Annotated in this window: 43 protein-coding genes, 5 tRNA genes and 1 riboswitch (1 of these 49 running past the window's edge); of the genes, 28 read left to right on the top strand and 20 right to left on the bottom strand. The window is 59.7% G+C overall.

The genetic code is table 11. The features are described from left to right. The first annotated feature begins 106 nt into the window (after positions 1-106). The 5 genes from ACSMDR_RS07635 to ACSMDR_RS07615 are packed head-to-tail and all read left to right on the top strand — an operon-like array spanning position 107 to position 4,905. The gene (locus tag ACSMDR_RS07635; RefSeq protein ID WP_436468222.1) at positions 107-1,465 is read left to right on the top strand and encodes a TolC family protein; all 1,359 of its coding nucleotides are present in this window, start codon (positions 107-109) and stop codon (positions 1,463-1,465) included. Then, on the top strand, positions 1,462-1,614 hold the full coding sequence (locus tag ACSMDR_RS07630) for a hypothetical protein (protein WP_436467822.1): 153 nt from the start codon (positions 1,462-1,464) through the stop codon (positions 1,612-1,614). The genes ACSMDR_RS07635 and ACSMDR_RS07630 overlap by 4 nt, the downstream gene beginning before the upstream one ends. After that, entirely contained in the window at positions 1,611-2,615 is a 1,005-nt protein-coding gene (locus tag ACSMDR_RS07625; protein ID WP_436467821.1) for an HlyD family secretion protein, read from the top strand. Before ACSMDR_RS07630 ends, ACSMDR_RS07625 begins: the two co-directional genes overlap by 4 nt. After that, on the top strand, positions 2,615-3,757 hold the full coding sequence (locus ACSMDR_RS07620) for an ABC transporter permease (RefSeq protein ID WP_436467820.1): 1,143 nt from the start codon (positions 2,615-2,617) through the stop codon (positions 3,755-3,757). Before ACSMDR_RS07625 ends, ACSMDR_RS07620 begins: the two co-directional genes overlap by 1 nt. Next, a complete protein-coding gene (locus ACSMDR_RS07615; protein WP_436467819.1) occupies positions 3,751-4,905 on the top strand; it encodes an ABC transporter permease in 1,155 nt (384 codons plus the stop codon). Before ACSMDR_RS07620 ends, ACSMDR_RS07615 begins: the two co-directional genes overlap by 7 nt. 49 nt (positions 4,906-4,954) lie before the next feature. On the opposite strand, the gene ACSMDR_RS07610 is transcribed toward ACSMDR_RS07615, so the two are convergent. From ACSMDR_RS07610 to ACSMDR_RS07600, 3 genes are all read right to left on the bottom strand, one after another. Beyond that, on the bottom strand, positions 4,955-5,590 hold the full coding sequence (locus ACSMDR_RS07610; RefSeq protein ID WP_436467818.1) for an NAD(P)H-binding protein: 636 nt from the start codon (positions 5,588-5,590) through the stop codon (positions 4,955-4,957). Positions 5,591-5,704: 114 nt separating this feature from the next. After that, positions 5,705-6,559: a DnaA ATPase domain-containing protein gene (locus ACSMDR_RS07605; protein WP_005906642.1), complete on the bottom strand. Its 855-nt coding sequence runs from the start codon at positions 6,557-6,559 to the stop codon at positions 5,705-5,707. A 53-nt stretch (positions 6,560-6,612) separates the two neighbouring features. Further along, the gene (locus ACSMDR_RS07600) at positions 6,613-7,287 is read right to left on the bottom strand and encodes a DnaT-like ssDNA-binding domain-containing protein (protein WP_436467817.1); all 675 of its coding nucleotides are present in this window, start codon (positions 7,285-7,287) and stop codon (positions 6,613-6,615) included. A 222-nt stretch (positions 7,288-7,509) separates the two neighbouring features. On the opposite strand from ACSMDR_RS07600, the gene ACSMDR_RS07595 reads away from it, so the two are divergent. Then, on the top strand, positions 7,510-8,481 hold the full coding sequence (locus ACSMDR_RS07595; RefSeq protein WP_040319431.1) for a response regulator: 972 nt from the start codon (positions 7,510-7,512) through the stop codon (positions 8,479-8,481). Between the two features lie 82 nt (positions 8,482-8,563). Here the strand turns inward: ACSMDR_RS07595 and ACSMDR_RS07590 are convergent, their stop codons facing one another. The 3 genes from ACSMDR_RS07590 to ACSMDR_RS07580 all read right to left on the bottom strand — a co-directional run bounded on the left by ACSMDR_RS07590 (position 8,564) and on the right by ACSMDR_RS07580 (position 11,499). Continuing rightward, the gene (locus tag ACSMDR_RS07590; protein ID WP_436467816.1) at positions 8,564-9,961 is read right to left on the bottom strand and encodes a peptide MFS transporter; all 1,398 of its coding nucleotides are present in this window, start codon (positions 9,959-9,961) and stop codon (positions 8,564-8,566) included. Between the two features lie 213 nt (positions 9,962-10,174). Beyond that, on the bottom strand, positions 10,175-11,086 hold the full coding sequence (galU, locus tag ACSMDR_RS07585; RefSeq protein ID WP_436467815.1) for a UTP--glucose-1-phosphate uridylyltransferase GalU: 912 nt from the start codon (positions 11,084-11,086) through the stop codon (positions 10,175-10,177). Positions 11,087-11,181: 95 nt separating this feature from the next. Next, on the bottom strand, positions 11,182-11,499 hold the full coding sequence (locus tag ACSMDR_RS07580; protein ID WP_436467814.1) for a ComEA family DNA-binding protein: 318 nt from the start codon (positions 11,497-11,499) through the stop codon (positions 11,182-11,184). A gap of 170 nt (positions 11,500-11,669) precedes the next feature. Between ACSMDR_RS07580 and cysQ the strand changes: the two genes are divergently transcribed. Continuing rightward, the gene (cysQ, locus tag ACSMDR_RS07575) at positions 11,670-12,425 is read left to right on the top strand and encodes a 3'(2'),5'-bisphosphate nucleotidase CysQ (protein WP_436467813.1); all 756 of its coding nucleotides are present in this window, start codon (positions 11,670-11,672) and stop codon (positions 12,423-12,425) included. Between the two features lie 118 nt (positions 12,426-12,543). On the opposite strand, the gene ACSMDR_RS07570 is transcribed toward cysQ, so the two are convergent. The 3 genes from ACSMDR_RS07570 to ACSMDR_RS07560 all read right to left on the bottom strand — a co-directional run bounded on the left by ACSMDR_RS07570 (position 12,544) and on the right by ACSMDR_RS07560 (position 15,035). Beyond that, the gene (locus ACSMDR_RS07570; RefSeq protein WP_005907363.1) at positions 12,544-12,840 is read right to left on the bottom strand and encodes a YciI family protein; all 297 of its coding nucleotides are present in this window, start codon (positions 12,838-12,840) and stop codon (positions 12,544-12,546) included. Between the two features lie 24 nt (positions 12,841-12,864). Beyond that, on the bottom strand, positions 12,865-13,428 hold the full coding sequence (locus ACSMDR_RS07565) for a septation protein A (RefSeq protein WP_436467812.1): 564 nt from the start codon (positions 13,426-13,428) through the stop codon (positions 12,865-12,867). Positions 13,429-13,523: 95 nt separating this feature from the next. Continuing rightward, entirely contained in the window at positions 13,524-15,035 is a 1,512-nt protein-coding gene (locus ACSMDR_RS07560; protein WP_436468221.1) for an aminotransferase class V-fold PLP-dependent enzyme, read from the bottom strand. Between the two features lie 236 nt (positions 15,036-15,271). Here ACSMDR_RS07560 and trhA point away from each other — a divergent pair, with 236 nt between their 5' ends. The 3 genes from trhA (at position 15,272) to ACSMDR_RS07545 (ending at position 29,992) form a co-directional block, all read left to right on the top strand. Then, positions 15,272-15,904, top strand: coding sequence for a PAQR family membrane homeostasis protein TrhA (gene trhA, locus ACSMDR_RS07555; RefSeq protein ID WP_436467811.1), 633 nt, complete (start codon positions 15,272-15,274; stop codon positions 15,902-15,904). 158 nt (positions 15,905-16,062) lie between these two features. After that, positions 16,063-17,724 carry a putative transporter gene (locus ACSMDR_RS07550; protein WP_436467810.1) on the top strand — a complete coding sequence of 554 codons (1,662 nt, stop codon included), beginning with the start codon at positions 16,063-16,065 and terminating at the stop codon, positions 17,722-17,724. Between the two features lie 235 nt (positions 17,725-17,959). Beyond that, on the top strand, positions 17,960-29,992 hold the full coding sequence (locus ACSMDR_RS07545; protein ID WP_436467809.1) for an Ig-like domain-containing protein: 12,033 nt from the start codon (positions 17,960-17,962) through the stop codon (positions 29,990-29,992). 205 nt (positions 29,993-30,197) lie between these two features. Here the strand turns inward: ACSMDR_RS07545 and ACSMDR_RS07540 are convergent, their stop codons facing one another. Then, positions 30,198-30,407, bottom strand: a complete 210-nt coding sequence (locus tag ACSMDR_RS07540; protein ID WP_005317918.1) for a cold-shock protein — start codon at positions 30,405-30,407, stop codon at positions 30,198-30,200. Positions 30,408-30,483: 76 nt separating this feature from the next. Here ACSMDR_RS07540 and ACSMDR_RS07535 point away from each other — a divergent pair, with 76 nt between their 5' ends. Next, positions 30,484-30,702: a hypothetical protein gene (locus ACSMDR_RS07535; protein WP_436467808.1), complete on the top strand. Its 219-nt coding sequence runs from the start codon at positions 30,484-30,486 to the stop codon at positions 30,700-30,702. On the opposite strand, the gene ACSMDR_RS07530 is transcribed toward ACSMDR_RS07535, so the two are convergent. Then, a complete protein-coding gene (locus ACSMDR_RS07530; protein ID WP_005906455.1) occupies positions 30,692-31,357 on the bottom strand; it encodes a LysM-like peptidoglycan-binding domain-containing protein in 666 nt (221 codons plus the stop codon). The two genes, ACSMDR_RS07535 and ACSMDR_RS07530, sit on opposite strands and share 11 nt — an antisense overlap. A 100-nt stretch (positions 31,358-31,457) precedes the next feature. Beyond that, positions 31,458-33,560: a methyl-accepting chemotaxis protein gene (locus ACSMDR_RS07525; protein WP_436467807.1), complete on the bottom strand. Its 2,103-nt coding sequence runs from the start codon at positions 33,558-33,560 to the stop codon at positions 31,458-31,460. A 349-nt stretch (positions 33,561-33,909) separates the two neighbouring features. Here ACSMDR_RS07525 and gltX point away from each other — a divergent pair, with 349 nt between their 5' ends. From gltX to ACSMDR_RS07475, 10 genes are all read left to right on the top strand, one after another. Continuing rightward, entirely contained in the window at positions 33,910-35,325 is a 1,416-nt protein-coding gene (gene gltX / locus ACSMDR_RS07520) for a glutamate--tRNA ligase (protein ID WP_436467806.1), read from the top strand. A gap of 15 nt (positions 35,326-35,340) precedes the next feature. Then, entirely contained in the window at positions 35,341-35,472 is a 132-nt protein-coding gene (locus tag ACSMDR_RS07515; protein ID WP_436467805.1) for a glutamyl-tRNA synthetase, read from the top strand. Positions 35,473-35,487: 15 nt separating this feature from the next. Then, positions 35,488-35,634, top strand: a complete 147-nt coding sequence (locus ACSMDR_RS07510; RefSeq protein WP_436467804.1) for a glutamyl-tRNA synthetase — start codon at positions 35,488-35,490, stop codon at positions 35,632-35,634. A 222-nt stretch (positions 35,635-35,856) separates the two neighbouring features. Next, a tRNA-Ala gene (locus ACSMDR_RS07505) sits at positions 35,857-35,932 on the top strand. A 28-nt stretch (positions 35,933-35,960) separates the two neighbouring features. Further along, positions 35,961-36,036, top strand: a tRNA-Ala gene (locus ACSMDR_RS07500). Positions 36,037-36,100: 64 nt separating this feature from the next. Continuing rightward, positions 36,101-36,176 (top strand) — tRNA-Ala (locus tag ACSMDR_RS07495). A 59-nt stretch (positions 36,177-36,235) separates the two neighbouring features. After that, positions 36,236-36,311: transfer RNA gene (locus tag ACSMDR_RS07490), tRNA-Ala, on the top strand. Positions 36,312-36,370: 59 nt separating this feature from the next. After that, positions 36,371-36,446: transfer RNA gene (locus tag ACSMDR_RS07485), tRNA-Ala, on the top strand. A gap of 341 nt (positions 36,447-36,787) precedes the next feature. Then, a riboswitch (cyclic di-GMP riboswitch) is annotated at positions 36,788-36,874 on the top strand. A gap of 111 nt (positions 36,875-36,985) precedes the next feature. Further along, on the top strand, positions 36,986-40,015 hold the full coding sequence (locus ACSMDR_RS07480; protein ID WP_436467803.1) for a glycosyl hydrolase family 18 protein: 3,030 nt from the start codon (positions 36,986-36,988) through the stop codon (positions 40,013-40,015). A gap of 152 nt (positions 40,016-40,167) precedes the next feature. Then, positions 40,168-41,109 (top strand): chemotaxis protein CheV, encoded by a 942-nt coding sequence (locus ACSMDR_RS07475; protein WP_005909942.1) that lies wholly within the window; start codon positions 40,168-40,170, stop codon positions 41,107-41,109. A gap of 79 nt (positions 41,110-41,188) precedes the next feature. On the opposite strand, the gene ACSMDR_RS07470 is transcribed toward ACSMDR_RS07475, so the two are convergent. Next, positions 41,189-41,794 carry an arylesterase gene (locus ACSMDR_RS07470; RefSeq protein ID WP_436467802.1) on the bottom strand — a complete coding sequence of 202 codons (606 nt, stop codon included), beginning with the start codon at positions 41,792-41,794 and terminating at the stop codon, positions 41,189-41,191. On the opposite strand from ACSMDR_RS07470, the gene ACSMDR_RS07465 reads away from it, so the two are divergent. Further along, the gene (locus ACSMDR_RS07465) at positions 41,793-42,524 is read left to right on the top strand and encodes an ABC transporter ATP-binding protein (protein ID WP_005892465.1); all 732 of its coding nucleotides are present in this window, start codon (positions 41,793-41,795) and stop codon (positions 42,522-42,524) included. The genes ACSMDR_RS07470 and ACSMDR_RS07465 overlap by 2 nt on opposite strands. 91 nt (positions 42,525-42,615) lie before the next feature. Further along, positions 42,616-45,054, top strand: a complete 2,439-nt coding sequence (locus ACSMDR_RS07460; RefSeq protein ID WP_436467801.1) for an ABC transporter permease — start codon at positions 42,616-42,618, stop codon at positions 45,052-45,054. A 93-nt stretch (positions 45,055-45,147) separates the two neighbouring features. Here the strand turns inward: ACSMDR_RS07460 and ACSMDR_RS07455 are convergent, their stop codons facing one another. The 3 genes from ACSMDR_RS07455 to ACSMDR_RS07445 all read right to left on the bottom strand — a co-directional run bounded on the left by ACSMDR_RS07455 (position 45,148) and on the right by ACSMDR_RS07445 (position 49,914). Beyond that, positions 45,148-46,062, bottom strand: coding sequence for a TIGR01777 family oxidoreductase (locus ACSMDR_RS07455; RefSeq protein WP_436467800.1), 915 nt, complete (start codon positions 46,060-46,062; stop codon positions 45,148-45,150). Between the two features lie 419 nt (positions 46,063-46,481). Further along, positions 46,482-48,641 carry a phosphate acetyltransferase gene (pta, locus tag ACSMDR_RS07450; RefSeq protein WP_005892468.1) on the bottom strand — a complete coding sequence of 720 codons (2,160 nt, stop codon included), beginning with the start codon at positions 48,639-48,641 and terminating at the stop codon, positions 46,482-46,484. A 70-nt stretch (positions 48,642-48,711) separates the two neighbouring features. Continuing rightward, positions 48,712-49,914 carry an acetate kinase gene (locus ACSMDR_RS07445; protein ID WP_436467799.1) on the bottom strand — a complete coding sequence of 401 codons (1,203 nt, stop codon included), beginning with the start codon at positions 49,912-49,914 and terminating at the stop codon, positions 48,712-48,714. A 304-nt stretch (positions 49,915-50,218) separates the two neighbouring features. Between ACSMDR_RS07445 and yfbV the strand changes: the two genes are divergently transcribed. Beyond that, entirely contained in the window at positions 50,219-50,659 is a 441-nt protein-coding gene (gene yfbV, locus ACSMDR_RS07440) for a terminus macrodomain insulation protein YfbV (RefSeq protein WP_040318835.1), read from the top strand. A gap of 70 nt (positions 50,660-50,729) precedes the next feature. Here the strand turns inward: yfbV and ACSMDR_RS07435 are convergent, their stop codons facing one another. From ACSMDR_RS07435 to ACSMDR_RS07425, 3 genes are all read right to left on the bottom strand, one after another. Next, on the bottom strand, positions 50,730-51,230 hold the full coding sequence (locus ACSMDR_RS07435; RefSeq protein ID WP_436467798.1) for a YfbU family protein: 501 nt from the start codon (positions 51,228-51,230) through the stop codon (positions 50,730-50,732). A 282-nt stretch (positions 51,231-51,512) separates the two neighbouring features. Beyond that, the gene (gene bcp, locus ACSMDR_RS07430; protein WP_436468220.1) at positions 51,513-51,977 is read right to left on the bottom strand and encodes a thioredoxin-dependent thiol peroxidase; all 465 of its coding nucleotides are present in this window, start codon (positions 51,975-51,977) and stop codon (positions 51,513-51,515) included. A 59-nt stretch (positions 51,978-52,036) separates the two neighbouring features. After that, the gene (locus ACSMDR_RS07425) at positions 52,037-52,570 is read right to left on the bottom strand and encodes a glycine cleavage system transcriptional repressor (protein WP_224432138.1); all 534 of its coding nucleotides are present in this window, start codon (positions 52,568-52,570) and stop codon (positions 52,037-52,039) included. A gap of 190 nt (positions 52,571-52,760) precedes the next feature. Between ACSMDR_RS07425 and dapA the strand changes: the two genes are divergently transcribed. From dapA to ACSMDR_RS07410, 3 genes are all read left to right on the top strand, one after another. Continuing rightward, positions 52,761-53,648, top strand: a complete 888-nt coding sequence (dapA, locus tag ACSMDR_RS07420) for a 4-hydroxy-tetrahydrodipicolinate synthase (protein ID WP_436467797.1) — start codon at positions 52,761-52,763, stop codon at positions 53,646-53,648. Further along, complete coding sequence (bamC, locus tag ACSMDR_RS07415) at positions 53,641-54,765, top strand: NlpB/DapX family lipoprotein (RefSeq protein WP_436467796.1); 1,125 nt, start codon at positions 53,641-53,643, stop codon at positions 54,763-54,765. Before dapA ends, bamC begins: the two co-directional genes overlap by 8 nt. Positions 54,766-54,910: 145 nt before the next feature. Further along, positions 54,911-56,014 carry a phosphoribosylaminoimidazolesuccinocarboxamide synthase gene (locus tag ACSMDR_RS07410; protein WP_005892483.1) on the top strand — a complete coding sequence of 368 codons (1,104 nt, stop codon included), beginning with the start codon at positions 54,911-54,913 and terminating at the stop codon, positions 56,012-56,014. A gap of 131 nt (positions 56,015-56,145) precedes the next feature. On the opposite strand, the gene ACSMDR_RS07405 is transcribed toward ACSMDR_RS07410, so the two are convergent. Continuing rightward, complete coding sequence (locus tag ACSMDR_RS07405) at positions 56,146-56,748, bottom strand: short chain dehydrogenase (RefSeq protein ID WP_436467795.1); 603 nt, start codon at positions 56,746-56,748, stop codon at positions 56,146-56,148. Between the two features lie 99 nt (positions 56,749-56,847). Here ACSMDR_RS07405 and ACSMDR_RS07400 point away from each other — a divergent pair, with 99 nt between their 5' ends. After that, positions 56,848-57,671: the 5' portion of a LysR family transcriptional regulator gene (locus ACSMDR_RS07400; protein ID WP_436467794.1), read on the top strand. Its footprint extends 76 nt past the window's final position; only the first 824 of its 900 coding nucleotides appear in the window; the start codon lies at positions 56,848-56,850; its stop codon lies beyond the right edge, outside the window.

Genomic DNA, 57,671 nt, shown 5'->3' with positions numbered 1-57,671 from the left:
TGAGTAAAAACTCCAAACATTTTCATTACAAACTGCACGACCAACAGATTGGGGAAGTATGAGAGCACGCTTTATCTGCCAGCTGGCGCCCTGCCTGTTATGGCTCATGCTGACGCCAGCCCAGGCGCAGCCCCTCAGCTTTAACCAGGCCTGGAGCAAGGTGCTGCAACAAGACGAGGGATTGGCAGCGGAACAAGCCGGGGTTGACCGCGCCAAGCAGCTGCGCGAGGCGGCCAAGGCCATGTATCTGCCCAAGGTGGATCTAGGGGCAAGCTACACCCATCTTGACAAGCCGGTCGAGCTGGACATGCTGGATCTCAATCCCATCGCCAATCATCCCGAATTCGGCCAGATCCTGGGGCCCGTGATGCAGGCATTGCAGCTCGGAGCCAGCGATTTTGTTACCCCTCTCACAAAGCAGAATGTGGTGACCAGTTCGGTCAAGATGCTGTGGCCGCTGTTCGTGGGGGGGCGTATCGATGCCGCTCAGGATATCCGTCAGGCGCAGGTAGTGGAGGCTCAGGAGCAACTGGTGCTCAAGCAGCAGGCCAGCTTCGAGAGTCTCTCCCAGACTTATTTCGGTGTGGTGTTGGCGGCGCAGGTGGTGCAGACCAAGCAGGAGATCGAGCAGGGGCTGGCCCATCACCTAGATCATGCCCGCAAGCTGGAAGCGCAGGGCCAGATAGCCAAAGTCGAGCGGCTCTCGGCTCAGTCGGCCTATGACAGGGCGCGCATCGATACCCAGAAGTATCGCCGCAGCCTGGAGATTGCCGAGCTGGCTCTGGCCCGGATGCTCAAACTCAAGGGGGCTGAGCCCGACAATCCTCTGTTTATCAATGCCCAGATGCCGGAGATGGATGCCTTCGTGCAGGAGACCCTGGCTGTGCACCCCGGCCTCAAGCTGCTGGCAGCGAAGAAGCAGCAGGCTCAGGGGCTAATCAAGCTGGAGAAGGGCAAATATGCCCCCGAGCTGTTCCTGTTTGGTAATTACAACCTCTATGAGGATGACTCCATCACCTCCAGCCTGACCCCGGACTGGTTGGTCGGGGTCGGCGTCAGCATGCCGCTGGTGAGCCGGGATGGCCGTTCCGATGCGGTCCAGGCGGCCAAGAGTGCCGAGTTGCAGGTCAATCTGCTCCAAGCCAAGACCCGTGAGGATCTGGAGTTGCTGGTCGAGAAGACCTGGCGTGAAGCGGCCCAGGGGATGGAGGAGTATCAGGCCCTCGACTCGACCCAGCAACTGGCACAGGAAAATGTCTCCCTGCGGGATAAGGCATTCGCGCAAGGACTCTCTACCTCGCTAGATGTGGTTGATGCCCGTAACCAGTTGGCCGGGGTCAAGACCCAGCGGGCCGCCGCCGCTTACCAGTATGTGGTATCGCTGGCGCGTTTGTTGGCGCTCTCCGGCCAGATGAACAGCTTCAATCAATATCAGTATGCCCAGGCTATCGAGGTGAGTTCATGAAGAGCCGCTCTTTCAAGCCTTGCGCCTATGCTCACCGCCTCACCGAGGCAATGCTGCTCGCCCAGACCAGGGTGACGCCAGAGCCCGCCTTATCCATTATCCGTTTCTGCGTCGGCCGTACTGGCCCCGATATCGAGGTATCAGCATGAGTCACTCCCCCATACGGCAGAAGATGCGCAAAGGCAGGCTGTTGTTGTTTCTCCTGGCGTTGGCATTGCTGGTTATCTGGCTTGGTTGGCGTTTCTGGCTGGCATATCAACCTGAGCCGGTACGGTTGCAGGGGCAGATAGAAGCGCAGCAGTATGCGGTTTCTTCCAAGGTGGCCGGGCGAATCGATCAGGTACTGGTGAAGAAGGGAGACAAGCTGGACAAGGGACAGCTGGTGTTCACGCTGGCTAGCCCGGAGATAGAGGCCAAGCTGAGTCAGGCCAAGGCGGGAGAGGCGGCAGCCGGTGCCCTGGCACAAGAGGCCGAGAATGGTGCCAGGGCGCAGCAGATAGCAGCCGCCAAGGATCAGTGGCAGCAGGCCAAGGTGGCCGCCACGCTGAGGGGAACCACTTATCAGCGGATAGCCAACCTGCACAGGGATGGTGTCATGCCCCTGCAGAAACGCGATGAAGCCTGGACAGCCTGGCAGGCGGCCAAGTACAGCGAAGGCATTGCTTGGCAGCAGTATCAGTTGGCCCTGGAAGGGGCGCGGGTCGAAACCAAGGTTGCGGCGCGGGAGAAGGTCAAGATGGCGGCGGGCTCCGTGGCCGAGGTCGAGGCCTATCTGGCCGATACCCGCATCACCAGCCCGCACGAGGGGGAAGTCGCCCAGGTGCTGCTGCGTAGCGGCGAGCTGGCTCCTCAGGGTTTTCCCGTGGTGACCCTGCTCGACATGCAGGATGCCTGGGCCCAGTTCCATGTCCGCGAAGATCTGCTGCCCCGATTCCAGGTCGGCAGCGAGTTCGATGCCAGCATTCCCGGTCTGGATGATCAGTGGGTGCGCTTCAAGGTGACTCATGTTGCCGTGATGGGGGACTTTGCTACCTGGCGTGCGACTGATACCCGTCAGGGGTTTGACATGAAGAGCTTCCAGGTCGAAGCCCGGCCGCTGCAGCCCGTAGATGGGCTGAGAGTCGGCATGAGTGTCCTGGTTCAGCTCTGATGAGGGAGGAGCTGCGCCAACTCTGGCGGGACCCTTTCGGCCGTGCATTGGCCAGCTGGCTGCCTCTGTTGCTGATGGGGCTGCTGTGCTGGATCTTCTCCGCAGGCCTGGCGCGGGATCTCAATATAGGTCTGGTGGATCTGGACAAGAGTCAGCTCTCCCGCCAGCTTGCCTTCTCTCTGGATGGCTCCTCGGGTCTCAAGCTCGGGGCCGAGTTTGATTCTGTCAGCGAGGGCAGTCGTGCCCTGCGTGGGGGGGATATCTACGCCCTGGTGGTGATCCCTCACCATCTGGAGCGGGATGCTCGTGAGGGTCTTCAGCCCCAGGTCACAGTGTTCAACAATGGCCAGTTCATCCTGATAGCCAAGCTGGTCAATTCGGCGTTGGCGCAGGTGGTGGGGACCCTGAACGGTCAGGTCGGCGTATTGAATGCCCTGGCCGAGGGGCAGGTTCTGCCGGGAGCCATGGGCCAGGCGCTGCCCATCAACAATCAGATCACGGCGCTCTATAACCTCAACTCCAGCTATGCCCAGTTCCTGCTTAGCGCCCTGCTCCCGGCGGTCTGGCAGATCCTGGTGGTGCTCTATGGTTTGAATTCCCTGGCCCGTGCCGACAGGCTAGGCCAGAGATGGGGCATAGAAGGTGTCTGGAAGGGCCTGTGGCGCAAGCTGGGCCCGAATCTGTTCATCGGTTGGGCTTGGGGGCTAGGCTGGAGCCTGATGCTGTTCAAGGTGTTGGCCTATCCCATGCAGGGCAGTTGGCTTATCTTGAGCCTCGGTCTGGGCCTTACCACGGCCGCCTGCCTCACTCTGGGCGCATTGCTCTATGCCCTGCTAAGGGATGCGGCGCGGGCACTCTCCATGGCGGGGGCCCTGACGGCCCCCGGCTTTGCCTTCATGGGCGTGACCTTTCCGACCAGCGCCATGGGCAGTTTTGCCGAAGGGTGGCGCAGCCTGCTGCCTGTTTCGCACTATATAGAGTTGCAGATAGGTCAGGCCAACTATGGTCAGCCCCTGGCTCACGCGCTCTCTCAACTGGCGCCGTTGCTACTCTTCCTGCCACTGCTTGGTGTGGTGGCGCGTCGCTATCGCTCTGAATCCCTTGCCCTGAGTCCGACCGGGAAGGAGGCTGGCTCATGCTAGGTTTCTGGGATCTCGTGCGTCTCGAACTGCGCACCCTGGTATCGGATCGGGCTATCATGCTGACCCTGTTTGGCGGTGTGCTCTTTTACTCCTTCCTCTATCCCCAACCCTATTTGCAGCAACTGCCACGGGAAGAGCCGGTGGTGGTGATCAACGAGGATGGTAGCCAGCTCTCGCGTCAGTTGGAGTTTATGGCCGATGCGACGGCTCAGGTTCGTCTGGTCGCTCGGGTGAGCAGCCTGGATGAGGCGCGTCAGTGGCTCATCGACGGCCGGGCCAGCGGCATACTGCTGATCCCCCGCCATTTCTATCGGGATCTGCTGCTGGGCAAGAGTGTGACCTTAAGCTATAGCGGTGACGCCTCCTACTTCCTGGTGTACGGCACCATAGCCGAAGGGCTGGCACAGGCGAGCGGCACGCTCGCAGCGCAGGTGAAGGTCGCCCGGCTACTGAGCCACGGGGAAGCCTTGCCCCAGGCGGCCACGGGCTGGAGTGCGGTGGGGCTCAATGTGCTACCAGTGTTCAACCCCACCATGGGGTACGTGAACTATGTGGTGCCCGCCGTCTTTGTGCTTATCCTGCATCAGGTGTTGCTGATGGGGGCTGGCATACTGGGAGCGACCCAGAATCAGCAGAACGAACGGGGGATATCGGGTTATTGGCAAAAGGCCCCGGTGCTGCCCCTGTTACTGGCGCGGACCCTGGTGCTGGGGGGGCTCTTCCTGATACCGGTCAGCTATTTCTTCGGGTTTTGTCTGGATCACTACCAGATCACCCGCAACGCTTCACCGACGACACTCTGGCTGTTTGTGCTGCCTTTCGTGCTTGCGACCACCATGTTGGGAGTACTGTTGGGAGCCTTGCTGCGCAGGCGGGATCTGCCAAGCCAGATAGTGTTGCTCTCATCCCTGCCGTTGGTGTTTCTGGCGGGGTTCATCTGGCCGGTAGAGTTGATCCCGGGGCCCTTGAACTGGCTGGCCCAGTGGTTGCCGAGCACCCCGGCCATCGCCGGTTTTCTGCGTCTTAACCAGATGGGGGCCGACTTTGCCCAGGTGGCACCGCTTTGGTGGCAGTTATGGGGGCTGGCGGTGCTGTATGGCGCACTTGCCTATTACTGGTTGGCTCGGCGTCAGCATCAAAGCGCCTAGTTGACAAGGGAGAGCACTGAGGCCGACCCTTGTTGATTACTGGATAAACTTAACCCGGCAAGAGGCCGGGATCACTGATGGCGTAGATCTGGCCGGCGGCCGTGCTGTCGGCGAGCAGGCTCAGCCCTTGAATGGCGACATCACGGCGTCGTACCAGGCCGTGGGTCTCCTGACGTTGACTCAATCGTGCCTGACCGATCGGGTTGCCATCCTGCAAGCCAGCAGGGCGCAATATGGTCCAGGTCAGGGTGCTGGTCTGCAACCAGCTTTCGGCCAGACTCTTGAGACGGACCTCATGGCCGAAGGCTGCCCTGGCTCGCTCGGGGAGATGCTGCCAGCTGTCGCCACAACCAAGGGAGGTGACCAGCAGCAGGCGCTTGAGCCCGCACTCTTCCATTCCATCGATCACCTGGCGATTGCCCTCGTAGTCAACGGGATTCGGGCTGCGAAAGCTGCCGAGGGTTGAGACTACCCAGCTATCTTTTCCTGCCAATGCACAAACCCGGTTTACCGCCGCTCGATCGAGGGCGTCCCCCGATACCACATCGGCACCGAGTGCGCGCAACTCATCGGCAGCTTGGGATGAACGCACCATGGCCAGGACCCTATGTCCCTGAATCATGGCCAGCTTGGTGAAGGCAAGACCCAGCCCTCGGCTGGCTCCAAAGATAATAATGGTGGGCATGGTTCTGCTCCCTTTGGCAAAAAGGTTAGCCTAAGGGTTCATCTTCGATACGTAAATGAGAGTTGTTATTATCTGAGTGGTTGGCTGCGCGGGCCGCTGGGGCCCGCGGGGTGTTTAGCCGTTGTAGTGGCCGATACTGGGGCGACGACTCGGGCCACTGAGCTGGATATCCACCGGGTTGAACGCCTTGATCGCCTCGAAGCTGAAGTCGCCAATGGCCTGGTGCAAGCTCTGGGGGCTGTGGTTGGTGATGATTATGACGCTCTTGGAGAGGTTGCGGCGCCGGCGCAGCAGATGGCCGAGGAAGCTGGACTGGCTCTCTGCCATCTTGGCCCTGTTGGCGGCCACTTCGTCAAGGATCAGCAGGTCGACCTCTTCCAGGGCGCGCCGGTACTGGTTGCGCTCCTCCTGATCCTGAATGACGTTGAAGAAGAGCCGGTCCACCACCGAGGCCCACTGCTGGAAGATCACCGATTTCTGGTGCTGCTCGATCAGTTCGTGTGCCACGGCCCCGGCCAGGGTTGACTTGCCGGTACCATAGTCACCATAGATCAGCATGCAACCGCCACCGCTCTTCTCCCAATGCTCGAATCCGCTGATGAAGTAGCGTGCCGTCTCCATCGGGTACTGCAAGCTGGGATCGCTTGCATCCATGCGCTCAAAGACCCATTCCGGATTGAGGTCGGCCTGGGCAATCAGTTTCTGAATACGCTCCTGACGTGCACTCTTCTGCAGCTGGCGTACCTCGGCGTTGGCTTTGAGGTCATACTCTTTGCGCAAGGTTTCGTAATCGTACTGACCACCTCCTGTCTCGGCCTGCAGACGACGAATGCGCTCGAGCAGACCGCCGACATGACGGCTCAATTCTGGGTCATGGACTCGGTTGTCCTGTTTGGCTTTGGCGATACGTTGCCGCTTGGCTTCGATCTCGGCCAGCTCCTGGCGCAGGGGATCCTGTTCATTTGCCATCTTGATATGCTCCTGGTGCCGGGGTGGCGATCATAGTTCGGGTTGGGGCTGGCTCAATCATGCTCGCTCTCTTGCTGCTCGGCCAGCCGTTTGGCTTGCTCTATCATCTCCTGGGCGCGCTTGCTCGGACCGGAGGAGACGGGATCTGGGCTCACCTGCTGGTAACCTTGCACCTCGGTTTGTGGGCGACGCACATAGCGGCGGGTCTTGAGGGCCCGGATGAATTTGAGCATCCATTGGTGCTGGGAGTCAAAGACCTCGGGACGCCCCAGCCAGTATGCGATGAACTCGCCAAGATCCTCTTCGCTGTAGCTTGCATCAATGACGCCGCATAGGCGCGCCAGAGCGGGCAACTCCTCGTCCGGACGCCAATGCAGGTGCATCTGGAAGGGGCGCTCAGGCAAGGGACTTCGGCTGCGCTGGTTCAGCAAGGGCAGGGTGAAGCTGCATTGGTGGTAGTGCTCACTTTCCACTGGACTCTCTATAGACAGCAAGCCAGCCTCGATCAGCTCGTCAAACAGGGCTGTTAGTTGGCGGGCATTGACCTGATAACTAAAGCCGCTGGTATCCATGGGATCGACCACCGCCAAGCTCCGCCCCAGTTCGGGATAACTGAGCCGGGGGGGCTGGTTTTCCATGATCAGTCGCCGCAACTGCAGACTGTAGAGGCTGCGAGCCGGATGAGACAGTCTGGGATGGGCGAGTGCGCTGTATTCGGCTGGAGTCATGGCGTTCTTTGCTAGCTAGGATGGGGCCATTATCCCCCATGGGCTGGCTGGGCACAATTAAGGGCTGATCCCTGACGCATTCTGATTGGCGGCGGCCAGGTAGCCGGTCTCTTATATGGATTAATAATCATGCTCATTTTTGCGAGGTCATCCCGTTCGCTGGGGGCTGCGGTGGTCTAGGATTAGGCTCTAATCGGCATGAACCACAAGAGCTGTAACAAGATGTTAAGAGCCGGACTCAGGATCCTGGTGGTGGAGGACGAAGCCGTCTTTCGCCACATGTTGGTGAATTATTTAGAGAATGAGGGAGCCTGTGTGTTCCAGGCCGAGGATGGCATCGAGGGATTGTCAGGGGCGGCCCTTTATCAGCCGGATCTGGTGCTGTGCGATCTCAACATGCCCAATCTGGATGGCCATGAGGTGATTGCCTGTCTGGTGGCGCGCTATCCCCAGATCCCCATCATCATCATCTCGGGCCAGAATCGGATGGAAGAGGTTGGCCGTGCCCTGCGTGGTGGCGCCCGAGATTTTCTGCTCAAGCCCATCCGTGACTGGTCGCAGGTGGTGCAAAGCATCAACCAGTGTCTGGCGGCTCCGGAGGTCTCCAGCCCGCAGCTTGAACTGGTCGAGCACCTCCATTACTTTCGCAACCATGACGGCGCGGCAACCCGGTTGCTCGGCAATCTGTCGACCCCGATGTTGCAGGAGTGGGGGCCCTGGCAGGTCACGTTCGAGGGAATGGGCAACCTCTTCATCCCGGATACGTTCAGGGTGGACAACCGCCTTCTGGTACTGGTCATGGAGTTGCCGGTGTTGGCCGCAGATGCCGCCTTCTGCGGCGCCCTGGTGCGATCACTGCTCAATGTCCCCTACCGCCAGTATCAACAAAGGGAGAGCCAGCTGCTGGCTCAACCCCATCGCTTGCTGGCCTATCTCAATTGGCAGCTGATGGAATCTGGCCTGCGCCACTCATTCTCAATGGCTGCCCTGCTGTTTGACGAGGAGGAGGGGCTCAGCTTTGCCAATGCTGGCATCACGTCACCACACTGGTTGATGCGCAGTGGGGGCCTTCCCCTTGGTCTGATGCGGGATGGCCACTACCGACTCCATAAACGGAGCTGGCACGATCCCTTTGAACTGCAGATCCGCAGCGACACTGGCTGTGCCCTGCATATGCAGGTGCGCCACCACTAGTCTCTGGAGCATCTGGATACCACCGATATCAAAGAGGGCGCCCAATGGGCGCCCTCTTTATCATGCTTGTCGTGACCTGTGATCAGACTGTCGCTGAGTGCAGTTTCTTGTCATCTTGCTCAGGAGCGTCGGCATGACCTTCAGCCCCGTGCATCCAGTAGACCAGACGGTTGGCCATGGTCAGCAGCAGGAGCGCGCTGAGCACGGCGGCAGCGGCGATGCCGCCGAAGATGGCGATGGCACCGGACTCACCCACGAAGGATCCGATGAAGCCTGCGGCATAGTTGGCCAGGGCAACAAAGCCGAACCAGGCACCCATCATCAGGGAAGCCAGGCGCAGGGGCGCCAGCTTGGTCACCATGGAGAGGCCGATGGGGGAGAGGCAAAGCTCGCCCAGGGTGTGGAACAGATAGGCGCCAACCAGCCAGAACATGGAGGTTTTGACACTCTGATCACCACCTTGCTCCAGTACGGCACCGATCATGAACAGGAAACCAATGGCCAGGAACAGCAGACCCATGGCGAACTTCACCGGGGAGTTGGGCTCTTTCTTGCCGAGCTTGATCCAGATGGCTGCAACCAGGGGAGCAAGGGTGATGATGAAGAAGGGGTTCAGGGACTGGAACCAGGCCGTTGGTACCTCGAAGCTACCGATCATGCGGTCGGTATACTCCTGGGTGTAGAGATTCATCAGGCCGCCAGCTTGCTCGAAGCCCGCCCAGAAAATGATGGTGAACAGACCCAGGATGAGGATGACTTTGATGCGATCCACTTCCTGTTTGGTCAGGGGGGCCTTCTGGTTCTTGGCGCGCTTGGCTGCCGCCAGTTTGGCCGCAGGGACCCGGCCGATGTCACCGAGGAAATTCTGCGCCATGGTCGCTTGCAGTACCAGGGAGAGCAGCATGCCGATGCCGGCTCCGATGAAGGCTGCCTGCCAGCCATAGGCGGTGGCGGCAGCGCCACAGATAACCCCGGCCAGCAGGGAACCCAGGTTGATGCCCATATAGAAGATGGTGAAGGCGCCATCGCGACGATGATCCCCTTCCTGATAGAGGTCACCTACCATGGTGGAGATGTTCGGCTTGAACAGGCCGTTGCCCACAATCAGCAGGGCGAGGCCCGCATAGAAGACGCTGTTGACCAAGTCCGGGAACATGGCGTGGGGCAGTGCCAGGGTGAATTGGCCAGCAGCCATCAAGATGGCGCCGATCAGAATGGAGCGACGTTGTCCGAGCACGGTATCGGCCAGCCAGCCACCGATGAGCGGTGTGATATAGACCAGACCGGTATAGATACCGTAGAGCTTGAGGGCATCGGCCTGACTCCAGCCCATGCCGCCATTGGCTGTCAAGTCGGTGAGGTAGAGCACCAGCACGGCACGCATGCCGTAATAGGAGAATCGCTCCCACAGTTCGGTACTAAAGAGCAAAAAGAGCCCTTTAGGGTGACCTAAAAAGGTCTCTTTTGACGAGTTATTCATGGAACTTCCACCTGTATCTTTTATTTTTTTAGGAATTTTATGCAAGGGCTCGGAACAAGCCTTAAACCTTATAAAACAAGCGTGATTGAATTACAAGGTCATGATTTGATGGTTGATTGTTTACTCAAAGCTGAATATTTGTTTAAAAAATGAAAACGGAGCATCAAATGATGCCCCGTTTAATATTCTGTGAAACGATGAAAAAATCAGCGTTTACAACTGTTTGGCAAATTGAGCCAGCCACTGACGGAATTCGGCGCCGAGCTCGCCATGACGGGCAGCGTACTCGACATTGGCCTTCATATAACCGAGCTTGCTGCCGCAATCATGGCTTCTGCCCTTCATGGAGTAAGCGTTGACTTGCTCGCGCTCCATCAGCATGGCGATGGCATCGGTCAGCTGGATCTCGTCGCCAGCACCGGCGGGAGTCTTCTCAAGCAGTGGCCAGATGTTGGCCGACAGCACATAACGACCCACCACGGCCAGATTGGAGGGTGCTTCATCCCGGGGCGGCTTCTCGACGATGGCCTGCATCGGCAGGGACATGCCGGCAGTCAGCGCCTCACCTTTGACGTCGGCGATGCCGTACTTGTCGACTTCGCTCTCGGGCACTGTCTCGACCATGATCTGGCTGATCTGGTCTGCCTCGAACAGATGTACCATCTCGGCCAGGTTATCTTGCTTGAGATCGCTGGCTATTTCGTCGATCAGTACGTCCGGCAGCAGCACGGCAAAGGGGTTGTCACCGATCAGCGGACGGGCGCAGAGCACCGCATGGCCCAGCCCTTTGGCTTCCCCCTGGCGGACATGCATGATGGTCACGTCCTTGGGGCAGATGTGTTGCACCTCTTCCAGCAGCTGACGCTTGACCCGCTTTTCCAGGGTCGCTTCCAGCTCGAAACTCTTGTCGAAATGGTTCTCGATGGAGTTTTTGCTGGAGTGGGTGACCAGGATGATCTCCTTGATACCTGCGGCGATGGCTTCACGTACCACATACTGGATCAGGGGTTTGTCGACCACGGGCAACATCTCTTTCGGGATGGCCTTGGTGGCGGGCAACATGCGGGTACCCAAGCCAGCTACGGGTAGCACGGCCTTGCGAACAACGAGCGGTGTCTTTTTCATGGAGAGCAATCCGGTGAGACAAAGTGGCATCATGATACCCGAAGTAAAATGGGGCAGCCACCGGCCGCCCCAGAAGATGACTTCTCCTGTGCATCTCATTTGACAATGATCATGTCCCGGTTGGCCTCCAGGGTGGCCGGGCCTATGCCGCTCACATCGGCCAGTTGATCCACAGAGCTGAATTTCCCCTGTTTCTCCCGATAGTCGATGATGGACTGGGCCTTCTTCTCGCCGATCCCCTTGAGGGCGGTCAGCTCGTCCATGCTGGCCGTATTGAGGTTGATTTTACCCGTTTTGCTGACGGCGCTGCTGGTGACGGTTTGGGTTGCTACCTTCTCTGCCGCCAGGACGGGCTGCCCAAGTAATGGCAGGGCGGCCAATAGCACGGCATAGGCTAACGTGAGACGTTTCATACACTCTCTTCCTTGAGCAAGGACGCGGGTTGCGCCGCATTGATATTTAGCTCATCAGTGGCAGTTTTTGTCTGTCATTTCTGACAAGGAATAACTCATGAGAAACGGCTATAAGCTGGCAGTTCTGATTCGGGTAGAATGAGCTATCTTTTTGACTTGGAAGCTATTTTATGTCCCTTCCCCCCATTGCCAAGATCGAGGCCATCGCCCGCGCCGCAGGTGATGCCATATTGGCCATCTACCAGCAAGCCTTCACCGTGGAGTACAAAGCTGACGAGAGTCCGTTGACGGCGGCGGACAAGGGAGCCCATGACGTGATAGTTGCCGGTTTGGCGAGTTTGACACCCGATATCCCCGTGTTGTCCGAAGAGTCGGGGGAAGAGGTATTGCAGGCCAGGCTTGGCTGGCAACGCTACTGGCTGGTGGATCCCCTGGATGGCACCAAGGAGTTTGTCTCCCGTAACGGTGAATTTACCGTCAACATTGCACTTGTTGAGGGGAGCAGCCCGGTCTGGGGCATGGTCTATGCTCCCGTGCTGGACAAGCTCTGGTATGGCGGCAAGAGACTGGGGGCATTTTGCAGCGAGGGGGGGGCCAGCAGACCCATCCAGACAAGGCCTCATCAGGAGGGAACCCCCTGGCGAGTGGTGGGCAGTCGCAATCACCTCTCCCAGGAGACGCTGGACTTTCTGGCCCCCCTTGGGGAGATTGACCTGGTCTCCATGGGCAGTTCCCTCAAGTTCTGCATCATCGCCGAGGGTGGGGCCGAGCTCTACCCCAGATTGGCCCCCACGTGCGAGTGGGACACGGGGGCGGCCCAGGCGGTCCTGGAAGGGGCGGGGGGCAGTGTCACCCGGCTCGATGGCTCGCCACTCGAATATAACAAGCCAAATATCCTCAACCCCTGGTTTGTGGCACGGGCCTGAGGCATCGATCTGTAAACTCTCCAACGTGTTGGCGATATCGAGTACTCGCAATCCGCTCAAAACAAACAGGCCGGACAATGTCCGGCCTGTTTGTTTGCATTGATTGGTGCGCGTCTGCTTAGAACACTTTCTTGAATGGCTTGATGGTGACCTTGGCATAGACGCCAGCAGCGACATAAGGGTCTGCATTTGCCCATGCCTGGGCATCGGCCTGGCTATTGAACTCGGCGATGACGGTTGAGCCGCTGAAGCCAGCATCGGCTGGATCCTCGGCATCGATGGCGGGGTTGGGCCCCGCGGTCAGCAGACGTCCCTCATCTTGCAGTGCTTGTAGCCGTGCGAGGTGGGCGGGGCGAGCCTGTTTGCGCAAAGCCAGACTCGCGGCCACATCTTCGGAGTAGATCAGATACCACATGAGACAATCCTTTTCGTGTTGCGGTTATTTTTTCCGTTCGAGTTTCTGGGCATCTTTCTGCTCCGCCGGCATGTGTCGGTAGAGATAGATGCCGGACAGCAGGGTGAAGACCAGCGTCAGGCCGAGCAGGCCGAACACCTTGAAGTTGACCCACACCTCCTGAGGCAGATTGAACGCGACATAGAGGTTAAGCAGGCCGCAGAGGGCGAAGAAGCCAGCCCAGGCCAGGTTGACCCTGTCCCAGATGGGATCTGGTGCCTGCAACTCCTTGCCAAGCATCTGCTTGATCAGGTTCTTGCTAAAGCCGTAGCGGGCAATGAGCAGGGCGAGGGCAAACAGGGCATTGATCACCGTCACCTTCCACTTGATGAAGGCGTCATCGTGGAAGAAGACCGTCAGCCCGCCAAAGAAGCCAACCAGGATAAAGGTGAACAGCTGCATCTTCTCGACTTTGCGATAGCGAAGCCAGTTGTAGAGCAGTTGCAGACCCGTGACCACCACCAGAGCGCCGGTTGCGGCATAGATGTCCACCATCTTGTAGACGGCAAAGAAAACGATAAGCGGAATAAATTCAAAAAATTGCTTCATGCTGGCTCATTCACCTCGAAATTTCATCCAGTCTACCTGTCCGACAGACAACGGCAAATGAATAAGAGCCGCCCCGGGGGTCTGAGTTCCCTTCCTTACTCATCGGTAAACAGCTCGGCGGCGACACTCAACCCTAATCGGGTCTGGTCTGCCAGCAAGTCGCGGATATTCGACTCCTCAATCTGGGGGTTGAGCAGCACGGCGCGCAGCAGTACCAGAGGCTGATCGCCGTAGCGATGCAGGGGGCGCTGGGTGCGGGAGACAAAGCTGTGCCCTTCGGCGCGCTGGGCTTTTTGCAATGCAACGTTGAAGAGATTGATCTGTTCGTTGGCCGCCTTGTTCAATGTTTTTCCCTGCAGATGCGGGGGGATGCAGCGATAGGAGAGCAGGTTCATCACCGGGGCCGACATCAGCTCGAAGGCGGGATCCGCGTCGATCAGCGCTGCCATGCAACGAGCCTTGCCATAGTTGGCCTCGATGAGGGTGCGATAACCCACCTCGCCGAGCAGTTGGAAAGCGCCATCCAGATAGAGGGCATTGGCGGGTCTGGTGCCTTCCAGAGTAAAGCGACCCTGATCGAAGGAGCTGGCGCGAATGGCGTAAGGAGCCTCGCGCTTGACCGCCATCACCAGATCCGGGCGTTTGCAGAGCAGCATGCCGGTGCCAAGGGGGACGAGCAGCTGCTTGTGGCCATCCAGAGTGACGGTATCAGCCTGTTCTATGCCAGCCAGCAGTGACTGGTAACGGGGAGAGAACAGCGTCGGGCCCCCCCAGGCGGCATCTACGTGGAAATGGACATTTTCCCGGCGGGCGATGTCAGCGAGCTCGGCCAGGGGATCGACTGAGCCAAAGTCGGTACTGCCAGCGACGCCTATGATGGCAAGCACCTTGAGACGTAAGGCCTTGCACTCGAGCAAGGCTGCCTCCAGGGCGGGCAGGCTGAGGCGATTGTCGGCATCCGTCTCCAGCCGACGGACATTGACGGCGCCCATACCCAGCAAGTCCATCCCCTTGTCGAAGGAGTAGTGCATCAGACGCGAGCCCAGAATGACGGCGCCGCGGTAACCTTGCTCTACCAGATGGAACAGATTGTCGCCCACGGCATGGTTGCGGGCGAGCCAGAGGGCGGTGACATTGGCTATGGTGCCACCGCTGGTCATGACACCGAGCGCCGCATCCTTGGCATGCATCTGGTGGTGGTAGAAGTCGTCAGTGCCTCGATAGACGAGGCGGTGCAGCTTAGCCAAGACTTCCCGCTCCAGGAAGCTCAGCAAACGGGAGGACTCCATCTTCATCGGATTCTGGTTGAGCATCACCAGCAGCCGGGCCAGTTCGCCGGTGAAGGCGGGCAGGGGGGCCGTCATGTGGCCCATGTAGTGACGGGAAGCGAGATGGGAGGCGCCAGGCACCAACTGCTCGAGCCGTGCCAGATAGGCCTGGGTATCCATGCCCTCACCGGGCATATTGGCATCATCGAGTTGTTGGCAAAACTGCTCGCGTCGATAGGGCGCCTCGCTGTCGTCGGCGCGGTGAAAGCGTTCCAACAGGCGAGTCACGGCTGCGGCTAGGGCAGGATCCGGTTTGGCAAAGAGTTCGGTCAACGTCATCGGGGTCTCCAGACCAGGCCGGCGGACCACGCCATCCGGGCGCATGGGCCAAGGGGTCGCGGCGGCATCAATACGGGTAATCGCCAGGGCCCACTCAGGGGCAATGCGCTGGCGGCAGAGGATACACCAAAGGGGCACGGCTGGCAGCCACTCCCTTTTTTCAGCTAACACTTGTACTCTTAAATCTGCTTGAGCTAGAGTGAAGCCTCTAATTATTGCTATCGAGAGTGGGTGCGATGGACTATTCCCCCCGTGAAGAGTGGGCGAATCGCTGGAGTCATGGCCTGGGGCTGGGGCTGGGTGTACTGGGCGGGATCTGCCTGTTGCTAAAGGGCTGGGATCAAGGGCCCCTCGCCCGGTTCAGTTACGGCCTCTACAGCGCCAGCCTGATACTGCTATTTCTTGCTTCCACCCTTTATCACAGCATGGGCGAGGGACCACATCGACACAGGTGCAAGATCTTTGATCACTGCGCCATCTATCTGTTGATCGCCGGTACTTATACCCCTTTTCTGCTGGTTGCGCTCGATAGCCCCTTTACCGATTGGTTGATGGCAGTGATCTGGTTGCTGGCGCTGTCCGGGGTGGTGTTCAAGCTGATTTTTGTCAATCGCTTCAAGCGATTATCACTTCTCACCTATCTGGTCCTGGGCTGGCTCTCCCTGCTGGCGGTCTATCAGCTTTACCTCAATCTGGCGGTCGGTGGTCTGGTGTTGCTGGCGCTGGGGGGCCTTATCTACAGCCTGGGAGTCATCTTCTACGCCAACAAGCGCATTCCCTACAACCATGCCATCTGGCATCTGTTTGTACTGGGGGGGAGCGCTTGCCACTTCTGGGCCATTTACGGCTACGTGGCTTCTTTGCCCTGAAGAGGATAGCGGCAGTTCCATCGCCCTGGGAATTTCATCTATCCCTTAATTGGTAATTTTTGCTCCAAATAAAGCTAGAATCGTGCGCCGCCACACAGTCATTCTCTTTCTTTGCTGACAAGCTGGGCCGAGTCGAATTTGAAACAAGGATGGCGAAGATGAGTGAGATCGCGCTTTCTATCAGCATGTTGTCGCTGGTGGCAGTGCTCGGGCTCTGGCTGGGCAATTGGAAGATCCACGGGGTGGGATTAGGGATAGGGGGGGTGCTGTTTGGGGGCATCCTGGTTGGTCACTTCGCCGGTCTTTTTGAGGTGAGCTTCGATGACCACACCCTGCATTTCATCCAGGAGTTCGGTCTGATCCTGTTCGTCTACACCATAGGCATCCAGGTCGGTCCCGGGTTCTTCTCTTCCCTGCGTAGCTCCGGACTCAAGCTCAATGGCTTTGCCGCTTTGCTGGTGGTACTGGGCTGCGTGGTCGCGCTGGGGCTGCATAAGCTGTTTGCCGTGCCGCTGCCGGTGATCCTCGGCGTCTTCTCCGGCGCCGTGACCAATACCCCCTCCCTGGGGGCGGGACAGCAGATCCTTGCCGAGCTGGGCGCAGCGCCCGGCTCAACGGCCTTGATGGGGATGGGTTATGCGGTCGCTTATCCATTCGGGATCTGCGGCATATTGCTGACCATGTGGTTGGTTCGCGTGTTTTTTAACATCAAGATCGAAGATGAAGCCTCCCGTTTCGAACAAGAATCCGGCACAGTCCGTGAGAGCCTGCAGACCATCAACATCGCGGTACGCAACCCCAACATGCACGGACTCATGCTCAGGGAGATCCCCAGTCTGGATGAGACGGATGTGATCTGCTCGCGACTGAAGCGGGGTGACGAGCTGATGGTGCCGCGTCCTGATACCCGCATCGAGACCGGGGATTTGCTGCATCTGGTTGGAGAGCGTCATGCGCTGCACAAGGTCTTGCTGGTATTGGGGGAGGAGGTCGATACCTCTCTCTCGACCCGGGGTACCGAACTGCGGGTCGAGCGGGTGGTGGTGACCAACGAGCAGGTGCTCGGCAAGAAGATCCGCGATCTCGAGATCAAGCAGCGCTATGACGTGGTGATCTCGCGCCTCAACCGGGCAGGGATCGAGCTGGTACCAACCAGCCAGACCAGCCTGCAATTTGGTGACATCCTCAATCTGGTCGGCCGCCTCGATGCCATAGAGGCGGTGACTAGCGTGGTGGGCAACGTACAGCAAAAACTGCAACAGGTGCAGATGCTGCCAGTATTTATCGGCATAGGGCTCGGGGTGCTGCTTGGCTCAATTCCCTTCTATTTGCCCGGTTTTCCGGCAGCGCTCAAGCTGGGTCTGGCTGGTGGCCCTCTGGTGGTGGCGCTGATCCTCGCCCGGATCGGCAGTATAGGTAAGCTCTATTGGTTCATGCCCCCCAGTGCCAACCTGGCGCTGCGGGAGATAGGCATAGTGCTGTTCCTGGCTGTGGTAGGGTTCAAATCCGGCGCGGGTTTTGTTGATACTCTGCTTCACGGGGATGGTCCTGCCTGGGTGCTCTATGGCATGGCGCTGACCCTGATCCCTTTGCTGGTTGTCGGGGTACTGGCGCGCCACTATGGCAAGCTGAACTACTTAACCTTGTGCGGTCTGTTGGCGGGTTCGATGACGGATCCCCCGGCCCTGGCATTTGCCAACGCCATGCATAGCAGTAGTGGTGCCAGTGCATTGGCCTACGCGACTGTTTACCCTCTAGTGATGTTCCTGCGGATCATATCACCACAACTGTTGGCCATCCTGCTCTGGGCCGGTATCTGACGTGTTGGCGGGCGTTACCTGGTGACGCCCGCTAGTGGATTTCAAATGTTTGAAATAAATAGTTTTTTATCAGTAAGCACAACAAGTGCCAACCCTCCAGCTTCTGCGTCTGTTTCCCCTCAAAAAGCCCCCGTTCGTTCTAAATTTCGCACTAGTTACTAGCGACTCATTCGAATAAAGTGAACGCTGAAAAAATTGTACGCCCGTTATCGGGAGCTACTCATCAGGAGAGAACATGAGCGCCAACATCATCACCCTGGAACAGGACATAGTTGTGACCCATCTGACCCAACCGGTATACCTGGTCGGTGAGGATGGCAGCCTGCGTCAGCTTGCCGAGGGGGATGCAATAGCCAAAGGTGCTCAGGTGACCTCCCCTGCTGGGGGCTCGATTGGCGCAGGCGCGTTACAGATCCCGTTGCCTGTCGCCGACATCAATCCTGATCAGTTGGCCTCTGCCGAGGAAGGCCAGCAGCTGGCGCTTAATCAACAACCAGCCCCGGGAGGCATCAGCGACGAAATTGCCGCCTTGCAGTCCGCCATTCTGGATGGCGTTGATCCAACCAAGGCATTTGAAGCGTCGGCGGCTGGCGGGGCTCCTGCTGCGGGTGGTGGCGTCGCTGGCGGCAGTGGCAATGGCGGTTTCATCGTCGTCGATCGCAACGCAGATTCTACCCTGGCGCAGAGTGGTTTCGACACGAACGAGCCCGCCACAAGGGCACTGTTGCGGGAGGCCTTACCGGGTGCCGAGGATACGCGACCGCAGGATGTGATAGCGCCACAGATCTCTGTCTCGGCTCCCGATAATACCAATGACACGACCCCGACCCTGACCGGCTCCACTGACGCCCCTGTGGGCAGCACCGTGACCCTGATAGTCACTGATGCCAATGGCAATCAACAGACCCTGACCGCGACCGTCAATCCGGACGGTACCTTCAGCGTAGATGTCACCACCCCGCTGGCTGATGGCCCATATACAGTCGCCGCCAATGTCACAGACCCTGCTGGCAACACGGGCACGGCCACCGATGATGGCAGCGTGGACAGCACTGCTCCGGATCTGGCTATTGCGCTTGATGCCAACATCACCGCCGACGACGTCATCAACGCCGCCGAAGCGGGTCAGCAGATCCCGGTCAGCGGCACCGTCAGCGGCGAGTTCAACGAAGGTGACACCGTCACCCTGACCGTCAACAACACCGACTACAGCGGCAAGGTGGCTGCCGATGGCCGCTTCACCATCCTGGTGGCGGGCAGCGACCTGGCGGCCGATGGCAACAAGACCATCGACGCCAGCGTGACCAGCACCGACGCGGCGGGCAACAGCGCCACCGCGACCGACAGCGAAGGCTACGGGGTCGACACCCAGGGTCCGAGCGTGGTGGTCGACATCGTGGATGCCGCCCTGAACGTGGCAGACAACGTATCGAACGTCACCTTCACCTTCAGCGAAGTGCCGGTAGGCTTTACCGCCGCCGACCTGACCGTGAGCGGTGGCACCATCAGCAACCTGGTACAAAGCGCCAGCGATCCGAAAGTGTGGACTGCCACCTTTACCGCGACCGATGGCTTCACCGGCACCGCCAGCGTGGCAGTGAAGGATGGCAGCTACACCGATACCGCCGGTAACCCGGGCAGCGCCGGCAGCGACACCGTCGCCGTCGACACCCAGGCGCCGGTGGACCTCGCGATTAACCTCGATGCCAACATCACCGCCGACGACGTCATCAACGCCGCCGAAGCGGGTCAGGACATCCCGGTCAGCGGCACCGTCAGCGGCGAGTTCAAGGCCGGCGACACCGTCACCCTGACCGTCAACAACACCGACTACACCGGCAAGGTGGCTGCCGATGGCCGCTTCACCATCCTGGTGGCGGGCAGCGACCTGGCGGCCGATGGCAACCAGACCATCGACGCCAGCGTGACCAGCACCGACGCGGCGGGCAACAGCGCCACCGCGACCGACAGCGAAGGCTACGGGGTCGACACCCAGGGTCCGAGCGTGGTGGTCGACATCGTGGATGCCGCCCTGAACGTGGCAGACAACGTATCGAACGTCACCTTCACCTTCAGCGAAGTGCCGGTAGGCTTTACCGCCGCCGACCTGACCGTGAGCGGTGGCACCATCAGCAACCTGGTACAAAGCGCCAGCGATCCGAAAGTGTGGACTGCCACCTTTACCGCGACCGATGGCTTCACCGGCACCGCCAGCGTGGCAGTGAAGGATGGCAGCTACACCGATACCGCCGGTAACCCGGGCAGCGCCGGCAGCGACACCGTCGCCGTCGACACCCAGGCGCCGCTGGACCTGGCCATCACCCTTGATGCCAACATCACCGCCGACGACGTCATCAACGCCGCCGAAGCGGGTCAGGAGATCCCGGTCAGCGGCACCGTCAGCGGCGAGTTCAAGGCCGGCGACACCGTCACCCTGACCGTCAACAACATCGACTACAGCGGCAAGGTGGCGGCCGATGGCCGCTTCACCATCCTGGTGGCGGGCAGCGATCTGGCGGCCGATGGCAACCAGACCATCGATGCCAGCGTGACCAGCACCGACGCGGCGGGCAACAGCGCCACCGCGACCGACAGCGAAGGCTACGGGGTCGACACCCAGGGTCCGAGCGTGGTGGTCGACATCGTGGATGCCGCCCTGAACGTGGCAGACAACGTATCGAACGTGACCTTCACCTTCAGCGAAGTGCCGGTAGGCTTTACCGCCGCCGACCTGACCGTGAGCGGTGGCACCATCAGCAACCTGGTACAAAGCGCCAGCGATCCGAAAGTGTGGACTGCCACCTTTACCGCGACCGATGGCTTCACCGGCACCGCCAGCGTGGCAGTGAAGGATGGCAGCTACACCGATACCGCCGGTAACCCGGGCAGCGCCGGCAGCGACACCGTCGCCGTCGACACCCAGGCGCCGGTGGAGTTGGCCATCACGCTGGATACCAACATCACCGCCGACGACGTCATCAACGCCGCCGAAGCGGGTCAGGAGATCCCGGTCAGCGGCACCGTCAGCGGCGAGTTCAAGGCCGGCGACACCGTCACCCTGACCGTCAACAACACCGACTACACCGGCAAGGTGGCGGCCGATGGCCGCTTCACCATCCTGGTGGCGGGCAGCGATCTGGCGGCCGATGGCAACCAGACCATCGATGCCAGCGTGACCAGCACCGACGCGGCGGGCAACAGCGCCACCGCGACCGACAGCGAAGGCTACGGGGTCGACACCCAGGGTCCGAGCGTGGTGGTCGACATCGTGGATGCCGCCCTGAACGTGGCAGACAACGTATCGAACGTCACCTTCACCTTCAGCGAAGTGCCGGTAGGCTTTACCGCCGCCGACCTGACCGTGAGCGGTGGCACCATCAGCAACCTGGTACAAAGCGCCAGCGATCCGAAAGTGTGGACTGCCACCTTTACCGCGACCGATGGCTTCACCGGCACCGCCAGCGTGGCAGTGAAGGATGGCAGCTACACCGATACCGCCGGTAACCCGGGCAGCGCCGGCAGCGACACCGTCGCCGTCGACACCCAGGCGCCGCTGGACTTGGCGATTAACCTCGATGCCAACATCACCGCCGACGACGTCATCAACGCCGCCGAAGCGGGTCAGGCCATCCCGGTCAGCGGCACCGTGACCGGCGAGTTCAAGGCCGGCGACACCGTCACCCTGACCGTCAACAACACCGACTACAGCGGCAAGGTGGCGGCCGATGGCCGCTTCACCATCCTGGTGGCGGGCAGCGATCTGGCGGCCGATGGCAACCAGACCATCGATGCCAGCGTGACCAGCACCGACGCGGCGGGCAATAGCGCCACCGCGACCGACAGCGAAGGCTACGGGGTCGACACCCAGGGTCCGAGCGTGGTGGTCGACATCGTGGATGCCGCCCTGAACGTGGCAGACAACGTATCGAACGTCACCTTCACCTTCAGCGAAGTGCCGGTAGGCTTTACCGCCGCCGACCTGACCGTGAGCGGTGGCACCATCAGCAACCTGGTACAAAGCGCCAGCGATCCGAAAGTGTGGACTGCCACCTTTACCGCGACCGATGGCTTCACCGGCACCGCCAGCGTGGCAGTGAAGGATGGCAGCTACACCGATACCGCCGGTAACCCGGGCAGCGCCGGCAGCGACACCGTCGCCGTCGACACCCAGGCGCCGCTGGACCTGGCCATCACCCTTGATGCCAACATCACCGCCGACGACGTCATCAACGCCGCCGAAGCGGGTCAGGAGATCCCGGTCAGCGGCACCGTCAGCGGCGAGTTCAAGGCCGGCGACACCGTCACCCTGACCGTCAACAACACCGACTACAGCGGCAAGGTGGCGGCCGATGGCCGCTTCACCATCCTGGTGGCGGGCAGCGATCTGGCGGCCGATGGCAACCAGACCATCGACGCCAGCGTGACCAGCACCGACGCGGCGGGCAACAGCGCCACCGCGACCGACAGCGAAGGCTACGGGGTCGACACCCAGGGTCCGAGCGTGGTGGTCGACATCGTGGATGCCGCCCTGAACGTGGCAGACAACGTATCGAACGTGACCTTCACCTTCAGCGAAGTGCCGGTAGGCTTTACCGCCGCCGACCTGACCGTGAGCGGTGGCACCATCAGCAACCTGGTACAAAGCGCCAGCGATCCGAAAGTGTGGACTGCCACCTTTACCGCGACCGATGGCTTCACCGGCACCGCCAGCGTGGCAGTGAAGGATGGCAGCTACACCGATACCGCCGGTAACCCGGGCAGCGCCGGCAGCGACACCGTCGCCGTCGACACCCAGGCGCCGCTGGACCTCGCGATTAACCTCGATGCCAACATCACCGCCGACGACGTCATCAACGCCGCCGAAGCGGGTCAGGACATCCCGGTCAGCGGCACCGTCAGCGGCGAGTTCAAGGCCGGCGACACCGTCACCCTGACCGTCAACAACACCGACTACACCGGCAAGGTGGCGGCCGATGGCCGCTTCACCATCCTGGTGGCGGGCAGCGACCTGGCGGCCGATGGCAACCAGACCATCGACGCCAGCGTGACCAGCACCGACGCGGCGGGCAACAGCGCCACCGCGACCGACAGCGAAGGCTACGGGGTCGACACCCAGGGTCCGAGCGTGGTGGTCGACATCGTGGATGCCGCCCTGAACGTGGCAGACAACGTATCGAACGTCACCTTCACCTTCAGCGAAGTGCCGGTAGGCTTTACCGCCGCCGACCTGACCGTGAGCGGTGGCACCATCAGCAACCTGGTACAAAGCGCCAGCGATCCGAAAGTGTGGACTGCCACCTTTACCGCGACCGATGGCTTCACCGGCACCGCCAGCGTGGCAGTGAAGGATGGCAGCTACACCGATACCGCCGGTAACCCGGGCAGCGCCGGCAGCGACACCGTCGCCGTCGACACCCAGGCGCCGGTGGACCTGGCCATTGAGCTGGATGCCAACATCACCACCGACGACGTCATCAACGCCGCCGAAGCGGGTCAGGACATCCCGGTCAGCGGCACCGTGACCGGCGAGTTCAAGGACGGCGACACCGTCACCCTGACCGTCAACAACACCGACTACACCGGCAAGGTGGCTGCCGATGGCCGCTTCACCATCCTGGTGGCGGGCAGCGACCTGGCGGCCGATGGCAACCAGACCATCGACGCCAGCGTGACCAGCACCGACGCGGCGGGCAACAGCGCCACCGCGACCGACAGCGAAGGCTACGGGGTCGACACCCAGGGTCCGAGCGTGGTGGTCGACATCGTGGATGCCGCCCTGAACGTGGCAGACAACGTATCGAACGTCACCTTCACCTTCAGCGAAGTGCCGGTAGGCTTTACCGCCGCCGACCTGACCGTGAGCGGTGGCACCATCAGCAACCTGGTACAAAGCGCCAGCGATCCGAAAGTGTGGACTGCCACCTTTACCGCGACCGATGGCTTCACCGGCACCGCCAGCGTGGCAGTGAAGGATGGCAGCTACACCGATACCGCCGGTAACCCGGGCAGCGCCGGCAGCGACACCGTCGCCGTCGACACCCAGGCGCCGGTGGACCTCGCGATTAACCTCGATGCCAACATCACCGCCGACGACGTCATCAACGCCGCCGAAGCGGGTCAGGACATCCCGGTCAGCGGCACCGTGACCGGCGAGTTCAAGGCCGGTGACACCGTCACCCTGACCGTCAACAACACCGACTACAGCGGCAAGGTGGCTGCCGATGGCCGCTTCACCATCCTGGTGGCGGGCAGCGACCTGGCGGCCGATGGCAACCAGACCATCGATGCCAGCGTGACCAGCACCGACGCGGCGGGCAACAGCGCCACCGCGACCGACAGCGAAGGCTACGGGGTCGACACCCAGGCGCCGCTGGAGTTGGCCATCACCCTCGATGCCAACATCACCGCCGACGACGTCATCAACGCCGCCGAAGCGGGTCAGCAGATCCCGGTCAGCGGCACCGTCAGCGGCGAGTTCAACGAAGGTGACACCGTCACCCTGACCGTCAACAACATCGACTACAGCGGCAAGGTGGCTGCCGATGGCCGCTTCACCATCCTGGTGGCGGGCAGCGACCTGGCGGCCGATGGCAACCAGACCATCGATGCCAGCGTGACCAGCACCGACGCGGCGGGCAACAGCGCCACCGCGACCGACAGCGAAGGCTACGGGGTCGACACCCAGGGTCCGAGCGTGGTGGTCGACATCGTGGATGCCGCCCTGAACGTGGCAGACAACGTATCGAACGTGACCTTCACCTTCAGCGAAGTGCCGGTAGGCTTTACCGCCGCCGACCTGACCGTGAGCGGTGGCACCATCAGCAACCTGGTACAAAGCACCAGCGATCCGAAAGTGTGGACTGCCACCTTTACCGCGACCGATGGCTTCACCGGCACCGCCAGCGTGGCAGTGAAGGATGGCAGCTACACCGATACCGCCGGTAACCCGGGCAGCGCCGGCAGCGACACCGTCGCCGTCGACACCCAGGCGCCGGTGGACCTCGCGATTAACCTCGATGCCAACATCACCGCCGACGACGTCATCAACGCCGCCGAAGCGGGTCAGGCCATCCCGGTCAGCGGCACCGTGACCGGCGAGTTCAACGAAGGTGACACCGTCACCCTGACCGTCAACAACACCGACTACAGCGGCAAGGTGGCGGCCGATGGCCGCTTCACCATCCTGGTGGCGGGCAGCGACCTGGCGGCCGATGGCAACCAGACCATCGATGCCAGCGTGACCAGCACCGACGCGGCGGGCAACAGCGCCACCGCGACCGACAGCGAAGGCTACGGGGTCGACACCCAGGGTCCGAGCGTGGTGGTCGACATCGTGGATGCCGCCCTGAACGTGGCAGACAACGTATCGAACGTCACCTTCACCTTCAGCGAAGTGCCGGTAGGCTTTACCGCCGCCGACCTGACCGTGAGCGGTGGCACCATCAGCAACCTGGTACAAAGCGCCAGCGATCCGAAAGTGTGGACTGCCACCTTTACCGCGACCGATGGCTTCACCGGCACCGCCAGCGTGGCAGTGAAGGATGGCAGCTACACCGATACCGCCGGTAACCCGGGCAGCGCCGGCAGCGACACCGTCGCCGTCGACACCCAGGCGCCGCTGGACCTCGCGATTAACCTCGATGCCAACATCACCGCCGACGACGTCATCAACGCCGCCGAAGCGGGTCAGGACATCCCGGTCAGCGGCACCGTCAGCGGCGAGTTCAAGGCCGGCGACACCGTCACCCTGACCGTCAACAACACCGACTACACCGGCAAGGTGGCTGCCGATGGCCGCTTCACCATCCTGGTGGCGGGCAGCGACCTGGCGGCCGATGGCAACAAGACCATCGATGCCAGCGTGACCAGCACCGACGCGGCGGGCAACAGCGCCACCGCGACCGACAGCGAAGGCTACGGGGTCGACACCCAGGGTCCGAGCGTGGTGGTCGACATCGTGGATGCCGCCCTGAACGTGGCAGACAACGTATCGAACGTCACCTTCACCTTCAGCGAAGTGCCGGTAGGCTTTACCGCCGCCGACCTGACCGTGAGCGGTGGCACCATCAGCAACCTGGTACAAAGCGCCAGCGATCCGAAAGTGTGGACTGCCACCTTTACCGCGACCGATGGCTTCACCGGCACCGCCAGCGTGGCAGTGAAGGATGGCAGCTACACCGATACCGCCGGTAACCCGGGCAGCGCCGGCAGCGACACCGTCGCCGTCGACACCCAGGCGCCGCTGGACCTGGCCATTGAGCTGGATGCCAACATCACCGCCGACGACGTCATCAACGCCGCCGAAGCGGGTCAGGACATCCCGGTCAGCGGCACCGTCAGCGGCGAGTTCAAGGCCGGCGACACCGTCACCCTGACCGTCAACAACACCGACTACAGCGGCAAGGTGGCGGCCGATGGCCGCTTCACCATCCTGGTGGCGGGCAGCGATCTGGCGGCCGATGGCAACCAGACCATCGATGCCAGCGTGACCAGCACCGACGCGGCGGGCAACAGCGCCACCGCGACCGACAGCGAAGGCTACGGGGTCGACACCACCGCGCCGAATGCGCCGACCGTGGTCATTGTGGATGATGCCAACAATGACCAGATGCTGACCAAGACCGAGATCGGCAACGATCAGATCCAGGTGCGTGCCGGGGTCAACCATGCTGATTTGGTTGCGGGTGGCAAGGTGACGCTGATCATCAACAATGGTGCCGTCAGCAGTACGGTTGAACTGACGTTGAAAGCCGATGGCACGCTGCAATCGAACAATGGCAAGATCTATGGCTATCAGAACGGCGTTATCAGCTGGACTGAAGCGACGCCAGGCAATGGAACATCGTTGACGGTGACCGCGACCCAGACCGACAAGGCGGGCAATACCTCCCTGCCGGGCAGTGATACTGCGCTGGTATTGGCCGTTCCCGTCACTTCCGGCGGCTACGCCAGTGGCGCCGAAGACACCCCGCTTTCCCTGAAGTGGAGCGATTTCAAGGCCAGCGATGCCGATACACCAGATGCTCAGCTGTCGATCAGGGTCACTTCACTGCCCGCCGATGGCTTGCTCCAGTACAAGGATACTGAGGGTAAATGGCAGACAGTGACACAGGCTCTGGTGAATAGCGGGCTGACATTTAGCAAGGGGGATATTGATGCAGGCAAGCTGCAGTTCTTGCCTGACCTTCATGAGTCGAGCTCGGCTGCGGGTAACAATGGCGGCACTCCAGGCAACAAGCTTGGCGATTATGCCGCCTTTGATTACCAGGTCAGCGATGGTGTCAATTCCAGTGACAACGCCAAGTTCGTTATTGATATCAAGCCAGTTGTTGATGGCGTGACACTCAAGGTTGAGCTGGTGAGTGGTGGTTTGACTCCGGGTGCGGCGAAAGTGGAAGAGATCCTAGACGCCTTGCAAGGCAAGAATCCATCATCGAACCCGACCGGGGGGAATGATTATCTGGTTTCCAGCAATGGCAACTGGGTAGATGGCGGGGCTGGCAACGACATGATCAAGTTCGGCAGCGGGACAAGCTTCCAGGCTATCGGTGGGGCCGGCAACGACACCCTGATCGGTGGGGCCAGCGTCAATGAGCACCTGATTGGCGGTGACGGAGATGACATTCTGATCGGTGGCAAGAATGCGACGTCCTCGGTCAAGCTGCAGGGGGATGGGGGCAACGACACGCTCATATCTCAAAGTCTGAAGGCAACCACGTCCTATTACGGTGGTGATGGCCAGGATGTTGCCTACATGCCCGGCTCTATGAAGGCACTGAAACTGGTTACGACCGGTTTACCCAACAGCTGCGACTACCGGCTGGTCTATACGGACCCTGTCACTGGGGCTGTGACCAACCATGACTTCTACAGTGTCGAAACCCTCTATCTGCAAGATGGCAAGTACGAGTTTGAGGGTGGCCAACTGAGCAAGGTTGCCGACCTTGCAACCCTGAAGATAGATGCTGACTTGATAGACACAGACGGTAGCGAGCGCTTTACCGAGCTGACCATTAAGGGACTACCGCAGGGGGCTGAGGTCTCCGGCGGTACTCTGCAGGCTGACGGCAGTTGGAAGGTGCCAGCTAGCATGCTGGATCAGGATGGCAAATTGTCGCTGCAGGTTGAACTGCCGGTCGGTAGCCAGAATATCAAGGTTACCGTTGTGGCGGGTTCGCAAGAGTACGATATGAATGGTCAACCTATCTCGGGTGAAGTGAAATTTACCGAAGCAGACGCAGGCTTCATGGTCAAACCGGCCAATCCGAATGGTGACAACACCGTTGATGGCGGCGGTGGTGATGATGTGCTGCTGGGGGATATAGGTGGCATCAAGACGTCGATCGAGCCTGGCAAGAATTACAATGTCGCCTTGATCGTGGATACCTCAGGCAGTATGAAATATGGCCTGAATGGGAATCAGGATCCCAGCTCAGGTCAGGATCGGATGACATTGACGATCAATGCACTGAAAGTGTTGGCCAACCAGCTGGTCAGCCACGATGGCGTGGTCAACGTGACGCTGATCGGTTTCGCCGGGTCGGCCAGCAATATGTTGAAGATCGAAGATCTCAACTCGGCAAATCTGCAGACGCTGATAAACAAGATCACGACCTTGTCTGCCAATGGGGCGACCAACTACGAGGATGCCTTCATCAAGGCGACCGAGTGGTTCAATACCAAGCCGGGTAGCGGGACAGGCCTGAAATTCGAAAACCTGACCTACTTCCTGACCGATGGCGATCCCACTGTGCACAACGGCGACTCCTCGTCTGGTGGTACCACGAATGATGCCGACATGGAGAAGGCTATCGATGCCTTTACGTCTCTGTCGGGATTGAGCGAGGTCAAGGCGATTGGCATAGGTACTGGTGTGACGGAGGGTAACCTGAAGTATTTTGACAATACCCAGGTGACCGGTGCGGGCAGTCAATATGGCCAGTCGCAAATACTGAATGACTTCTCGAGTAATAGCGGTGTGTGGAGAGCGAGCAGTTGGGGTAAAGCTGGCGATAGCTCCGGCACAGTTGTGAGAGACAACGACAAGATTGAGTTGACTGATAAAGCCTCTTCCGGTGCGTCGATCTTTACCAGTGCAACACTGGCGGTCGCTGCAGGTAATGGCATCCGCTTTGATTTGTCTACAGATCGCGATTTTTCTTCCGGTGACAGTTTCTCGGTGCAATTACAGCGTTTGAATGGCTCGACCTGGGTCAATGTCGGTAGTGCTTTAAATACGACCGGAATGATTGACAGTGGTTCTCTGGCCGCTGGTGATTATCGCTATGTCTTTACATTAAGTGATATAGATGATGGTTGGAGTTGGGGTCAGGGTTGGGATAACAAGTCGGCCACTCTGGTGATTGATAACCTCGCCAAGGTGACGGACTACCCGCCGATAGGTGACCCCGACATTATCACCAAGGCCGAGGATCTTCAGGCCGTGCTTGTGGGTGGCTCGGTGACGAATACCCCCGCAGAGGTTGGTTCGGATACGGTCAATGGTGGCGCAGGCAACGACATCCTGTTTGGCGATGCCATTAACACCGATTATCTGCCCTGGGGCGCGGCAGGCAATCCGGCCAAGCCGACGGATTGGGTCGATGGCAAGGGGTTGGATGGCTTGACCCAGTTCCTGACTTTGAAGAATGGTTATGCACCTAGCGCCATCGATCTGTTCGAATATATCAAAGACAATGCCAAGTCATTTGATGTGGCAGGTGATAACCGGGGCGGGAATGACAAGCTGCATGGTGGCCTGGGAGACGACATTCTCTTTGGCCAAGGGGGCAACGACGAACTCTACGGCGATGATGGCAACGATACCCTGTATGGTGGCGTCGGCAACGACATCCTGAGCGGCGGTCTGGGCAATGACATCCTGGTGGGGGGGCTGGGCAACGACATCCTGAAAGGGGATGCGGGGGCCGATCTCTTCACCTGGCAGCAGGGGGATACCACGACAGGTTCCATCGCCAAGGATTACGTGGTCGACTTCTCCAAGGCGGAAGGGGACAAGCTGGATCTGCGCGATCTGCTGGATCATGATGGTTCTCACAATCAGAATGATCTGAAGGGTCTGCTCTCTGCTTTCCAGGACAGTGAAGGGGTGCACTTGCAGGTCAAGGAGGCCGCCAATAGCCAGGTGACTCAGGAGATAGTGCTGATGAATCACACCTTTGACACCCTGACTGGCAGTGCCGCTGCGACCGGGGCCCAGGTGATCGACTTCATGCTGAACAACCATATGCTGGAGATCGACAAATAAAGGTGTGATGACGCACCATCAAGTATCAAGACGGTGGCTCAGGCCACCGTTTTTTATGGTGCCAAGCAGGAAGATAGAGCGAGCAGCAGTGACTTGTACCTTGCATGGCAAGGAACAGCATCAGGTAGAAGGGGAGCGGAAGGCAATATAGGAAGGCAATAGAAGAAAAATAGGAGGAGAGATCTCCTCCTAGCAAGGCGGCTGCTTAGAGAAGGGTTACGTTCTCAGCCTGCGGACCTTTCTGACCCTGAGTCACGGTGAACTGAACCTTCTGGCCTTCGGCCAGGGTCTTGAAACCAGTGCTCTGGATGGAGGAGAAGTGAACGAAAACGTCCGGGCCCTGGGATTGCTCGATGAAGCCGAAACCCTTGGTCTCGTTGAACCACTTGACTTGGCCGGTGCGAATGTCAGACATGTGTAAGTCCTATCTATAACAAAATGAAACTAACGCCTGGTACAGGCAGGGTTTGCCTAGAAGACAGGGGGAGGGCATGACTGACCTGTTTAACTGTCTCAGTCGTGCTCAACAATCCCTGTTTAAAGCAAAAATGATTGTACGTGAGCGCGGATCCTTGTCAATTTTCGACGATTCATTTTTTGAGCAAGGTAAAACTATTGGTCAATCAAGTTGCTCTTGGCAGGGATTTGCCATGAAAAAGGAGGCATCAAGCCTCCTTTCTGTGCAGATCGTTGAATGCTTTACTCCTTGAGAGCAAAACCCTCCCCCTGGCGATCGTAGCGGTAGAGTACCTGGAAGTCGTCCCGGATCTCGACACGCTGGATCCGTTGATCGTCTCCGACCAGGATATTGAGCGACTTGCCGGTTTGCATCCGGGTCAGTGGCCTGTCAGGTCCTTCAATGGCGATAAGGCGGCTCAACTCGACCCCAGGCAGCTGAAACTGGCGGAAGAGAGAGAACAGAGTCTCGCCCGCTTCAACCTTGTGCTGCAGCCATTTGCCACTGACCGGCTCGGGTTCGACGGCCGCTTTTGCCTGATTGTGCTGTTGACGCTGTTCATTCTGGGTTTGGACGGGGATGGCGACGGGCACGCTCAGCACCCCGGAAGGGGCGGCTTGTGGTGCGCTGGGCGCAGGCTCCCAGGCCAGCAGGATCAGCCAGACGGGCACCAGGATCAGCAATGCGATGCCGTGCTTGCGGGGCAGAAGGGTTTGCCACTTGCGCCCCTCACCCGTTTTGAGCCGGATGGCCTCCCGGTTTTTCAGTTGCCCCAGGGTCTGGCCAAGTTGCTGGCGCAGGGGCAAGCTGGCGGCGTTGATACGTTCAAGCAGGGATCCTTGAGACTCGTCTTTATGACGCTGTGTCCGTCTGTTATGGCCACGGGGGCGACGATCCGGGGTGGGCACGGCAGTTACCTCTCACTACAATTGCCTGCCATCAGGCAAATCAGGCGCCTATGGTAAACGGACTCGCCCCCGAGGGGGAGAGCCCGTGACAGGAAAATTATCAGCGCAGTCTGAATTGCCCCAGTAATTGCTGTAATCGTTCCGCTGCCTGACGCAGAGCCTGGCTGGCATTGGCGGTCTCGGCTGCATCCTGGGCTATCTCGTTTGCCAGGGTGTTGGTCTGTGCCAGATTGCCAGAAACCGTCTCGGAGACAGAGCTTTGCTCCTCGGCGGCGGAGGCTATCTGGTAGGTCATGTCATTGATGGTGGCGATGGCCTGATAGATGCTGCCAAGGGCGGCCTCTGCGAGGTCGGCCTCGGTCACGGCCTGCTGCGTCAATTGCTGGCTCAGGCTGATGGCAGAAACGGCATTGGTCGAGCTGTGACGTATCTTCTCGAGCAGCTCCTGAGTGTTTTGTACGGCTTGTTGAGTGTTGCGGGCCAGTTGGCGCACCTCATCGGCCACCACGGCGAAACCACGGCCCTGATCCCCGGCCCGGGCGGCTTCGATGGCCGCATTGAGCGCCAGCAGGTTGGTCTGATCGGCGATGTTCTGAATGACGGTAAGAATGCTGGTGATCTGTTCGCTATCCCGGGCCAGTCCCTCGACGACCTCGGCCCCTTTGCCCGCCTCTGCCGCTACCTTGTGCATCGACTGGATCACTTGCTGGAAGCGCACCTTGCCCTCATCGGCCGCGCTCTGGGCCTGCTTGGCGGAGTCGGCAGTGTTGTTGGCATGGGTAGCCACCTCCTGACTGACATAAGACATCTCCTGGACCGCGGTCAGCATCTGCTCCATCTCCGCCTGGTGAGATTGCAGGTTGCGATCCGTCTGGCCCGCGATGCGGTCGGTATCGCCAGCATGGCGGTTCACCTCGCTGGCGGTACCGAGTACATCGCCGAGCAACCCTTGCAGCTTGTCGATGAAGCGGTTGATGCCCTTGGCCAGATCGCCCAATTCATCCACTGAGTGAGCCTGGAGTCGCTTGGTCAGATCCCCTTCTCCGTCAGCAATGTCATCCACCAGGCTGACCATCTGCCGAATTGGACCCGTGATGCTGCGAGCGATAAACAGCATGGCGGCCAGGGCCAAGACCAGTACCAGCAGGGCACTTATCAGCTGCTGGCTCATGGCGGCACGGTTCAAGTCGTTGAGCTGAGCTTCGAGTTGATCGGCGCGGGCCAGCACCACCTGATAGGGCAGGGTGACGATGATGGCCCAGTTGCGGTGCATGCCAGGTACCTGAATGGGGACAGAGATCCGGAATGCATCGTTGAGTTCCTGGCGCTGCACCTCTGGTTTGAGGTATTGGCGCCACTCCTGACCGAGCCGTTGTGTGGCCGAGCTGCCGAGCAGGGCCGCATCGCCGCTGGTACCTGTGATGACGCCGGCGGCGCTGACGATCAGTGTCTCACCCTTGCCGTCATAGATGTTGTCATTGAGGCGCCTGGCTTGCTGGTTGATGGAATCGACCGCCAGATCCAGTGCCGCAATCCCCTTGAACTTGCCATCCACCAGTATGGGCGTGGTAATAGTGCTTACCAGTACCTGCTGGCCGTTGATGTCGACCTTGAAGGGATCGATGAGGCAGGATTGCCCCTGCTGTTTTGGGCAGGCGTAGTAGTCGTTGGCCGGGTTGCCAAAGTCATCCGTGTCGCTTTTCTCGATGGAGAGCAGCAGGTCTGAACCTATGGTTGAACCATCGCGATAGAAGTAGGGCACAAAGCGGCCCTGACCATCGCTGCCCATCTCGCCCTGGCCTGCGAAAGAGGCATCCTCTCCCTCAAAACCATTGGGTTCGAAGCCTGCGAAGGCGCCATAAAGTTGCGGCTCAAGGGCCAGCTGGGCTTTTAGCAGATCATTGACCTGCTGGCGGCTGAGGCTGAGCTTTCCTTCCTGTTGCAGCGTCAGGACGCTGGCCATCTGTTGGGTATAGGAGAGCCCCTTTTGCAGTAGCTGGGTGATGGCGGCCGCCTCGGCGCGGGCTTCGGCACTCACCTTTTGCCAAGCCTCTTCTTGCAGAGCCTCGCGACTGGAGCTGACGGTCAGTTGCTGTGTCTGGCGACCCGAATACTGGGTCTGCAGGATGAGGATCACCAGAGCCAGGGTCATGGCTATCCCGGCCATCACCAGGATGCGATGGGAAATAGAACGAAACTGCATAGCGCTTCCCTTGTAGTGGGGTAAAGTTGGTTGAAATATCGGCTTGGTAGGTGAAATCTCCAGCTTTTGTTAACAGTAGAGCCGAAAGTAGCGAAAGATTTTGCGATCCCCCTCATATCCGTGGCGGAAGGGATTCACTCTTGCCCAGATCCCGGTCCAGATTTACCCATTCAGGGCTTTGAACGTGCACTGGCCGATTTTTCCACCCGGTTGCAGGGGCTAACTGTTCAGGTTGCCCCTCTTGGAGAGCGGCGATCAATGTCCGGTTTTCCCATCCGGGGGCGGGAGTGCTAAAATGCGACGGTTTTTCTAACGCATTGGCCCAAGGCCCTCTACACAAGGCTTAAAGATGAAAGTCAAAACCCGTTTTGCGCCCAGCCCGACCGGTTTCCTGCATGTCGGCGGTGCCCGTACCGCACTCTATTCCTGGTTGTTTGCAAAGAGCCAGGGTGGCGAGTTCGTGTTGCGTATCGAGGATACCGATCTGGAACGTTCCACCCAGGAGGCGATCGACGCCATCATTGAGGGCATGGAGTGGCTGGAGCTGAACTGGGATGAGGGCCCCTACTACCAGACCAAGCGTTTCGACCGCTACAACGGCATCATCGACGAGATGCTGGCCGATGGTCGTGCCTACAAGTGCTACTGCTCCCGTGAGCGGCTGGACGCGCTGCGCGAAGGTCAGATGGCCAGCGGCGAGAAACCTCGCTATGACGGCAAGTGCCGGGATGCCGCCCACGATCATCCGGCCGATGCGCCGCACGTTATTCGCTTCCGCAACCCGACCGAAGGTTCAGTGGTGTTCGATGACCACGTGCGTGGCCGCATCGAGTTCGTCAATACCGAGCTCGATGATCTGATCATTCGCCGTACCGATGGCGCGCCGACCTACAACTTCTGCGTGGTGGTCGATGACTGGGACATGGAGATCACCCACGTGGTGCGTGGCGAAGATCACATCAACAACACCCCGCGCCAGATCAACATCTACAAGGCGCTGAACGCGCCGGTGCCGGAGTTTGCCCACGTCTCCATGATCCTGGGGGACGACGGTGCCAAGCTCTCCAAGCGCCATGGCGCTGTGTCCGTGATGCAGTACCGCGACGACGGCTACCTGCCGGAAGCGCTGCTGAACTATCTGGTGCGTCTGGGCTGGTCCCACGGCGATCAGGAGATCTTCACCCTGGACGAGATGATCAAGCTGTTCAGCCTGGATGCCATCTCCAAGTCCGCCTCCGCATTCAACACCGACAAGCTGCTGTGGCTGAACAACCACTACATGCGCAGTCTGGATCCGGCCTATGTGGCCAAGCATCTGGCCTGGCACATGGAAAACCAGAAGATTGACACCAGCAAGGGCCCATCACTGCCAGAAGTTGTTACGCTGCTGGCCGAGCGCTGCAACACCCTGGTAGAGATGGCCGCCCAGAGCCGCTATCTGTTCGAAGATTTTGAGGCCATCGACGAAGCCGCTGCCAAGAAGCACCTGCGCGGCGTGGCTGCCGAGCCACTCACTCTGGCCAAGGCCAAGCTGGCTGCGCTGGATAGCTGGACCACCGAGGCGCTGCACGAGCTGATTGAAGCGACTGCCGCCGAGCTGGGTCAGGGCATGGGCAAGGTCGGCATGCCGCTGCGCGTCGCGGTGACCGGTCTGGGTCAGTCCCCGGGTATCGACGCCGTGATGGCGTTGGTCGGCAAGGAGCGAGTACTCGCCCGTATCGACCGTGCCCTGGCGTACATTGCAGCACGGATGGCCGCCGAGTAAGCTTGCCGTCGGACATTGCCGTCACCGGTCTGGGATAATCTCTCACCGGGTATCGACGCCGTGATGGCGTTGGTCGGCAAGGAGCGAGTACTTGCCCGTATCGACCGTGCCCTGGCGTACATTGCAGCACGGATGGCCGCCGAGTAAGCTTGCCGTCGGACATTGCCGTCACCGGTCTGGGATAATCTCTCACCGGGTATCGACGCCGTGATGGCGTTGGTCGGCAAGGAGCGAGTACTTGCCCGTATCGACCGCGCCCTGGCGTACATCGCAGCGCGCATGGCGGCCGACATCATCGCCTCCCACTGACAATAAAGGGTTCCCGCGAGGGGGCCCTTGTTGTGTGTATACAAGACGAATTTGTGACCAAAAACAGCAAGATAGCGATAGGGTTGCTGGTAAAAACAGCTAAATGCCCGAATTTTGACTAAACGCGCCAGTCGGCGTTATTTTTGGGTTGACAGCAAAGCGGTCGATGCCTATCATGCGCCTCCGTTGCCGGAGATAACTTCGTCAGCGCCGAGGTGAGTTGGGGTTATAGCTCAGCTGGGAGAGCGCTTGCATGGCATGCAAGAGGTCCGCGGTTCGATCCCGCGTAGCTCCACCAAATTCTTCTCGGACAATCTGGAATCAAAGGGGTTATAGCTCAGCTGGGAGAGCGCTTGCATGGCATGCAAGAGGTCCGCGGTTCGATCCCGCGTAGCTCCACCAGGTTCCTGATTGAAAATGAAGTACCCAGGGCAGTGCGGTGTGTATCACCCAGGCCGACCTTTGTGGGGTTATAGCTCAGCTGGGAGAGCGCTTGCATGGCATGCAAGAGGTCCGCGGTTCGATCCCGCGTAGCTCCACCACTATTTGCAGTAAAAGGCAACGGGCCGCCAGAACCCGTTGTCTAATGAAGAAAGAATTTGGGGTTATAGCTCAGCTGGGAGAGCGCTTGCATGGCATGCAAGAGGTCCGCGGTTCGATCCCGCGTAGCTCCACCACTATTTGCAGTAAAAGGCAACGGGCCGCCAGAACCTGTTGTCTAATGAAGAAAGAATTTGGGGTTATAGCTCAGCTGGGAGAGCGCTTGCATGGCATGCAAGAGGTCCGCGGTTCGATCCCGCGTAGCTCCACCAATTTCTTTTTACAAGAAAGCCAAAGGCCACCGCATCGCGGTGGCCTTTTTGCTATCTGCCTCCTGCCTGCGCGGCCATTCCCGACATGGATTGTCGTTTCATCCAGCATCTTGTGGTGCCATCCCCATGAGATGGCTCACAGTTCCAGCTCATCAAATCAGCGGTTTTGAACATACCTGTGTGGTTGCTTTTGTTGATAACTGCATTAATTGCCGCATGTTCGCAGCTAACTGGCTACTTTTTCTGCTTTTTCTGTGAGTACCTCAAACATATTTTCCTTTGTGAATGAAGATTGAGCATTTGCGGGCGACTTCCTATACTCGGGCTGTTCCAGATGGAATCCAGGTAAAGAGCAAACCGGCTGAAAGGTCGGGACGCAAAGCCTCCGGTCTACCGACTTCAGGGTCCAGGATAGCGGGGTTACCCAGGTAAGAGTCAGTGGCGCGTCCATCGTCAGCTGCCTTCTTCGTCGTACCTGTTGCGGTTGTGCTTTGCCTTGGTCAGCGTTTTGCCAAGACAAAAACAAGGATGATAACAAGATGCAACAAGTCTTAAGACCAAGTCGGCTAGCCATGCTGGTCGCCCTCGCGTCCCTGCCCGGTTGGGCACTCGCGGCCTATCCCGCCTATCAGGCAGGCACCGCCTACAAGGCTGGCGATATCGTCAGCAATGCCGGTAGCCTCTACCAATGCAAAGAATTTCCCTACTCAGGCTGGTGCAGCGGTGCGAGCTCTCACTACGCCCCGGGTACAGGCACTGTCTGGGCCGATGCCTGGACTCTGTATCAGGATGCCAATCCGCCTGCGCTGGATCTGACCCTCTCTTCCCCTGCCGCGGGCAGCTCGGTGAGCGTGGGGGTCGAATTGGCCCTGGCCGTCAATCTGATCGGTGGCAGTGACGCCGTGACCCAGGTGGTCTATCTGGTCGATGGCAGTCAGGTGGCCGCCATCACGGCAGCCCCCTGGTCGGCCAGTTGGGCCGCCAGCGGAGTGGGTGTCCATCAAATCACGGCTCGGGCGCTGGACAAGGATGGCAAGAGCCTCGATGAAGCCCAGGTCAGTGTGACAGTGACGGCCGTAGTTGCCCCGGAGGCGCCCAAGGCCAGCATCACCAGCCCGGTGGCCGGGGCCAAACTCACTCTGGGCCGCGCCGTCACGGTGACCGGCAATGTGACCGATGCCAATAACGACGTGGCCAGGGTCGAGCTCTATGTCGATGGCAAGAAGGCAAGTGAGGATACCAGCGCCCCCTGGCAGCTGAGCTGGACGCCGCAGACCAAGGGCAGTGCCGCGCTGACCCTGGTTGCCGTAGACAGCCAGAACCTGTCGGGAGAGTCGGCCCAGGTCGATGTCCAGGTGGAAGAAGCTGCCTTGCCGCCAACCGGTGGCAACCTCTCCTGCGACGTGCGCCAGATCTATCGCGCCGACGGCAGCGAGTGCATGGGGGATGACCATGGCCGTCGGGTCATCGGTTATTTCACCTCCTGGCGCACCGGCAAGAATGGTCTGCCCTCCTATCTGGTGAACGACATCCCCTGGGACAAGATCACCCACATCAACTATGCGTTTGCCGCAGTGGATGAGCAGAGCCATCTCATCAAGGTGGATGACGCCGCCACCAAGCTGACCTGGGAAGGGGTGCCGGGCGCTGAAATGGATCCCGAGTTTGCCTATCAGGGTCACTTTAACCTGCTCTCCAAGTACAAGAAGCAATATCCGGACGTGAAGACCTTGATCTCCGTAGGCGGCTGGGCCGATACCCGTGGTTTCTATGCCGCCACCACCAAGGGCGACTGCTCGGTCAATACCGCTGGCATCAATGCCCTGGCCAACTCGGCGGTGAGCTTCATCCGCCAGTACGGCTTTGATGGGGTGGATATCGACTACGAATATCCGACTTCCATGAAGGATGCGGGCAATCCCAATGACTTCCCGCTCTCCAATCTGTGCCGTGGCAAGCTGTTTGCAAACTATGAAGTGCTGATGAAGACGCTGCGCGAGCGGCTCGACAGCGCTGGCACCGAAGATGCGCGCAAGTACATGCTGACCATAGCGTCACCGGCGTCAGCTTATCTGCTGCGCGGCATGGAGAACTTCCAGGTCACACCGTATCTGGATTATGTCAACCTGATGACCTATGACTTCCACGGTGCCTGGAACAACTTCGTGGCCCATAACGCCGCGCTGTTCGACAACAAGGCGGATCCGGAACTGGCCCAGTGGGGTGTCTATAACCAGGCTCAGTTCGGTGCCATCGGCTATCTGAACGCCGCCTGGGCGGCACACTACTTCCGTGGGGCCATGGCGGCCGGCAAGATCAACGTGGGTGTCCCTTATTACACCCGTGGCTGGCAAGGTGTCACCGGCGGTACCCATGGTCTCAATGGCAAGGCAGCCCTGCCAAGCCAGAGCGACTGCCAACCGGGTACCGGCGGCAGTACCATCCCTTGCGGTAATGGTGCGGTCGGCATCGACAACATCTGGCACGATCTGGACAAGAACGGCAATGAGATAGGTGGCGGCGCCGTGCCCATGTGGCATGCCAAGAACCTGGAGCATGCGGCTAGCCTCGGCATTACCAGCATGCCGAGCTATGGTGCGGCCTGGGGTCTGGATGCCAATAACCCGGCCGATGTGATCCAGGGTCAGTACGTGCGTTACTACGATGACAAGGCGCATGCGCCCTGGCTCTGGAACGAAGAGAAGAAAGTGTTCCTCTCCACCGAAGATGAAGAGTCCATGGGGCACAAGCTGGACTACATCATCAATCGGGGTCTGGGTGGCGTCATGTTCTGGGAGATGGCGGGGGATTATGATTTTGATCCCGCCAAGAACGAATATGTCATGGGCAGCACGCTGACCAGCCTGGCGTATGACAAGTTCGCCACGGCGAGCAAAGCCAATTTGCAGCAGAACGATCTGCCTGCGCCTGCGGCTCAGCTCGACATTGCCGTCAGCCTCTCGGGCTTCAAGGAGGGGGATTCCAACTATCCAATCAACCCAACGCTTAAACTGACGAATAAGTCGACCCAGACCATTCCGGGCGGCACTCGCATCGAGTTCCTGATGCCGACCTCTACCTCTGACACCATCACGGATCAGAGCGGCATGGGACTGACAGTGGTCGAGAGCGGTGGCAACCAGAACTCGGATGGCATCGCGGGCGAGAAGGACTTCCACAAGGTCGCCTTGACCCTGCCGAGCTGGAAGGCCTGGGCCCCGGGGACGGATGTCGAAGTTGCCATGACCTATTATCTGCCGGCGGCGGGTGTGCCAAGTGGCATGCGCCTCGTCAGTGGTAGTCAGACCATAGGCCTGAAGTCCGACTTCCCGGCGCTCTCCGAAGCGGTACTGGGTGGTGGCGGTGATCCTGGCACGGGCGGCACGACGTGCAGCTCCCAAAGCGTCACCCCGGCGGCCTATCCGGCCTACCCTAGCTGGCCCCAGGGAGACCATGCCAATGCCAACGATCGCATGACCAATGGCAGCGCAGTCTGGCAGGCGAACTGGTGGACCAGCAGCGAACCCAAGGCGGGGGACGGCAGCTGGAAGCTGGTCTGCAGCTACTGAGGTGCAAGTTAACAATGCAAGCGGGGCCCTGGCCCCGCTTTTTTTATCAAGAAAACCCCGGTGGCGGCCGACATAACATAATAATGGCCGTAGTACCGGGATCGGCGAGTCCCTATACTGGACCGCATTCGGATTGGGAGAGAAGGGCAATCATGGCGAGCATATTGGATTCAGTGGATCAACGTACCCAGCTGGTAGGGGAGAATCGCCTGGAGTTGCTGATGTTTCGACTCGGCTCCCGTCAGCTGTTTGCCATCAACGTGTTCAAGGTGCGCGAAGTGGTGAAACTGCCCCACCTGAACAAGATGCCGGGCTCTCATCACAACATCAGCGGCGTGGCCAACATCCGCGGTGTTTCCATCCCCGTCATCGATTTGCGCAGTGCCATTGGCATGCGTGGCCAAGCCCAGGAGGGAGAGGCCAACCTTATCATCACCGAATATAACCGCACCATTCAGGGTTTCCTGGTCGGTCAGGTTGCCAACATAGCCAACATGACCTGGAAGGACATATTGCCGCCGCCGCGCTCGGCGGGTCGTGCCAACTACCTTACCGCCATCACCCGCCTGCGGGAGGGGGACAGCGAGCAGATAGTCGAGATCATCGATGTGGAGAAGGTGCTGGCCGAGATCATCACCTATGACATCCGCATCTCCGAAGCTGTGCTGGATCGGGAACTGCTGCCGCAGATGCAGGGGCGCAAGGTGCTGATCGTCGATGATTCCAGCACGGCCCGCAATCTCATTCGCGATACGCTGGCGCAGCTTGGACTCGACGTGATCGAATGCCAGGATGGTTTGCAGGCGCTGCACTTGCTCAAGAGCTGGTGCGATGCCGGCAAGCGGGTGACCGACGAAATACTGCTGATGATCACCGATGCCGAGATGCCGGAGATGGATGGTTATCGCCTCACCCATGAGGTGCGCAATGACCCGCGCATGCAGGATCTCTTCATTACCCTCAACACCTCGCTGAGCGGCAATTTCAACGAGGCCATGGTCAAGAAAGTGGGTTGTGATCGCTTTATTTCAAAGTTCCAGCCGGATCTGCTGGTCGGTGTTGCCCAGGAGCGGCTGCGCCAGCTGCTGGGTTGACGGATGAATTGGCGTGTGGAACCAATCAACAACAAAAAGGGCCAGCATCTGCTGGCCCTTTTTGTTGTGCAAGAGCGCCTCATTGGGCCAACAAGGGCTCGACAAAACGAGCAACCTTGTCGCGAATGAGGGGCTGCGCCTCGGCCTTGGGGTGGATGCCATCATTCAGCATGAGTTCAGGGCGAGTGGCAATATCATCGAGGAAGAAGGGCAGCAGCGGCCGCCCGTTCTCGCTGGCGAGATCCGGGAAGATCTGCTCGAACTGACGCAGGTAGCGTGCTCCGTAGTTGGGGGGAAGCTGGATCTGGGTCAAAATGGTGTGGATCCCCTGCTGTTTTGCCATGGTCAGCATCTTCGCCAGATTCTGGCGAGTGATGGCCGGTGGGAAACCGCGCAGGCCATCGTTCCCCCCCAGCTCGATCAGCAACCAGTCCGGCTTGTGCTGCTTGAGCAAGACAGGCAGTCTGGTCAGGGCTCCTTGCGTGGTTTCGCCGCTGATGCTGGCGTTGACCAATTGGTGCTGGCCACCGGCTTGCTGCCACTGCCGATCGAGCAGGGCAGGCCAGCTCTGCTCGGCCTGCATCTGATAACCGGCACTCAGGCTGTCGCCCAGTACCAACAGTGTCTGTGCCTGCAACTGGCCACAGGCCATCACCCACATTAAGGCGAACAGGATACGCGCCATGACTTCAACTCCCATCATTTCGATTAGCAACCTCGGCAAGTCGGTGCGCCTTGGCAGTGACAATCTGACCATCCTTGAGGGGATCTCGCTGCAAGTCAAGGCGGGGGAGACGCTGGCTCTGGTCGGTGCCTCAGGTTCGGGCAAGTCGACCCTGCTTGGCCTGCTGGCCGGGTTGGATCTGCCGACCAGCGGCGAGATCCGCATTCAAGGTCACTCCCTCGGTGAGCTGGATGAAGAGGGCCGCGCCCGCTTGCGATCCGATCACATCGGCTTCGTATTTCAATCCTTCCTGCTGTTGCCCACCCTGAGCGCGCTGGAAAACGTCATGCTGCCAGCCGAGTTGCGCGGCGAGCGCGATTGCGAACCCAGGGCTCGCGAGCTGCTGGCCGCAGTCGGCCTGAAAGACAGGCTGGATCACTTGCCACCCCGGCTCTCTGGTGGTGAACAGCAGCGGGTCGCCATCGCGCGTGCCTTCATGACCAGGCCCAGTCTGCTGCTGGCTGACGAGCCGACCGGCAACCTCGACAGCAAGACGGGGGATACCGTCATAGAGTTGCTGTTCGAACTCAATCGTACCCATGGCACCACCCTGGTGGTGGTGACTCATGATTTGGCACTGGCTCAGCGTTGCCAGCGTCAACTGACCATGGCCAGCGGCCGCTTGCAAGGCGGTCAGCACGGTGAAGCCAGCGCCGATGGTCGCGATGAGAGTGGCGCCCTGAGCGTCTGACGCAGCCCCGGGACCCGGTTTTATGTCGATAGGGAGCAGGAATGAGCCATTTAATCGGCTGGCATGAACGCCAGCTTGTGAGGGAGCCGCAATGATGCATGTTCGATTGGCGCTGCGTCTGCTGCGCCGGGAAGGCGCCAGTGGCGAGTTACGCTGGTTCGTGCTGGCACTGGCGCTCTGCGTCGCCTGTGTGCTGAGTGTGGCTCTGGTCGCCGATCGGCTGGATGCAGGCCTCAAGGCGTCGGGTCGTGACTTTATCGCCGCGGACAGAGCCCTGGGGACGAGTCGTGCCCTGGAGCCCGAGCTGCTGGCCAGGGCGCAGCAGGACAAGGTGGCGGTGCAAGCCACCGTCAGCTTCAACAGCATGCTGTTTCATGGTGATGCTTTTCAGCTCGCCTCTATTCGCGCCGTGCCAAATGGTTTCCCCTTCTACGGCACTCTGGAGCTGACTCCCCAGCGGGCACCAAAGCCGGGGGAGATCTGGCTGTCGGCGCGGTTGATGCAACTGCTGGACGTCAAGGTGGGTGAGGAGCTTGAGGTGGGCAATACCCATCTCAAGGTAGCTGGCCTGCTGGGCCGCGAACCGGATCAGGGTTTCAGCCCCTTTCTGCTTGCGCCGCGCGCCTTGATCCACAGTGATGACATAGCCGCAACCGGGGCCTTGTTGCCGGGCAGCCGCCAGCAGTGGCGCTACCTGTTTCAAGGAGCGAGGGCCGACATAGCCCGCTTCGAAGGCTGGATAAAACCCAAGCTGGTGTCGGGGCAGAAGTGGGTTACCCCGGATGACAGGGGTTCCCAGGTGGGGCGTTCCCTGGCCAACGCCGAGCGTTTCTTCCGGCTCGCGTCTCTGGCAGGGGTGTTGCTCGGTGCCTTGGCCATGGGCATCGCCGTGCGGCATTTTGCAGAGCGCCAGACCAGCATGGTGGCCCTGCTCAAGACGCTAGGAGCGTCGAGGGGAACGCTGTGGCGCCTGATGGGCACCTTGCTGCTCTGCCTCACCTTGGTTGGCGCGCTGCTTGGTCTGGTGGCCGGCAGCGCCATGCAGTGGCTCACCCTGCATCTGCTCGGTGGTCTCTTGCCAGCCGACCTGCCACCGCCCTCCTGGCGTCCGTTCGCCCTTGGGGTGGCCGTGGCGCTCTTCATCACCCTGTTGCTCGCCTTCATCCCCTTCCTGCGTCTGCTCAAGGTGCCCCCGCTGCGGGTCTTGCGCCGGGAGCTGAGCGCCGGTGTGCCGCCCTGGCTGGCGCTGCCGGTGGGCCTGCTCGGTCTGTTCGCCCTGGTGTGGGGATTCACTGCCGAGCTCTGGTTGTCCCAGGGGCTGGTCGCGGGCATGGGCCTGCTGATGGTGCTGCTGGCCGTGATGGCGGCGGGCTTGCTCAAGCTCGGTGGCCGCCTCAAGGGCCCCCATGCCCTGCGTCTGGCCCTGGCTCATCTCTCCCGGGAGCGGGGCGCCGGCCTGTTCCAACTGGCGGGTTTCGCCCTGGCGCTCATGCTGTTTGGTCTGCTGTGGGCGGCCCGGGTCGATCTGCTCGACGAGTTCTCTACCCGCTTGCCCGCAGATGCGCCCAATCGCTTCCTGGTCAACATCAGCAGCGATGAGCGCATTCCCATATTGGCAGCCCTTGGCGAAGCGGGGGCCGTTACCTCGGACTTCTATCCCATGGTGCGTGGCCGCTTGATCAGTATTGCCGGCGATACCATAGGGCCCAATGGCCGGGAGGGGATAGACCGGGAACTCAACTTCACCAGCACGGTACAGTTGCCCGCCGACAACCGCATTACCCAGGGGCGTTGGCTCAGTGGCAAGGGCGAGGTCTCTGTGGATGACGAGGTGGCCGGGCGACTGGGCATCAAGCTGGGTGACAAGCTGGGCTTTAGCATAGAGGGGCGGGAGTTCGAGGCGAGTGTCACCAGTCTGCGTCATATCAAGTGGGACAATATGCGCCCCAACTTCTACATGATCTTCTCGCCGGATCTGCTGGCCGACTTCTCGCCGACCTGGCTTGGTAGCTACCGGCTGCCAACCAGTGGCAAGGGAGCCGAAGTGGCGCTTATTCGTCAGTACCCCACCGTCTCCCTCATCGATGTGGATGATCTCATTGAACGGCTGACTCAGGTCTCCCAGCAGGTGAGCCGGGCCCTGGCCTTGATGTTGGGACTGGTGACGGTGGCGGCCCTGCTGGTGCTGCTGACCCAGACCCAGGCCAGCATGGCGAGTCGACGCCGTGAGCTCTTGCTGATGCGCACCCTGGGCGCGAGCAGCGAGTTGCTGCAACGCATGTTGCGCTGGGAGCTGGTCGCGACTGGCCTGCTGGCGGGACTGTGCGGGGCGGCCGTGGTGGAGATAGCTAGCCTGGGTCTGCAACTGCTCTGGTTTGAAGGGCAGTGGCAGTTCCACTGGTTCATCTGGCTGGGCTTGCCTGTGCTGGGTGCCTTGCTGGTCACCCTGGCCGGACAGGGGATGCAGCGTCAGTTGCTGGCGGGCACCCTGAGCGATCGACTACGGGGCCTGGGTCAGGGGCTGCTCTAAGGGCTCACCCAGGTTGTGGGTCTTGCCATACCGGAGAAAAAGAAAAAACGCTTCATCCACCGGGATGAAGCGTTTTTATTTGAGGATCTCTGGTTACGGGCTCGATGGGGGGCGTTCCAGCAGATTGCAAAGCGCCTGGGGCAGGGCCGGGAAGCTGAAATGAAAGCCTGCGTCCTGCAGCCGTTTCGGCAGGACTCTTTGCCCGGTGAGCAGCAGGTCGGCGGCCTCGCCCATCATGAGCTGCAGCGCCCAGGCGGGAATGCGCATCAGGTGGGGGCGCTTCAACGACTTGGCCAGTTGCTGGCTAAACTCCCGGTTGCTGACCGGGGTGGGTGCCGTGCCGTTATAGATGCCTTGGCAATCGTCATGCTCGAGCAGAAACAGCCAGGCGCGCACCAGATCCTGAATGTGGATCCAGGAGACCACCTGCCGCCCTTCACCCATGGGGCCGCCGAGCCCGACCCTGTAGGGCGGCAGCATCTTGGGCAGGGCGCCGCCATCTAGCCCCAGCACCAGGCCAATGCGCAAGATGCAGACCCGGGTCTGTTCACTGCTGGCCGCCAGGGCCAGGGATTCCCACCGGTTGCAGAGCTGATGGGTGAACTCGAGACTGGGGTGATCGCACCCCTCATCCAGTGGCTTGTCATCCTGGCGGCCGTACCAGCCGATGGCAGATGCGCTAAGCAATGCCTTGGGGGGGGTGGTGGAGAGCTTGATGAGATCGACCAGCTGTTCGGTCAGCAGCCAGCGGCTATCGCACAGTTGTTGCTTGCGAACCGGGTTCCAGCGCCCCTGAGCGATGGGCTCCCCCGCGAGGTTGATCACCACATCGATGTCGTTGAGATGGTCGAGTCGGTCCAGGGAGTCAATCAGCTGCACATCGTGGCCGAGCAGGTGATACGCATGGCTACCCTGGCGGCTCAATACGACCACCTGATGCTGTACTTTAAGGTGGGCGACTAACTTGCGGCCGATAAAACCTGTCCCCCCTGTGATCAGTATCTTCATCTCGTCTTCCCCTCTCTTTCTGGCTCTACTCTAGTGAGTCGGCAGGCGATGAACAAGCCATGAGCGTGAGACAGGGTACTCCCGGTGGCACCATCTGTATCTGTTGTTTTCTTTCAAATGATCCAGAAACTATCCACAAAAGCTGTGGAAAAGTCTGTAGATTAGCGGTGTGTCTAGCGTTAGTTAGTTGATCTTAAAAGAGTATTTCATTCTGATCTCGGCTGGGGTGCAATTGCTCAATCCCCTGGCGCGAATGTGAGTGTTCGCTCAGGCGCTGTGCCAATATCGGCGAAGGTTTCAGGTCGCAGGACGAGATCTGCCAGGATCCGCTTTTGATCTGTGGGATCAACATAATCCCCGCCAGCCACAAAAAAACCCGCCGAGAGGCGGGTTTTTCACAAGGTTGCACGGCGGGGCTATTACTCGGCCTCGGCCTGGGCTGCCTGAATACCGGTCAGGGCGATGGTATAGACGATGTCGTCAACCAGGGCGCCACGGGACAGGTCGTTGACCGGCTTGCGCATGCCTTGCAGCATGGGGCCGATGGAGACCAGTTCAGCGGAGCGCTGTACCGCCTTGTAGGTGGTGTTGCCGGTGTTCAAGTCAGGGAACACGAACACGGTGGCTTTACCTGCTACCGGTGAGTTCGGTGCCTTGGACTTGGCCACGTTCTCCATGATGGCCGCATCATATTGCAGCGGACCGTCGATGATGAGGTCGGGGCGTTTGGCCTTGGCCAGTTGAGTCGCTTCACGCACTTTCTCTACATCGGCGCCGGCGCCGGAGGTACCGGTGGAGTAGGAGATCATGGCGACGCGCGGCTCGATGCCGAAGGCGGCAGCGGAGTCGGCGGACTGGATGGCGATCTCGGCCAGCTGTTCGGCGCTTGGATCCGGGTTGATGGCGCAGTCACCGTATACCAGCACTTGATCAGGCAGCAGCATGAAGAAGATGGAGGAGATGAGCGACGAACCTGGGGCAGTCTTGATGATCTGCATCGGCGGACGAATGGTGTTGGCGGTGGTGTGCACGGCGCCGGAGACCAGACCGTCCACTTCGCCACGCTCCAGCATCATGGTGCCCAGCACCACGTTGTCTTCGAGCTGCTCGCGGGCGACCACTTCGGTCATGCCCTTGTTCTTGCGCAGCTCGACCAGACGCGGCACATAACGCTCGCGCACTTCCAGCGGATCGATGATCTCGACGCGATCGGTCAGCACCACGCCCTGCTGTTCGGCGACACGGCGGATCTCTTCCCGGTTGCCCAGCAGTACCGGGCGGGCGATGCCACGCTCGGCACAGATAGCGGCAGCCTTGATGGTGCGCGGCTCTTCGCCTTCTGGCAGCACGACACGCTTGTTGGCCTGACGGGCCAATTCGGTCAGCTGATAACGGAATGCCGGCGGGCTCAGACGACGGGAGCGGGTGGATTTGGCAGAGAGGGACTCTATCCAGTGCTTGTCGATGTGGCCAGCCACATAGTCCTGCACCAGCTCGATCCGCTCGCGGTCATCTTCCGGAATATCGACGTTGAAGTTCTGCAGGCTGACCGCGGTCTGCCAGGTGTTGGTGCCGGTGATCATGATCGGCAAGCCGGTGGCCATGGCCTGTTGGCACAGGGCCATCACTTGCGGCTCCGGGTGATAGTTGCCGGTCAGCAGCAGGGCACCGAGCTTGACGCCATTCATGGCGGCCAGACAGGCGGAGACGATGACGTCGGAGCGATCGCCGGAGGCGACCAGCAGGCTACCCGGACGGAAGTGCTCAACCATGTTGTGGATGGAGCGGGCACAGAAGGTCACGGTCTGCAGGCGGCGGCTGTCGAGCTCACCCTTGTGCAGGATCTTGGCGGCCAGGTGCTTGGAGAGATCCTTGGCGCGGGGGGCGATCAGCTGGGTGTTCCAGGGGATGCAGCCGAGGATGCGCAGCGGGCTCTTGCCGAACACCTGCAGCACTTCCAGGTTGTGGGCGGTGTCGGAGGTGTGGTGATGCGCCTCGAACATCTCGGTGAGATCGGGGCGGGTCACGCCGTGTTCGTCAACCGGTGCGCCAACTTTGTTGATCACGCAGCCCACGATACGGGGGTTGTTGACACCACCGAAGTTGGAGCAGGCCAGCTCGATACGCTCTTTGAGCTTCTGGCTGGAATCGTGACCCGGGTGGGTGACGAACACCATGTCGGCGTCCAGCGCCTTGGCCACGTCATAGTTCAGCTTGTTGGCGAAGGGTTGCTTGTCGGTGGGCACCATGCCCTCGACCACCACCACTTCGGCGCCACTGGCCTTTACGTGCCCTTCGAAGCGCGCAACAATCTCTTCCAGCAGGATGTCAGTGTTGCTGGTGGTGATCATGTTCTCGGCGTAGGAGAGGTCGAACGGCTCGGGCGGGTTGATGTTGGCAGCTGCGCGGATCACGGCGGTGGAGCGCTCGGCTCCTATCTCGCCCGGACGCGGCTGGGCAACCGGTTTGAAGAAGCTGACATTGACACCGTGACGTTCCATGGCGCGAACGACGCCAAGACTCACGGAGGTTACGCCGACACCAGTGCCGACCGGGATGAGCATAATAGTGCGTGCCACTTATTACCCCTTGTTCATTTTTTGGGATCAGGAAAAGGCCGCCCTGAGGCGGCCTTGCTCTACAGCTAAATTATGCGCCGACCAGTTCCAGCGCGTCGTGGGCGATGACCCACTCTTCGTTGGTCGGGATAACCAGGGCCTTGGTGGAACCAGCCTTGGTGATCTCGCCACCCTTGCCGAAGCGGGCAGCCAGGTTGGCTTCGCTGTCGACATCAAAGCCCAGCAGGCCCAGTTTGTTCAGGGTGATTTCACGGATCGGGGCGGAGTTCTCGCCGATGCCACCGGTGAAGACCACGGCATCCAGACGACCGTCCATGGCGGCGGCATAAGCGCCGATGTACTTGGCCAGGCGGTAGCAGTAAACGTCCATGGCGCGCTTGGCTTCTTCCTTGCTGTCGTAGTTGTCTTCAACGAAACGGCAGTCGGAGGTGACTTCGGTCAGACCCAGCAGGCCGGATTCCTTGGTCAGCATGGTGTTGATATCCGCTACGCTCATGCCCAGTTTGTCGTGCAGGAAGAAGATGATGGCCGGGTCCAGATCACCGGAACGGGTTCCCATCACCAGGCCTTCCAGCGGGGTCAGCCCCATGGAGGTATCGACAGACTGGCCATTCTTGATGGCGCAGACGGAGCCGCCGTTGCCCAGGTGGCAGTTGATGATGTTCAGCTCGGACACCGGCTTGTTCAGCTGCTTGGCGGCTTCCAGGCTGATGTAGTAGTGGCTGGTGCCGTGGGCGCCGTAGCGACGGATGCCGTTCTCTTTGTAGAGTTTGTACGGCAGGGCGTACAGGAAGGCTTCTTCCGGCATGGTCTGGTGGAAGGCGGTATCGAATACGGCCACGTTCTTCTCGGCCAGCTCAGGGAACACCTTCAGCGCGGCACGGATGCCGATCAGGTGAGCCGGGTTGTGCAGCGGCGCGTAAGGAATGGCGGCTTCGATACCGGCGATCACGTCTTTGCAGATGCGCACGGAGGAGGTGAATTGCTCACCGCCATGTACCACACGGTGACCGATGGCGATCAGATTCTGGGACAGTTCCGGATTGAGCGGCAGGATCTTGTTGACGATGTAGTCCAGCGCTTCCTGGTGAGCGGCACCGGCGCCCAGATCGGCACTGCCCTTCTCACCGTTGAGTTTCCACTTGATGCGGGCATCGTCGAGACCGAAGCATTCGGCCAGGCCGGACAGCAGGTCGTCGCCTGTGGTGGCATCGATCACGGCAAACTTCAGGGAAGAGCTACCACAGTTAAGTACAAGAACCAGCTTACTCATGAATAAATCCTATCGCAGATTGGGTTGTGTAGGAGGACTGCACGGACGCAAGGGCGTCCAACATCTTCAACTTATCCTTATGAGGGTTGGCAATCTGTTGCTTGCCCCTTGTATAGTGATACAAGACCCGAAATCCTGACGCCTTCCGATGGGGTCCCGAAGGGGCCACCGGCGGTAAAAATAGGCGGACAAAGGATAACCTCATTGTTGAAAAATAACAAAGTCATCCTAAACCTTTGCTATGTTCCATCAAATTTTTACGCGGTTTTGCCGTTAATACGTTCAAAATTAGCTCGGAGGTAATATGAGCACGAATTCTTTTGGAACTAAGTTACAGCAAGGCCGACATTATATGACGATTTGGCCGCGCCGTCCCGAGCTCAATCCGTTGTTTCCTGAAAACCGGGTGATCCGCGCCACCGAGTTTGCCCTCAAGGTGATCCCGGCCTTGGCGGTGCTCAGCATCATGCTGCAGTTCCAGTTTGGCCAGGATTACTATTGGCCCTCGGTGATCACCAGCGTGCTCTTCCTGCTCAGCCTGCCGCTGCAAGGCTATTACTGGCTCGGCCAGCGTGCCGCCACCCGCCTGCCACCGTCTCTGGCCAGTTGGTACCGGGAGATCAACGGCAAGATGAATGAACAGGGTGGCCGCCGTCAGCTGGTGGCCCAGCCTCGCTATGAAGAGCTGGCCGATACCCTGAACGCGGCCTTCAAGCAGTTGGACAAATCCTTCCTCTATGAATGAGGCCAACTCGATTCATCAAGGCGCCTTGGGGCGCCTTTTTTATTGGCCTGGTTTTGCATCCGCAGCGCCTTCAGGCTGCCAGTATGTTGCGGATCTCCTGAATGGAGAGCTTGTACTGGCGGGGGCACTGACGCCAGAGGGCCAGCATCCGCTGGTATTTCTCGCGCATGGCGATGTCGCTTGAGAGCTCATCGCAGGGGCAGTCCAGTTCGGGGAAGCGCTTGTCCACCTCGAGCAGGAAACAGACATAGTCTGCCAGGGCTGCCTCCTGGCTGCGGCTGTAGCCATTGAAGCGCAGGCGGCTGGCCGCTATCTCCCCCTGATTGGCCGGGTCCAGATTCCCCCAGGAAATGGCCAATGCGTGGTGCAGTTCCAAGGTATCGAGCACTTCCTGGCAGGTGGCAAGGTCCAGGTGTCCAAAATCCTTCTCCAGCGCCAGGATCTGCAGACAGTAGCCCTTTTCGATGATGGTACTGGCCCGCTGATACTGGGCGGCTTGCTCGGGGCTGAGCTTGGCCAGGATCTCATACTGGTTGCTGAGGATGAGGCGTTCGGTGTGGCTCATGTTCATGGGGCTTTCTCGCTGCAAAAATGAAACTGGCACCAAGTTAACCCAGATATCAGATGAATTTTTTGATCTCGAAGGGGAGTTGTCGTCAAAAACCCAGGCAGGGAGGCTGGTGAGTTGAGTTGAGTTGAGTTGAGTTGAGTTGAGCCGACGTGGCGTATCAATAAAAAGTGCGACAGTACTGCAAGTCACAAGGCAAACAATAAAGAGGGCCCGGGGGCCCTCTTTATTGTGTTATCCGTCTCACCCTAGCCATGGTGCCCGGGTTGCCCCTGTGCTGGGGGGTTAGCCCTTGACGTAGTCCAGTACCACCTGGTGGTGGTTGCTGGTCTTGAACTTGTCGAAGCGGTGGACAATCTTGCCCTCTTCGTCGATGAGGAAGCTCAGGCGATGGATGCCGTCATACTCCTTGCCCATGAATTTCTTCGGACCCCAGACCCCGAAGGCATCCGCCACCGCATGGTCTTCGTCGCTGAGCAGGCGGAAGTTGAGGTTGTCGCGCTCCTCGAACTTCTTGAGACGCTTGCTGGCATCCGGGCTGATAGCGAGCACCACCACATTGAGGGCGGCCAGCTCGGCATTGACGTCGCGCAGGCCGCAGGCCTGAGTGGTACAGCCTGGGGTCATCGCCTTGGGATAGAAGTAGACCAGCACCTTCTTGCCGCGCAGATCGCTCAGGCGAACTGGTTGGCCATCCTGATCTTGCAGGGTGAAATCGGGTGCCATGGCACCGGCTGACAAGGGGGTGATGGGTTCAATGGCGGACATCTTGGCTCCTTGGTGAAGCGGGCAATCGGGGGGATCCCACCTCAAGCATGCTTGCGGTGGATGATAAATTCGAACGACTCGGCGCCCAGGTTCTGACAGAAGGTCGCGAAGGCGGCCTCGGAATCGGTGACCTCGCCCGTGCGGGTCAGGTTGAGTTGAAAGGCGGCCTTGAAACGGTTGTAAGGCTGCTGCTCCCGGGTTTCGGTCTGCATGGCCTGGATGTCCCAGCCATGATCAATGAAGAACTGGGTGCACTGACTGACGATGCCCGGCTCGTCACGGATCAGGATCTCGGCACTGGCATTGGTGTCGTATTGCAGGGAGTGGTGGCGCTCGGTGCGCTTCATCATGGTGATGAGATCCCACTCCTGACTGCGCAGGGGCAGGCTTATTTCGAGCTGCATCAGGCTGTTCCAGTCACCGGACAGCAGCATGATGAAGGTGAATTCGTTGCCGAAGATGCCAAGGCGGCTGTCGACAATGTTGCAGCCACAGCCACTCACGTGGCGAGTCACTTCGTTTACTATGCCAGGCCTGTCCGTGCCGATGGCCGTTACGACCAGGTAATGCGTCATAAGTCCTCTCTCGTCCATTCATTATTCTGGCGCAAGAAGGCTCGGGTGAGCCGTGGTCCACGCAGGGGAACACCATTGCGGACATAGCGCCGTTTTGTGGCGGATGGTAACACGGCTTGCCACCTGCCTCCCTTGTTTTTCAAAGGGGTCAGCTTTACCATTACGCCCCTGAAAATCGGGAGAAATATCCATGTTACGCGGTAGTCTTGTCGCTCTTGTCACCCCTATGCTGGCTTCAGGTGAAGTCGATTGGGCCAGTCTGGCCCGTCTTGTCGAGTACCACGTGGCTGCCGGGACCTCGGCCATCGTCTCGGTCGGCACCACGGGGGAGTCGGTTACCCTGAGTGAGCAGGAGCATATCGCCGTTGTGGAAAGGACCGTGGCCCTGGCTGGCGGACGCGTGCCTGTCATCGCCGGTTGTGGTTCCAACAGCACGGCTCACGCTATCGCGCTCTCTCAACGTCTCGCGCAAACTGGCGTGGTGGCGGGTCTCTCCGTCACCCCTTATTACAATAAACCGACCCAGGAAGGTCTCTATCGTCACTATTGTGCGATCGCCGAGGCTAGTGGTCTGCCTCAAATTCTTTATAATGTGCCGGGACGTACTTGTTGCGATCTCAAACCCGAGACAGTTGCTCGGCTGGCCAAGGTGCCGGGGATCATAGGCTTGAAAGAGGCAACCGGCGATCTGACGCGTACGCCACTGCTGCGCGAGCTGTGTGGATCCGATTTCCTTCTCTACAGTGGCGATGATGCGACTGGATGTGATTTTATGCTGCAAGGGGGCGATGGGGTGATCTCCGTCACCACCAATATTGCAGCGGCCCAGATGGCCGACATGTGTCGTGCTGCCCTGACTGGTGATGCCGGTCTGGCCCACGACATCAACAATCGATTGATGCCGTTGCATCGGACTCTGTTCTGCGAGCCGAGTCCTATCCCCGTCAAGTGGGCCTGTGCCCGATTGGGATTGATAGCGACGGCGACCCTGCGTCTGCCGCTGACCGACCTCACCCCCGAGGGAGAACAGGTGATGACGCAGGCTCTGACGACTGCGGAGTTGATGGCGAGTGTTTAAAACAAACGGAAAGGGAAGTGCAGTGCGTCTGGTGATGAGTGTGGTGACCCTGGCCGTACTGGCCGGTTGCAGCTCACCGGCAGAACGCAAGATGGCCAACCGTGGTTTTGAGTATGAGGAAGCCCGCCTGGAAGGCCGCGCTTTCCTGATACCTGCCGGGTTGCAGACCCCCGCCTTTAACAGCGATTTCAATATTCCCGCCCTGCCCGAGAGCAGCCGCGAGGGCGCCATTGGCGCCAATGTGGACGTGCGTCCCCCCGCCCAGTTGTTGACTGTGGTACCGGGTAGCCAGGTGGTGGCCAATGCGACTGACCCCACTGTCTCTTTCTATGCCCTGAGCACCAGCCAGGACATTCAGAATGATGCCTGGACCTTCCTGATGAACTTCCTGGCCAAGCACAAAGTCACGACCGAGAAGCTGGATCGTCAGGCCGGTGTGTTGGAGACCGGCTGGTTCGATAACACCTTGGCGCTCGATGGCTGGGGTGAAGAAGATGACGATTACCAGATCCGCCAGCGCTACCAGTTCGTCCTGAAAAATGATGTCCAGCGCCATGCGGTCAACATGTCGGTGAAGGTCATCGATCATGAAGAGACCCTCGACGGCGAGACCAGTACCAGCCTGACGCCAACCGAGGCCAAGCGCTACGCGACCCGGGCCCTGAACCAGTTCTCCCTCTATTACGATAAAGAGCTCAAGGCGCGCGAGCAGCACAAATCCAGCGATGGCATGACGTTGCAGCTCGGTCTGGACAATAACGATTTGAGTGCCTGGATTGCCGATGGATCCTTCGATCAGGTGTGGCGTCGCCTCAACCAGATCCTGCCTGGCTACGGTTTCATCATCAAGGATACCCAGCAGTCCCTGGGCTGGATCGACGTCGAGTATGACGATCCGGGCAGCGACTTCTGGAAAGCCAAGGGGAGTGAACCCTTCAAGCTGGAGGAGGATAAATACCGCTTCCAGCTCGGTGAGATGGCGGGGGGCAAGACCTCCATCACGCTGTTCGACAAGGACAAGAAGCCTGTGTCGTCCGGGGCCATTTCCCAGATGTATATCAGCCTGTCCGAGGCATTCGCCAAGGCCCAGGCCGATAAAGCAGCAACAGCAGAATAGAAACAGGGGCCTAGTGCCCCTGTTTTGTTATGCAATACCCCTTGAAAATAAGGGGGATAGCACGCTTGTTTGATTGCAGTAACCCCACAAACAGGGGCTTGGTGCTCTTGTTTTATTAGTCCCACAACAGGAAGTGTTAAAAGCCATGAGTCTTGCAGATCAAGTATTGGCGGTGAATGACGATTTGCCGATCCGTACCGATAAACCTGTCCATTCCGGCAAAGTGCGCAGCGTCTACTGGTTAACCCCGGCAGACAGTGCCCGGCTCATCAGAGAGAAAGGCTATGATGTGCCGGCCGATGCGCCCCTTGCCATCATGGTGATCAGTGACCGTATCTCTGCCTTCGATTGCATCTGGCAGGGGGTGGACGGGCTGAACGGTGTGCCCGGCAAGGGGGCGGCGCTCAACGCCATCTCCAGCCATTGGTTCAAGCTGTTCAAGGAGAAGGGACTGGCCGACAGCCACATCCTGGATATTCCCCATCCGTTCGTATGGATAGTGCAAAAAGCCCGTCCCGTGATGATTGAGGCCATTGCCCGCCAGTACATCACCGGCTCCATGTGGCGTGCCTACAAGAATGGCGAGCGTGAATTCTGCGGTATCACACTGCCAGAAGGTCTGCAAAAGGATCAGAAGCTGCCCGAGACCCTGATCACTCCTTCCACCAAGGGTGTGCTGACCGGTCTGGAAGGGGTGCCCGAGGCCGATGACGTCAATGTCTCCCGTGCCGACATCGAGCGCCACTATCAGGGCTTCAACTTCAGCAGCCTGGATGACATCGATCGCTACGAAGTGCTGCTCAAGGAAGGTTTCAATGTCATCAGCGATGCCCTGGCCGCGCTGGATCAGATCTTCGTCGACACCAAGTTCGAGTTTGGCTACGTCCATGATGCTGCCGGCCGCGAGAAGCTCATCTATATGGATGAAGTGGGTACCCCGGACAGCTCCCGTATCTGGGACGGCCCGGCCCTGCGCGAAGGCGAGATCATCGAGAAATCCAAAGAGGGTTTCCGTCAGTGGCTGCTCAATCATTTCCCGGATCCGGATATACTGCTCAACAAGCACCGCATGCCGGAACGTTTTGCCTTGGCTCGGGACAACAAGTTGCCCACCGAGGTGATGATGGATATCTCCAACACCTATGTAGGCATCGCCGAGAAGATCATCGGCCACAAGCTGGTGCGCTCCGCTCATCCGAAGCAGGAAATCATCGAGGTGCTGCGTGAGCAGTACGGCCTGATCGATTAAGATCCTCCGCTTTTTTATCGCCGCAAAACAAACGTTTGCTGGCGATGAAAGCAGTCAGCTGATAAATGAACGGGCCCCCTTTCGGGGCCCGCTTTTTATGCTGATCTGGCTTGGCAGCGAGGTCGCAGGTATCAACCATTGACCCTGAACACCTGGCCGGTCTGCACCCCAAGCACGGATTTCTGATAGGCCAGAGCCACTCGGGCGGCCGGCACTGGCTCGAAGCCGGGGAAGAAGGCTGAGTATTTATCCATCGACTCGGTCAACACGGTCGGGCTCACCACGTTGATACGCAGCCCCTTGGGCAGTTCGCAGGCAGCGGCCTTGACGAAATGTTCTACGGCGCCGTTGATGGTGGTGGCGCTGACCCCCCAGTAGATGGGCTCTTCGCTCACTATGCCGCTGATAAGGGTGACTGAGCCCCCTTCGTTCAGATAGGGAACGGCGGCGCGAGTCAGTTTGATCTGACCCATGAGCTTGCTCTCCAGGCCGAGTTGCCACTGCTCATCGCTCAGTTCAGTCAAAGGGGCGAAGGCGACATTGCCGCTGGCAACCACCAGGGCGTCAAAGGGGCCTATACCCTCGAACAAGGCATCAATGGAGGCACCATCCGTCATATCGACCAAGGCATCTCCCTGGCTGTGGCCGACCCGGACAATTTCGTGCTGATTTGCCAGCAGGTTGCTGACGGCGGCACCTATTGTGCCACTGGCACCGACAATCACAATTTTCATGGCTGCACTCCTGATTGGGATGTGTTGATATTAGCGCGTCAAAAAAGAAGAAAAAGCGCTTAAAATAAACTCACTGTTGCCATTTTGGAGCTAATTACCGTGGATATAGGTCACTTGTCGAGCTTCTATCAGGTGGTGTTGAGAGGCAGTTTCTCGGCCGCCGCCGACACGCTCGGGGTGAGTAAAGGTATGCTCAGTCGCCATGTCAGTGCCCTGGAAGCCGCCCTCAATGCCCAGTTGCTGCAACGCACCACCCGCAGGCTCAGTCTGACCGAGGCAGGCAAGACTCTTTATCAGCAGGCTGGTCAGATCTTTGCCCTGGCCCAGCAGGCCCAGCAGGACATACAGGCGTTGACGGAAGAGGACAGTGGTCGGCTGCGCTTCACGTGTCCGGTCAGCACTGGAGACAGGATGGCGGCCGAGTTGCTTGAGCGTTTCAGCGCAATCTGTCCCGGGGTGACGGTCGAGTTTAATTTCACCAATGCTGCTCTCGACATGAGTCAGGGGGAGCATGACATCGCCCTGAGAGCCATGGAGCGGATACCGGACAATCTGGTCGCCCTCTCTCTGGGGCGGCTCAAGGATGTGGTGGTGGCGAGCTCGGCCTGGGTGGCGGCCAATGGTCTGCCCGCGACCCCCTATGAGCTCGCAGCTCACTCCTGTTTGCTTCAGGATCACAATCCGGCCTGGGAGCAGTGGCATTTCAACAGGGAAGGGGAGGAGGTCAGCATATTGGTGCAGGGCCGGGTTCGCGCTAATCACTACAGCACCTTGCTGCAACTGGCAGTGGCCGACATGGGGCCTGCCAAATGCCCGTTGATGCTGGTCGAGCCTCTGTTGGCTTGGGGTCAGTTGCAACTTTTGTTGCCAGAATGGCAAAGCGCGTTGCATCCCGTCCATATAGTCCATGCCCAGCAGCGGAG

Source organism: Aeromonas molluscorum (assembly GCF_051376105.1).
Classification (GTDB): Bacteria; Pseudomonadota; Gammaproteobacteria; order Enterobacterales; family Aeromonadaceae; genus Aeromonas; species Aeromonas molluscorum.
Note: the sequence above shows the minus strand (reverse complement) of the source record. Positions and strands in the feature narration are given on the sequence as shown.

Excerpts from the sequence above, each read along its gene's own strand:
- ACSMDR_RS07475 (WP_005909942.1), top strand. The coding sequence starts at position 40,168 with ATGGCGAGCATATTGGATTCAGTGGATCAACGTACCCAGCTGGTAGGG.
- ACSMDR_RS07470 (WP_436467802.1), bottom strand. The coding sequence starts at position 41,794 with ATGGCGCGTATCCTGTTCGCCTTAATGTGGGTGATGGCCTGTGGCCAG.
- ACSMDR_RS07565 (WP_436467812.1), bottom strand. The coding sequence starts at position 13,428 with ATGAAGCAATTTTTTGAATTTATTCCGCTTATCGTTTTCTTTGCCGTC.
- ACSMDR_RS07525 (WP_436467807.1), bottom strand. The coding sequence starts at position 33,560 with ATGCAGTTTCGTTCTATTTCCCATCGCATCCTGGTGATGGCCGGGATA.
- ACSMDR_RS07615 (WP_436467819.1), top strand. The coding sequence starts at position 3,751 with ATGCTAGGTTTCTGGGATCTCGTGCGTCTCGAACTGCGCACCCTGGTA.
- ACSMDR_RS07435 (WP_436467798.1), bottom strand. The coding sequence starts at position 51,230 with ATGAACATGAGCCACACCGAACGCCTCATCCTCAGCAACCAGTATGAG.
- ACSMDR_RS07445 (WP_436467799.1), bottom strand. The coding sequence starts at position 49,914 with ATGAGTAAGCTGGTTCTTGTACTTAACTGTGGTAGCTCTTCCCTGAAG.
- yfbV (WP_040318835.1), top strand. The coding sequence starts at position 50,219 with ATGAGCACGAATTCTTTTGGAACTAAGTTACAGCAAGGCCGACATTAT.
- ACSMDR_RS07535 (WP_436467808.1), top strand. The coding sequence starts at position 30,484 with ATGACTGACCTGTTTAACTGTCTCAGTCGTGCTCAACAATCCCTGTTT.
- ACSMDR_RS07550 (WP_436467810.1), top strand. The coding sequence starts at position 16,063 with ATGAGTGAGATCGCGCTTTCTATCAGCATGTTGTCGCTGGTGGCAGTG.
- ACSMDR_RS07405 (WP_436467795.1), bottom strand. The coding sequence starts at position 56,748 with ATGAAAATTGTGATTGTCGGTGCCAGTGGCACAATAGGTGCCGCCGTC.
- ACSMDR_RS07455 (WP_436467800.1), bottom strand. The coding sequence starts at position 46,062 with ATGAAGATACTGATCACAGGGGGGACAGGTTTTATCGGCCGCAAGTTA.
- gltX (WP_436467806.1), top strand. The coding sequence starts at position 33,910 with ATGAAAGTCAAAACCCGTTTTGCGCCCAGCCCGACCGGTTTCCTGCAT.
- ACSMDR_RS07460 (WP_436467801.1), top strand. The coding sequence starts at position 42,616 with ATGATGCATGTTCGATTGGCGCTGCGTCTGCTGCGCCGGGAAGGCGCC.
- cysQ (WP_436467813.1), top strand. The coding sequence starts at position 11,670 with ATGTCCCTTCCCCCCATTGCCAAGATCGAGGCCATCGCCCGCGCCGCA.
- ACSMDR_RS07625 (WP_436467821.1), top strand. The coding sequence starts at position 1,611 with ATGAGTCACTCCCCCATACGGCAGAAGATGCGCAAAGGCAGGCTGTTG.
- ACSMDR_RS07465 (WP_005892465.1), top strand. The coding sequence starts at position 41,793 with ATGACTTCAACTCCCATCATTTCGATTAGCAACCTCGGCAAGTCGGTG.
- ACSMDR_RS07610 (WP_436467818.1), bottom strand. The coding sequence starts at position 5,590 with ATGCCCACCATTATTATCTTTGGAGCCAGCCGAGGGCTGGGTCTTGCC.
- ACSMDR_RS07545 (WP_436467809.1), top strand. The coding sequence starts at position 17,960 with ATGAGCGCCAACATCATCACCCTGGAACAGGACATAGTTGTGACCCAT.
- ACSMDR_RS07600 (WP_436467817.1), bottom strand. The coding sequence starts at position 7,287 with ATGACTCCAGCCGAATACAGCGCACTCGCCCATCCCAGACTGTCTCAT.
- ACSMDR_RS07590 (WP_436467816.1), bottom strand. The coding sequence starts at position 9,961 with ATGAATAACTCGTCAAAAGAGACCTTTTTAGGTCACCCTAAAGGGCTC.
- ACSMDR_RS07635 (WP_436468222.1), top strand. The coding sequence starts at position 107 with ATGCTGACGCCAGCCCAGGCGCAGCCCCTCAGCTTTAACCAGGCCTGG.
- ACSMDR_RS07410 (WP_005892483.1), top strand. The coding sequence starts at position 54,911 with ATGAGTCTTGCAGATCAAGTATTGGCGGTGAATGACGATTTGCCGATC.
- ACSMDR_RS07560 (WP_436468221.1), bottom strand. The coding sequence starts at position 15,035 with ATGACGTTGACCGAACTCTTTGCCAAACCGGATCCTGCCCTAGCCGCA.
- dapA (WP_436467797.1), top strand. The coding sequence starts at position 52,761 with ATGTTACGCGGTAGTCTTGTCGCTCTTGTCACCCCTATGCTGGCTTCA.
- ACSMDR_RS07480 (WP_436467803.1), top strand. The coding sequence starts at position 36,986 with ATGCAACAAGTCTTAAGACCAAGTCGGCTAGCCATGCTGGTCGCCCTC.
- ACSMDR_RS07595 (WP_040319431.1), top strand. The coding sequence starts at position 7,510 with ATGTTAAGAGCCGGACTCAGGATCCTGGTGGTGGAGGACGAAGCCGTC.
- trhA (WP_436467811.1), top strand. The coding sequence starts at position 15,272 with ATGGACTATTCCCCCCGTGAAGAGTGGGCGAATCGCTGGAGTCATGGC.
- ACSMDR_RS07630 (WP_436467822.1), top strand. The coding sequence starts at position 1,462 with ATGAAGAGCCGCTCTTTCAAGCCTTGCGCCTATGCTCACCGCCTCACC.
- ACSMDR_RS07580 (WP_436467814.1), bottom strand. The coding sequence starts at position 11,499 with ATGAAACGTCTCACGTTAGCCTATGCCGTGCTATTGGCCGCCCTGCCA.
- ACSMDR_RS07605 (WP_005906642.1), bottom strand. The coding sequence starts at position 6,559 with ATGGCAAATGAACAGGATCCCCTGCGCCAGGAGCTGGCCGAGATCGAA.
- ACSMDR_RS07425 (WP_224432138.1), bottom strand. The coding sequence starts at position 52,570 with ATGACGCATTACCTGGTCGTAACGGCCATCGGCACGGACAGGCCTGGC.
- ACSMDR_RS07570 (WP_005907363.1), bottom strand. The coding sequence starts at position 12,840 with ATGTGGTATCTGATCTACTCCGAAGATGTGGCCGCGAGTCTGGCTTTG.
- ACSMDR_RS07540 (WP_005317918.1), bottom strand. The coding sequence starts at position 30,407 with ATGTCTGACATTCGCACCGGCCAAGTCAAGTGGTTCAACGAGACCAAG.
- galU (WP_436467815.1), bottom strand. The coding sequence starts at position 11,086 with ATGAAAAAGACACCGCTCGTTGTTCGCAAGGCCGTGCTACCCGTAGCT.
- ACSMDR_RS07620 (WP_436467820.1), top strand. The coding sequence starts at position 2,615 with ATGAGGGAGGAGCTGCGCCAACTCTGGCGGGACCCTTTCGGCCGTGCA.